Consider the following 54,582-nt stretch of genomic DNA (forward strand, 5'->3'; position numbering starts at 1 on the left):
GCCCGTTGGACGGCTCGTCCAGCATCACCACTTCGGGGTCGCCCAGCAGCGCGGCGGCGATGCCCAGCCGCTGGCGCATGCCCAGGGAGTAGGTCTTCACCCGGCGGCGGGCCACGGACGCGATGCCCGTCTCCTCCATCACCTCGTCGACCCGTCGCGCGGGGACGCGGTTGCTCGCCGCCAGGACGCGCAGGTGGTTCCGGGCGGTGCGGGAGCCGTGGGCGGCGTCCGCGTCGAGCAGGGCGCCGACGTGCCGCAGCGGTTCGCGCAGGGTGGCGTAGGCGCGTCCGCCGACGGTCGCGGTCCCGGAGGTGGGCCGGTCCAGACCCAGGACGAGCCGCATGGTGGTGGACTTGCCGGCGCCGTTGGGGCCGAGGAAGCCGGTGACGCGGCCGGGGCGCACGGTGAAGGTCAGGTCGTCGACGGCTCGTCGGGTGCCGTACTCCTTGGTGAGGTTCTGGACGTCGATGCTGGTCATGGCAGCAGCGTGCCGGTCGGCACGGGGGCGGCGCCTCCCCCGCCGGTGGAGACCGGCTCCCCCGTGCGGGGGAGGTCCGGTGTCGGTGGCGGCTGACACGATGGGCGGATGGTCCGCTTCCTGCGCCCGCTGTTCCGGGGGGCTACTTACACACGGCTCGTGTACCTGTGGGTGCCGATGCTGATCGTGAGCGTGTGGGTGCTCGTCGACGACACCACCATGTGGGTGCCGGCGGCCCTGTTGCTGCCGGTCGGTCTCCTTCCGGCGGTGCGGACCGGTGAAGGCGTGCAGGCCCGGTGGCTCCTCACGCCGGGTCAGGGGGACGGCGGCTTCTCGGTGGCCCCGTCGGCGACCTGGCGGGACCGGCTGCGCACGGTGGTGTGGTTGCAGGGCCGGCTGGTCCTGGGACTGCTGACCGCGGGTGCCTGCGTCTGGCTGCCGATCCTCACCGTCGAACTGGTCCGGCACGCCGCGGGACACCGCATCGAGGACATCCCGGTGCTGCGGGACACCGCACCGCACTGGGCGTACGCGCTCCTCGCGCCGCTCCCTCTCCTCGCCCTGTACGGCGCCGTGGTCGGCCTCGGCCTCCTGGCGACGGCGGGGGCCCGCGCGCTGCTCGGTCCGTCCGCCGCCGAGCGGCTCGCCGCCCTGGAGGAGCGCACCGAACAGCTCCTGGAACGCAACCGCATCGCCCGCGAGCTGCACGACTCCATCGGCCACGCGCTGACTGTCGCCGTCGTGCAGGCGGGGGCCGCCCGCGCGGCGAACAGCCCGGAGTTCACCGACCGCGCGCTGACCGCGATCGAGGAGACCGGCCGGGCCGCGCTGGAGGATCTGGAGCGGGTCCTCGGCGTCCTGCGGGAGGCGGAGCGGCCCGTGAGCGCCCGGCCGACGCTCGCGGACGCCGACCGCCTCCTGGAGTCCGCCCGGGCCTCCGGCGCCGAGGTGGACGCCGAGGTCACCGGCCCGCTGGAGACCCTGCCGGGTCCGGTCTCGCGCGAGGGCTACCGCATCCTCCAGGAGGCGCTGACCAATGTGCTGCGGCACGCGGGTGCCGTGCCGACCGGGGTGCGCGTCGAGGTCGCGGACGGCGCGCTCACCCTGGAGGTGCGCAACCCGTTGCCGGACGGGAGGGCCGCGCCGGGTCGCGGCAGCGGACTGCGCGGGATACGCGAGCGGGCCGCGCTGCTGGGCGGGCGGGCGCACACGGGCCCCGACGGCGCCGGTGACTGGAAGGTGCGCGTCGAGCTGCCGCCGGGCTGATCTACGCTGGGCGGATGCCTGTCACCGTGCTCCTCGTCGACGACGAACCGCTGGTGCGCGCCGGGCTGCGGGCGGTGCTGGAGGCACAGCCGGACATCGAGGTGGTCGGTGAGGCGGCCGACGGGGCGGCGGTCATCCCGCTGGTGCGGCAGACGCGGCCGGACGTGGTCGCCATGGACGTCCGGATGCCGTTGCTGGACGGCATCGAGGCGACGCGCGCGCTGCTGCGGACGGTGGCCGACCCGCCGAAGATCCTGGTGGTGACGACCTTCGAGAACGACGAGTACGTGTACGAGGCGCTGCGCGCGGGCGCGGACGGGTTCCTGCTCAAGCGCGCCCGCCCGGCCGAGATCGTGCACGCGGTACGGCTGATCGCCGAGGGCGAGTCCCTGCTGTTCCCCGCCTCGGTGCGGCAGCTGGCCGCCGAGTACGGCGACGGCGGCGGGAACCGCGCGGCCCGCGCCGAGTTGGAGCGCGCGCGGCTGACCGAGCGGGAGGGGGAGGTGCTGCGGCTGATGGCGCGGGGGTTGTCGAACGCGGAGATCGCCGCGCGGCTGGTGGTGGGCACGGAGACGGTGAAGTCGCACGTGAGCGCCGTACTGGCGAAGCTGGGGGCGCGGGACCGCACCCAGGCGGTGATCACGGCGTACGAGTCGGGGTTCGTGGCACCCGGGTGAGGACGCCCCGCGGGCCCGGGAGACGGAGACCGGCGCTCGCCGGGGTCCGGCGGGCCGAGTACCATCCGGCCCACACGCGCACGAGCTGGGAGGACGGACCTTGACAGGCCTGACCGGCGGGGACCCGTCGCTGTTGCGGAGGATCAATTCCGCCGTGGTGCTGCACGCGTTGCGTGCGACGGACTCCGCGACGCTGACCGAGATCACCCGGGTGACGGGGCTGTCCCGGCCGACCGTCGAGGGCGTCGTCGAGGGGCTGATCGAGGCCGGTCTGGTGGTCGAGGCGGCCGCCGACGAGGGCACGGCCCGGCGGCAGGGGCGGCCCGCGCGGCGGTTCCGGTTCCGGGCGGAGGCGGGACACCTGCTGGGCCTGGAGATCGGTCCGCATCGCGTCGCCGCGCTCCTGTCCGACCTGGACGGCCGGGTGATCGGTGCCCAGGCCAAGGACGTGGACGAGAACGCGCCGGCCGACGAGCGGCTGGAGCGGTTGCGCACCACCGTCGCCGAGCTGCTGCGCCGGGCCGGTGTGGCGCGCGGCTCGCTGCGGGCGGTCGGCGCGGCCACGCCCGGCATCGTCGAGGCGGACGGCACGGTCCGGCTGGGCACGGCGCTGCCCGGGTGGACGGGTCTCGGCCTCGGTGAGCGGCTGAGCCGGTCCTTCAAGTGCCCGGTGCTGGTGGAGAACGACGCGAACGCGGCGGCGGTGGCCGAGCACTGGAAGGGGACCGCCACCGAGTGCGACGACATCGTGTTCGTGCTGGCCGGGCTCAGTCCCGGGGCGGGGGCGCTGATCGGCGGCCGGCTGCACCGGGGGTACGGCGGGGCGGCCGGGGAGATCGGCGCGCTGCATCTGCTGGGCCGGGACGTGACGCCGGAGACGCTGCTGTCCACCACGGACCAGCCGTTGCACCCGTTGGACGAGCAGGCGGTCGCCAAGGTCTTCGCCGAGGCCCGGGACGGCGACGAGCGGGCCCGCGCGGCCGTGGAGCGCTTCATCCAGCGGCTGGTGCACGACGTGGCGGCCCTGGCGCTGGCGCTCGATCCCGAGATGGTCGTCATCGGCGGCTGGGCGGCCGGGCTCGATGGTGTGCTGGAGCCGTTGCGCCGGGAGCTGGCCCGCTACTGCCTGCGTCCGCCGCGGGTGGCCCTGTCGCTGCTCGGCGAGGCCGCCGTGGCGACGGGTGCGCTGCGGCTCGCCCTCGACCACGTGGAGGAGCAGCTGTTCGCGGTCGAGGGCGCGACGGCCCGCCGCTGACCGGGCCGGTCAGGCGGCCTGGGTCAGGATGCCTGGGTCTGCGGGCCGTGGTGGATCTCCACGTCGCCGAAGTCGCCGAAGGTCAGCCGGCAGGTGTCGGCGCGGTAGGTGGCGACGGAGAGGGCGGCGGTGCGGCCCTCGGCGAGGTAGCGGGTGGTGACCACGAGGACGGGGGCGCCCGGGAGGCGGTCCAGTTCCTTGGCGTCGTCCGCGCCGGCCGAGCCCAGCTCGACGGCGCTCTCCTGCCGCTCCAGGTTCCCGCGTTGCAGTTCGCGCAGCACGGCACGTGCGCGTGCGGGGCCGGAGGGCGCGTCGATGGCGGTGAGGTCGGGCACCGAGGACGGCGGGATGTACAGCAGTTCCGCGGCGACGGGCTGCCCGTGGCTCACGCGGGAGCGGCGGACGGTGTGGACGGGTTCGTCGCGGTCCGTCTCCAGCGCGTCGGCGACGGCGGCGGGAGGTGCCGCGAGGTGGCAGTCGGCCGGTTGCCAGGCGTCGTCGGCCGATCCGGGCCAGGTGTGCTCCCGGGTGCCGACGGCGACGCCGACGCGGGGCGGGGCCACGGTCGTACCGACGCCGCGGCGGCGCTGGAGCCTGCCCTCCAGTTCGAGCTGCTCCAGGGCCTGGCGGAGGGTCGCGCGGGCGACGCCGAAGCGGGCGGCGAGGTCCCGTTCGTTGGGCAGCACCTCGCCCACCTCGAACTCCGAGTCCAGGGCCTCGCTCAGCACGGTCCTGAGGTGCCAGTACTTCGGCTCCGGCACCGGTTCCAACTGCGTGGTCCCCACCCTGTCCTCCGCAATCGCCGTGGTCCGGCGGCGTTTTGACGCCCTTGTTTATTAAAGGTTGTTGCAGTTCTCTGCGACCATAAAACGCCCCACCTCCTTGGTCAAGACCAATCCCGCGGACAGAACGGCCCCGGTGCCCGTCGGGAGACGGGTGCCGGGGCCGTGAGCCGCCTCGCAGCCGGGCTAGGGGAGGTCGGCCAGGGAGACCAGTTTGTCCGGGTTGCGGATGACGTACACGGCCTGGATGCGGCCGTCCGCGACGTCCACTTGGACCACGGAGTCGGGCTTCCCGCCGGAGCGGACCAGCAGGGCGGGGCCGCCGTTGAGTTCCAGGAAGTGGAAGGTGGCGTCGGGGATGCCCTGCTGCGCGACGGCGAGCAGGAAGCGACCCACCTTGTCGGAGCTCTCCAGCACGCGCAGCGGCGCCTTGGACCGGCCGCCGCTGTCCCCCACCAGCCGGACGTCCGGCGCGAGCGTGGCCAGCAGGCCGGCCAGGTCGCCGTCGGCCGCGGCGGCGAGGAAGCGTTCGGTGAGGTCGCGGCGCTGCGCCGGATCGACGTCGTAGCGGGGCCGCCGCTCGTCGACGTGCTTGCGGGCGCGTCCCGCGAGCTGGCGCACCGCGGCCTCGCCGCGCTCCAGCATGGCGGCGATCTCCGCGTACGGGAAGCCGAACGCCTCCCTCAGGACGAAGACCGCCCGCTCCAGCGGCGACAGCGACTCCAGGACGACGAGGACCGCGAGGGACACGGAGTCGGCGAGGACGGCCCGCTCCGCGGTGTCCGGCACCGCGTCCCCGAAGTCGGTCGCGTAGGGCTCGGGCAGCCACGGGCCGACGTACGTCTCGCCGCGCGACCTGATCTGGCGCAGCCGGTCGATGGCGAGACGGGTGGTGACGCGCACCAGGTAGCCCCTCGGCTCGCGCACGGCGGAGCGGTCGGCGCCGGACCAGCGCAGCCACGCCTCCTGGACCACGTCCTCCGCGTCGGCCAGGCGGCCCAGCATGCGGTAGGCGACGCCCAGGAGGACGGGCCGGTGCTCTTCGAAGACGTCGGTCGCGGTGTCGGTGGTCACCCCTCCATCCCAGCGGACGCGTCCGGCGGTGTCCAGACGGAATCGGTCGGAGCGGGCACCGGGGCTACCCGTCGGTAGCCATTGCTGACAAGCTGTCTACCCGACGTCATCGTGCACCCGTTCCCGGAACACTTGTTCCCGACAAGGAGCCCCATGTCCGCGACGCTCTCCTTCACGGTCCCCACCGCGCACGGCCCGCGGGACCTCACCCTCGCCTACGCGCGCGTGGGCACCGGCGAGCCGCTGGTGCTGCTGCACGGCATCGGCCACCACCGGCAGGCCTGGGACCCGGTGGTCGACATCCTCGCCACCGAACGCGACGTGATAGCCGTGGACCTGCCGGGGTTCGGGGAGTCGCCCGCGCTGCCGTCCGGGCTGCCGCACGACCTGCCCACGACGAGCGCGGTGCTCGGCGCCTTCTGCGCGGCGCTGGGCCTCGACCGCCCCCACGTGGCGGGCAACTCGCTGGGCGGCCTGCTGGCCCTGCAGCTGGGCCGGGAGAACCTGGTGCGGTCGGTGACGGCCCTGTCCCCGGCCGGCTTCTGGTCGCGGGCCGAGCGGCACTACGCCTTCGGCGTCCTGACGGGCATGCGCCGCACCGCGCGGAGCCTGCCGCTCCCGCTGGTCGAGCGGCTGTCCCGCACGGCCGTCGGACGGACCGCGCTGACCAGCACGATCTACGCCCGTCCCGGCCGGCGCTCCCCCGATGCCGTGGTCGCCGAGACGCTGGCGCTCGCCCGCGCCGAGGGGTTCGCCGAGACCCTGCGGGCCGGCCGGAGCGTGCTGTTCACCGACGACGTGCCCGGCATCCCCGTCACCGTGGCGTGGGGCAGCCGGGACCGGCTGCTCGTGCCCCGGCAGGGCGTGCGCGCCAAGCGCACCATCCCGCGCGCCCGGCTGGTCCGGCTGCCCGGCTGCGGCCACGTCCCCATGAACGACGACCCGGCGCTGGTGGCCCGGGTCGTCCTGGACGGCAGCCGCGCTCAGGAGGCGAGTGCCGCGAGGACCTCCTTCAGCACGGTCGCGTTGTAGGGCATGCTCACGTGCGGGGTGTGGTCGTCCGGGTCGATGTCCTGGAGGACGATGTTGTTGACGTAGTGGCCCTCGGTCCTCGCGAGGGCGCACGACGTGTACGGAGTCACCACGTCGTCGTACTGGGTGGCGATGACGGTGTGGCGGACGCCCGCCGTCGTCTCGCCCAGATCGGCCAGCTCCCGCTGGAAGGGGTGGTCGTGCTGAAGCTGCGGCCAGGCCGGCACGACCTCCCCGACCGCGCCCTGTTCCAGCAGTTCCACCGCGCCGGGGATCTGCCGGGCGAGGTTCATCAGCCCCTGGGCGGTGACCCCGTGGTTGCTGGGCGAGATGCCGACGAAGTTGTGCACCTTGGGCCCGCCGCCCAGCGCGTTGAGGTAGTAGCGCGGCATCATCCCGCCCTGCGAGAAGCCGACCAGGTCGACCTGCTGGGCGCCGGTGCGGCGCAGCACCTCGTCGACGAAGTCGGCGAGCTGGCGGGCCGAGTGCTTGATGTCGCCGAGGCCGAAGATCACGGGGTTGCCGTGCTGGCCGTAGTCGAGCCGGAAGACCCGGTGGCCGTGCTGCCGCAGCAGGGGCGTCGCGGTGTTCCACGTGTAGCCGCGGTTGCCGAAGGTGCCGTGCACGAGCACCACCGGGCGCGGATGTTCCTCGCTCGGCGGCGTGTTCCAGTCGTCCTCTCCCGCCGGGACGTCGACGGTGGCGATGACCTGCGCCCCACCGGCCTGGACGACCGCGCCCACGCGGTGCGGCGACTCGGTGAGGTCGGTGACGACGTTGTCCGAGTTGGCACCGGGGATACGGGGGTTGAGGAAGCTCATGGTGTTCTCCCATTCGTTTGAGATCGCGCACGCCCGGCGAGATCCGTACCGGCCTCCGAGCCTTCTGCGAGCTGTCCCGATCGTCCCGGAGACGCTCACGCTGAAGGAGCGGCGGGCTCCCGGGCCGGTTCGGTGGGGCAGCTTCTGAAGGCGAGTACGGCGTTGTGGCCGCCGAAGCCGAAGGAATGGCTCAGGGCGAGGTCGACGGGCTGCGCCCGGCTGGTCCCGGTGACGGCGTTGATCTCGGCGTCTGCTTCCTGTTTTTCGAGGTTGGCCACGGGAGGCACCCGGCCGTGGGCCACGGACAGGGCGGTGATCGCCGCTTCGACCGCCCCGGCCGCGCCGAGCAGGTGGCCGAGGGTGCCCTTGACCGAGGTCACGGAGGGCTGGTGCGGGAAGAGGCGACGGATCAGCCGGGCCTCGGCGGCGTCGTTGAGCGGCGTGCCGGTGCCGTGCGCGTTGATGTGCTGCACGTCCGCGGGGCGGGCGCCGGCGTCGTCGAGGGCCCGCCGCACGGCGAGGGCGGCGCCCTTGCCCTCGGGGTCGGGCGCCACGGGGTGGTGGGCGTCGGACGAGGCTCCGTAGCCCGCCAGCAGGGCGTAGCCGGGGCGTCCGCGGGCCCTGGCCGCACTCGCCGGCTCCAGGACCAGGGCCGCACCGCCCTCCGCCATGACGAAGCCGTCCCGGTCGGTGTCGAAGGGCCGGGAGGCGGCCCGCGGGTCGTCGCCGCGCCGGGACAGCGCGCCCATCCGGTCGAAGCCGGTGACCCAGAAGGGCTGTACGACCGCGTCGGAGGCCCCCGCGACGGCGATGTCGCAGGCCCCGGAGCGCAGGAGTTGCAGGGCGGTGCCGATGGCGGTGGCGCCGGAGGCGCAGGCGGTGACCGTACACAGCGCCGGGCCCCGGGCCCGCAGGTGAATGGTGAGCTGTCCGGTGGCCATGTTGGGCAGGAACATCGGCAGCAGCAGCGGTGAGACGCGTGCCGTGCCCAGTTCGAGCAGTTTGCGGTGCTGTTCCAGCATGGTGCCGGTGCCGCCGGCCGAGCTGCCGAAGACCACCGCGACGCGGTCCGCGTCCCAGTCGGCCGGGTCCAGGCCGGCGTCGGAGACCGCCTCCAGGGCGGCGTAGAGGGCGAACTGGGTGAAGCGGTCGTACTGCCAGGGGCGTGAGCCGGGGACGTGAGCGCGCGGGGAGAAGTCCGGTACGAGGCAGGCGAAGTCGACCGGGAGATCCTTGAGTTCGGGGACGTGCCGGGCGGTGGGGCGGCCCGCGCACACGCCGTCCCAGGTGGCCTCGCGGCCGGTGCCGGCCGGAGTGACCAGGCCGATCCCGGTGACGGCGACGTCGGGGCGGGCGCCGGTCACGACTTGACGGCCTCGGCGATGAGGTCGGCCACGCCGGCCAGGGTGAGGTCCGGGTCGGCCTCGCCGTCCTGTACTTCGATGCCGAGTTCCTCGGTGAGTACGACGAAGAGCTCCACCACGGCCAGCGAGTCGAGGTCCAGCTGCTCGAAGGTCGCGGTGGGGACGATGACCTCGGGGGGCACTTCGAACTTGTCGCTGAGAACCGAGGCGAGCAGGTCGTAGGCGCGGCTGTGGGGGGTGGTGTCGGTGGTCATGTCAGGGGTGTCCTTTCCGGTCCGAGGGGCGGTACCCCGGGGGTGGTGGGGTTCCGGGTGGTGGGGTTCCGTGGGGGCGGGTCGGCGGTCAGCCGAGCGCGGCCGGTGCCTCCAGCTCCTCCTTGACGTCCTTGAGCAGGGCCATCGCGTCCCTGCCGTTGACCACCCGGTGGTCGTAGACCAGGCCGAGGTGGACGAACCGGTGGGTGCGAGCAGTGCCCTGCGCGTCCAGGAGCACCTGGTCGTCGACGGCGCCGATGGAGATCACGCAGGTCTGGCCGGGGAAGACGATGGGGGTGGCCAGGACCATGCCCTCGGTGGTGTGCGGGGCGACCATGATGTTGGCCCCGGCGAGTTCGGCGGCCTGGAACGTGCCCCGGAACGCCTTGCTCCTGAAGCCGGTCAGCAGGTCGGCGATCCGGTCGCAGCTCAGCTCGGCGGCGTCGTGCACCACCGGGGTGTACAGACCTCGGCCCGCGTCCATGGTGACGCCCACATGGGCCCGTTCGCTCTCGCGCACCGCGCCGTCGTCGGTGAGCGCGGCGAACATCAGGGGATGTGCCGCGTGCCGGCGCGCCACCGCCTTGATCAGCAGGACGGGCAGGGAGACGAAACTGCCGGTGCGCTCGGACAGTTGCCGGGCCAGTTCCTCCGCCTGTCCGACGTCGGCCTTGGCGTAGGCGGCCGCGGCCGGAACGGTCCGCATCGACTCGGTCACCACCGCCCCCACCGTCCGCTGCCGCTTGGACAGTGGGCGCTCCCGGGAGGCGGGCGCCGACACGGGCCGCCGCACCAGGGCCTCGACATCGGCCGTACGGATCACCGTGCGCCCGAGACCGCGCAGCTCGGCCTCGGACACGCCGTGGCGGTCGGCGAGCGCACGGGCCGCGTTGGTGATGCTCAGTTCCGCGCCGGGGGGCGCGGATGGCGCCGCCGGGGTGGCGGCCGACGCCCGGTAGGAGTCGCGCTCGTCGGCCGACTCGAAGAGGTAGGCGATGGTCTGCCCGGGCGTGCAGTCCTGGCCGCCGCCGACGAGGACGTGCAGGATTCCGGGGCCGGTGCTCTCGATCTCCTCACTGGCCTTGGAGGTCTCCACGACCGCCAGCGGTTCCTCGCCCTCGATGCTGCTGCCGTCGGGGACGAGCCACTCGACCAGGGTGTAGCTGGAGTCGTTCGTGTTGAGCGTGGGCAGCTCGATGCCGATCACTTCATCGCCTCCGTGATCGCGCGGTGGATGGTGGACGGCTGGAGCAGCACGTCGTGCTCCAGGTGCGCCGCGGTCGGTACGATGCTCGGCTCGGCGCTCAGCGGCAGTACGGGGCGGGCCAGCCGGCTCCACAGCTGCTCGTGGATCTGCTGGGCGAGCAGCTCGCCCCAGGTCCCGTCGGCCGTGGAGTCCTCCATGACACAGATGCGGTCGGCACGCGACAGCACCGGGAGCAGCGCCTTGGTGTCGAAGGGGTAGAGCTGGGAGGGCACCAGCAGTTCGCACGTGATCTCCTCTTCGAGGAGCAGGGTGCGCAGGGCGGTGACGGCCCGTTCGGTGAGCCCGCCCGGGGCCAGGACGATCCAGTCGGGGGGCCCGCAGTCCGGCGCGAAGACCCGGGCGGTCTCGCTGGGATCGGCCAGCACCTCGTAGCGGAAGAGGTCGTCCACCACCCCCGCCCGGTACATGGCGCGGGTGTAGAGCACCTTGTCCTCGAAGAGCACACCGGGCTCCTCGCGGTCGAGCATCGCGGTCAGTACGCGCTGGTTGTCGTGGAACGGGGAGACTTCCCGCAGGTGCAGCGAGGGAATGCCGAGGAAGTGCTTCTGCAGGCTCTGGCTGTGCGTCGGGCCGTATCCCCGGTTGCCGCCGGTGGGGCAGCGGACGACCATGCTCATCGGGACCCTGCGGCCGTACATCGACACGGACTTGGCGGCGAAGTTCAGCAGCGGGTCGAAGGCCAGCGCGGCGAAGTCCGAGAACATCATCTCGACCACGGACCGGTTGCCGGCCAGGGCCAGGCCCGCGCCCACGCCGGCGATGCCGCCTTCGCTCAGCGGCGAGGAGAGCACCTGGTCCGGGAAGCGGTCGGAGAGCCCCCGTGTCACCTTGAACGCCCCGCCGTAGGGGTCGGCGACGTCCTCGCCGATCAGATACGTGCCGGGGTGGGCGCCGAGCAGGTGGTGCAGTGCGCTGTTGAGGTTCTCGGCCACGCGCTGGCGCCTGGTCATCGGGCCTCCCATCGGGACGCCGCACGGGCGCCGACCTCTCGTACGACGGCGGCGACGGCCTGTGCCTGTGCCTGGTCGGCGGCGGCGAACTGTGCGGGATGGTCCTCTCGGTAGCGGCGATACCAGTCGTGCCGGGCCGCTCGCTCACGGACCTCGGCCGCGCGGGTGTCGTCCCCCTTGCTGTGCGGGCCCACGCGGTGGGTGACGCACTCGACCACGTACGGCCGGTGCCGGTCGCGGACCTGTTCGACCACGGGGGCGAGGGCGGCGCGTACGTCGGTCACGTCCACGGAGTCGATCCGCAGGTGGCCGACGCCGAAGGCCGCCGCCCGGGCCGCGACGGTGCCGGACATCTGCCGCTCGGTCGGTGTCGACTGGGCGATCCCGTTGTGCTCCACCACGACGAGCACCGGGACCTGCCACAGCTGCGCCATGTTGAGCGCCTCGTACACGGCGCCCTCGCCCCAGGTGCCGTCGCCGATGTGGACCACCGCGATCCGGCCCGGCTCGGCCCGCTTCAGATGCAGGCCGACTCCCACGGCGACGGGCAGGCTCTGGCCCTGTACGCCGGTCGACAGGTAGCGGTCGCGGTAGATGTGCTGGCTGCCGCCCACGCCGTGGCAGACGGCACCGGCCCGCCCCATGATCTCCGCGAGCAGACCGTGCGGGTCGTGGAAGCGGGCCAGGTAGTGGCCGTGCCCGCGGTGGTTGCTGAAGACGTAGTCGCCGTCGTCCAGCAGCGGGTAGAGCGCGACGGGGATGTACTCCTGGCCGAGGCAGGTGTGCGTGGTGCCGTGCAGCCGGCCCTGGGAGAACAGCTCCAGCACGGCCAGTTCGAAGTGGCGGATCATCAGCAGGGTGCCGAGATCGGCGTCGGACAGACGGGACAGGGGACGGGCCACGCCACCGGCTTCCGGTTCGCCGGCGGGCCCGAGGTCGACCGCGGGGGACGCGGACGTGACGTTCATGAGGTGCTCCTTACGGAAGTTCGACCACCTGGGCGCACCAGGTCAGCCCGGCGCCGAAGCCCAGCAGCAGCGCCTTGTCGCCGGGTCGTACGGTGGCCGAGGCGAGCAGCGACTCCAGAGCCAGCGGGATGGACGCCGAACTGGTGTTGCCGTCGGTGACGATGCTGCGGGCGATCGCCACGTGCGCGGGCGGGCGCAGCCGGCGCACCATCGCGTCGATCAGCCGCCCGTTGCACTGGTGCGGCACGAAGGCGGCGATGTCGTCCCAGGTGAGCCCGGCCGCGTCGAGTGCGTCCCGGGCCACTTGCGGCATGTGTGAACCGAACCAGCGGACGACTCGGGTGCCGTCCATGTGCATGTACGGGCGGGCGGCACCGGGTTTGGGCGGGGCGCTGGTCATCCAGGGCTCACCGGGGCCGTGGGTTCCCCACACCGCCGGTCCGATCCCGGCGTGCTCCGCGGCGCTGACCACCGCGGCCCCGGCGGCATCGCCGAAGACCATGACGGTCGCGCAGTCGTCGGGGTCGGTGATGTCGCTCAGCCGCTCGGCGGCGACGACCAGGATCTGACGCGCCTGCTGTGCGGCGATGAGTCCGGAGGCCAGGGTCAGCCCGTAACTGAACCCGGCGCACCCGCCGTTGACGTCGAACCCGCCGGCCCGGCCGGCTCCGATGCGGTGGGTGAGACTGGCCGCCCGGCACGATGCCTGGCCGACGCTGCTGGCGGAGGAGAACAGGACACAGTCCAGGTCCTCGGCGAGCACTCCCGCGTGCGCCAGGGCCTTGTCCGCCGCCTGCGCGGCCATCTCGACGAAGGTGTCGTCGGGGTCGGCCTTCAGCCTGGTCCGGATGCCGGTGATCTGCTCGATCCAGCCCTCCTCATGGCCGAACCTGGTGTCGAGTTCGGCGCTGGTGAGCAGGCCACCGGGGCGGTAGGTGCCGATGCCGGTCAGCCGTCCCGTGCCCCGGGCCATCAGCGGGCTCCGTCCGACGCGGCGACGGCTGCCCGGCCGTTCACGTAGTCGAGGGTCCGCCGGACGGTGCGCAGGTCGTGCACCGCCTCGTCCGGGATGGGAACGCCGTAGCGCTCCTGGATCCGCTCGGCCAGCTCGATGACGGCCATCGAGTCGAACCCCAACGATGTGAAGGGTGCGTCGGCCGACTGCTCCGAGATCGCCCGGGCCGCTTCGGCGCCGGCGATCTCGGCCACCATCGACGCCAGGTCTTCCAGGGTGAAAGGGGACATGCGCAAACTCCAGCTGATGAGATGCGGGGAGGGGTGACGGGAGGAAGGGGAGGAGAGGACCGCGCGTGGGTCACCGGGCGGGCAGCACGGCGTCGCGGCTCAGGAAGGCGAGCATCCTGCGGAAGTAGTCGGAGTCGAGCGCGGGCGGGGCGCGGTGCGCGGACGCCGCGGTGGGGCCGGCGGTGTCCTGCCCCGGGGCCGGGATCATCTGCCGGAGGGTCTCGCCGGCCAGCCGCAGGGTGCTGCGGGGGACCTCGTCTCCCAGGTCGCGAAGCCGCTCCAGCCAGGTGTCGAACGGAACGAGCGGAAGGTCGACACCCGCGTCCGCGAAGCCCTGGAAGTACGACCGGAAGGGCAGCGGTTCGGGATCGATCACGTGGAACACCTGTCCCCGGGCACGCCGGCTCAGGGACAGGTCGACGATGGCGCGGCTGGTGAAGTCGACCGTGCCCACCGGCAGGAGACCGGGGTGGTCGGGGGCGCAGCCGGCGCGGATGCTCGCCGTCGTCAGGTGGACGAACCAGTCCGACTTCCCCACCAGGCCGGTGCGCGAGTCCGCCAGGATCACACCGGGCCGGTGCACCATCGTGGGCGATCCGCGGTCCGCGGCCTGCGCGACCAACTGCTCGGCGACCCATTTGGTGGCGCAGTAACCGGAGACACCGGCCCCGGCCTCCCGGGCCGCCGGGATCACCCCCATCGTCGAGATGTAATGCACGGGAATGCGGCGGGTCCGGGTCGCCAGTCTCAGGATTTCCAGGGTCCCGGAAACATTGCAGCCGCGCAGGATCGGGTAACTCGCCAGAAGATTGACCCAGGCACCGCAGTGGTAAATGACGTCGATGGCGCGCGAGAGGCCCGTGAACTCCTCGTCGGTCAGGCCGAACCGCGGCTTCGCCAGACTGCCGGGCACGACGTCGATCCGGGACATGTGGTGCTCCGGCACATCCCGGGCGCGCAACTGACCGGCGATCCGTTCCCGGGCCTGAGCGGCCGACTCCGCTCTCACCAGGCAATGGATTCGAGCGTCGGTGGCATCGAGCAGGTCGGCGAGCAGGAAACCGCCGAGGAATCCCGTGGCTCCCGTCAGCAGAATCCCCTCGGGCGGTCCTTCGGGAACATCCGTCAGAGATGACGCATCGATTTCCGCCGGAAGTCGCACATCGTCGGTGATCGGGAAACTGGCCATACCAACACCGCATTTCAGCACAGGCGAGATTCGGTCCTGCCCTGAACACTCCCCGCACCTCACGAGATTTACTACAGAAATCTTGCACCAGTGGGAGCGCAGGGCGCATTCTCCTGGCCGTCACCCGCACCCGCACCATCACCACGGGTGAGTAGGGCTCATTCATTCGAACAGGACACGGCCCCGCACGCCAACGTGCTTACACGGACGAGGCGTTGTGAAACGCGGGGCGGGGGGCGGGGGCGGCCCGAGCGTAAAGACAGATGAGACGGACACAGTCAATGGGTCGCAAGACAAGGGGGATTGAGCCGTGGCCACAGGGCCTGAGGTGCCGGAGGTCCCCGATCCCGGTGGGGGCGGGGCGGATGCACACTCCGTTCCGCCGAAGGCGTTGCCCGAGGCATGGCAGCCTCTGCTCGGCCGCCCGGCCCTCGCGGAGCTGCTCGGGCACCCTCTCGTGGGCGCCGCGCTGACGGAGATGTGCCGGCTCCTGCCGCCCCACGTCGCCGTGCACTCCCTGCGGACGTTCCTGCTGGCCGACGCCTGTGCGCGGACCCACGGAACCGCCTACGACCGGGTCGGCCTGCTGGCCGCCGCGGCGTTCCACGACGCCGGGCTGGTAGGGCGCACTCCGCTCGGTCGCGGTGGATTCCCGGGCCGCTCCGCCCAGCTGCTCGACCACTTCCTGGTCCGGAACCAGGTGGGCACGGGGCGGCGCACGACCCTCACGCGTGCGGTGCGCGAGCACATGCGGCCGTTCCCCGCGCGCGACGCCGGGCCCGAGGCGCGACTGCTGCACTTCGGCGTGTGGCTGGACGTCACCGGGCGCGGCGAGCGGAAAGTGCCCGGTGAACGCCGCCTATTGGCAGGAGTGGCGCCCACCCCCTGGTTCGCCGTGTCCTTCTCCGCCCGGGTGGTGGCCTGCGGGCTGCGCCGGGTGCTGCCGGGCTCCCCGGTCACCCACCGGTGACCTGGGCCCGGCGACTCGCCCTTCCCGTCGCGAAAGGAACCGCAGACATGCAAGAAGACCAGCGTGTTTTCGATGTCGCCATCGTCGGAGGCGGCATCGGCGGGACGATGCTGGGGACCGTACTCGCACGTCACGGTGTGCGCGTGCTGCTGCTCGAAGGCAGCGGCCACCCCCGGTTCGCCATCGGAGAGTCCACCGTCCCCGAGACCACGTTCGGCCTCCGGGTCCTGGCCCGCCGCTACGACGTCCCCGAGCTCGAGCACCTGGCGACCAACGCGGCACTGCGCCGCCACGTGTCGTCGAACAGCGGGGTCAAGCGGAACTTCAGCTTCATCTACCACCGGGAGGGTGAGCCCACCCGGCCCGACGAGTGCACCCAGTACCCCACCTGGGGACCCCCGCTCGGTCCCGACTCGCACTACTTCCGGCAGGACGTGGACGCGTACATGTTCCACGTCGCCGTGTCCTACGGCGTGACCGCGTACACCCACACCATGGTCGACGACGTGAAGTTCGAGGAGGACGGCGCGACTCTCGTCACCCGGGACCGGGGCACCTTCCGGGCCTCGTACGTGGTCGACGCCGGCGGCATGCGGGCGGTTCTGCCCGAGCGCCTCGGGCTGCGGCAGGAACCGCCCTACCGCACACGGTCGCGCACGATCTTCACGCACATGGTGGACGTGCGCCCCTTCGACGCCGTGGCGCCTTCGCGCGAACAGCACGGCATGCCCAGCCCGTTCAGTCAGGGAACGCTCCACCACATGTTCCCGGGCGGCTGGTTCTGGGTCATCCCGTTCGACAACCAGTCGACCAGCACGAGCCAGTTGTGCAGCGTCGGCCTCAACCTCGATCTCGACCAGCACCCCCGGCCGGAGGACATCTCGGCGGAGGAGGAGTTCTGGCGGTATGTGCGCCGGTTCCCCAGTGTGGCCCGGCAGTTCGAGCGGGCGCGGGCGGTCCGGCCGTACGTGTCCACCGACCGCACCCAGTTCGCGTCGCAGAAGGTCGTCGGCGACCGGTGGTGCCTGCTGCCGCACGCCAGTGACTTCATCGACCCGCTCTTCTCCAGCGGCCTCGCCGTCACCGTGATGGCGCTGAACGCGCTCGGTCACCGGCTCATCGACGCGGTGCGCCAGGACGACTTCGACACCTCCCGGTTCGCGTACCTGGACCACTGGACCAAGCGCATGTTCCGGTTCTACGACGACCTGGTGTCGTGCAGCTACATCGCGTTCGACGACTTCGACCTGTGGAACGCCTGGAACCGGGTGTGGACCATCACCACGCTGTACGGCACGAACGCCCAGAACCAGGCCGCCGTGACGTTCGAGAAGACCCACGACCCGGCCTGTTTCGACACGCTGGAGCTGCCGCCGTACCGAGGTCTCCAGGGGATGGACAATCCCTGGGTGGAGCGGATGTTCGACCAGGCACGGGACGCCGTACTCGCCTATCGCGCGGGCGAGTTGACGAAGGAGCAGACGATCGCGCGCATCTACGAGGTGCTGGGCGAGAGCGGCCTCGTCCCGGCGGTGTGGGGGACTCTGGACCCCGACGACCGCTGCCCGGCCGGGGTGTTCACCCTCTGGCCGCTGATGAAGATCCTGCTGTGGGGCAAGTACCGCTCACCGCGGCACGTCCGGGGCTCCTACTTCACCGGCGGGGCGCGGCTGGTGGGCCGGGAAGCGGCCCAGGCGTTCACCACCGAGCTGCGCGCCGGCGGCTCCCAAGTCCACCAGACCGTACGGGACATGTGGCTCAACTGGAACCGCGACTGGACGCGGCGGCCCGCTTCTCGGAAATGAGCGCGAAAAAACATTCCTGCCGACTGACGGAGGAACATATTCCGGTTTGCCGCTCCAGGGCCTCGGGTAGGAAAACCACATGGCCGACAAATGGAAAGTCGGCCGCGGTTCTCCCTGCTCAATCCGAGAGACAACGGGCTGCAATCCACGATGGTGCGACATTCCACCTGCCAATCGCCCGCTGAATGCTCCTGGGAAGAAATCTTCCAGCATCAGGACCGCCTCATGCGGCTGGTTCGGCGAAGACTACCGAGTTTTCAGGACGCCGAGGACTGCGTTCAGGAAACCATGGCCCGCGCAGCCGCCCACGCCGCGTTGGACAGGAATCGACTCGGTGCCTTTCTGACGTCAGTGGCGCTTCGCCTCTGCATCGACTTCTACCGTGACCAGGAGCGTCGCAGCAGACTCCTCCAGCGTGCAGCGCTCACGGACACCCCCGGCACGACCGAGGAAGACGTCTGCGACGAGGACTTCGGCAGATGGCTGCTCGGCCAGGTACAACACCTGCGGGGGCGTGAGCAGGAGGTCATACTCGCCCGCGCCAAGGGTATTTCCACTGCGGAATTCGCCCGCCTGCACAACATTTCCGTGAAGGCGGCAGAAGCCGCCTTCACCAGGGGCCGCGCACGATTGAAGAACGTCTGCGCGAAAGCCTTGGAAGGCTGGCCCGACAACACCCGGAACCCATGCATCTCCCATCGCAGAGAAACGGAAAGGGACCACACTCATGGGCAAGAGCAAGAACATCCAAGACATCGTCAAGGATTTGGTCGGTGATATGACCGACAGCTGGAAGGAGGCCTTCGATGACCTCCTGAACCGAGACGACGACTCAGGTTCGTCGCGCAACTCCGGCAACGCCGTCAACACGCTGGCCGGGCTGCCCCCGAACGCCCTCGCCGCACTGGCCGGGGCCGTCAACCCGGCGACCGCGCTCGCCGGTGTCGCCAACCCGCTGGCAGCCCTCGGCGGGATCGGCGCGGCCGGCAACCCGCTCGCCGGCCTCGCCTCGGGGGCCGCGAACCCGCTGGGGAACATCGCGGGATCGGCGCAGAACCCCCTGGCCGCGCTCACCGGTGCCGCGGGCGGCGGCAGCCAGCTCGCGGCCGCGCTGGGCGGGGCCGGCAACCCCCTGGCCGCGCTCGGCGGGGCGGCCAATCCGCTCGCCGCGGTCGGCGGCGCGGCCGGTGCGCTCGGCGGCCTCGGTCAGCTGGCCGGCGGCCTCGGACACGCGGCGAGCGGGGCGGGCGACCTGATGGCCCTCCCGTCCCAGCTCGCCCAGCTCACCCAGGTGCTCCCCAAGCTCCTGGAGGCGGTCCAGGGCCTGCAGAACCTGACCAACCTGCCGGCCCAGGCGGGTCAGCAGGGGCTGGGGGCCCTGCAAGGCCTGACCGGTCAGCAGGGGCAGGGCGGAAAGCCGTCCCAGGGCGGACAGTCCTCGACCTCGGGCTGACCGGCCGTGCCACCGTCCCGTCCGGCCGTCTCCGTGACGCACGCCGACCGCCGTTCCGTACCCGGGTCCCGAGCTGAGGAGAATCACACACGATGACGTCTGTCGTCGGCGATCGGCTGCGTCTCGTGGTCAGGGTCCTGGGCAGCCTCGTGGCCGACGAGGTGGGACGGGCGACCCGGCTGCGGAGGCGGACGAAGCGGGACACGCGGTCCCCGGCGGAGGACACCGATGTCTCCGCCGGGTCCGCGGCGGAGGCCACCGCCGGGGCGGAGCAGCGCCGCGCCAAGGCGGTACGGCACGCCCTGGAGAGCCTCGGCCCCTTCTACGTGAAACTCGGCCAGGTCCTCTCCACCCGGCCCGACATGGTCCCCCAGTCCATCCGGGACGAACTGCAGAACCTGCACGACGAGGTCGACGTCCAGCCGTTCTCGGAGTTCGAGCCGGTACTGGCCCGGGACCTCGGGCCGAACTGGAAGCTGCGCTTCGACGACATCGAGACCGTCGCCCCGCTGGGGGCGGCGTCCCTTGCCCAGGTCTACCGCGTGACGCTGCCCGGCGGGCGCGCGGCCGTGGTGAAGATCCAGCGGCCCGGCATCCGCGAGGGCGTACTCGCGGACATGGCCCTGATGCGCCGGGCGTCGAAGATCGTGGCCCGCGTCGCTCCCCGGTTCAACGAGGTCATCGACGTCGAGGCGATGCTCGGCTCGGTCTTCGACGCCATGGAGCCGGAGCTGGACTTCACCGGCGAGGCCCGCAACATGGACGAGGCCCGCGAGCAGGTCCGGTCGTTCCGTTCGCTGGAGGTGCCCCGGGTGCTGCACGCCAGCCCTCGGGTCCTCGTCCAGTCGCTGGCCGAGGGGAAGTCGGTGCGGCACGTCGACCGCGCGCACTTCACGGACGACGAGCGCGTGGAGATCGGCAAGGACCTGCTGCGGTTCATGTACCACGGGTACTTCGTCCATCGCTTCTTCCACGCCGACCCGCACGCCGGCAACGTCTTCGCCGCTCCCGGCGGACCCGCGACGCTGATCGACTGGGGCATGGTCGGCCGCCTGGACCGCAGGACCAGTCTTCAGCTGCTGCCGCTGTTCATGACCCTGGCGCAGAACGATGGGGCCGGGACGGCGCAGCACTGGGCGGAGATGGGCCGGATCACGCCGTGGGCCAACATGCCCGCGTTCGCCGCCGACATGGCCGCGTTCGTGCCCAGGGTCTCCCATCTCTCACTGGAGGACATGAACTTCGGCGTCGCGCTCACCACCGTGCTGGCCAAGGCGACCAAGCGCGGGATCGGTTCGCCGCCGGCCGTCTCACTGCTGGGCAAGTCCTTCGCGAACCTCGACGGTTCGGTGCGGTGCCTGGCTCCCGAGATCACGCTGCCCGAGGTGTTCCAGGCGGAGGTGCCGAAAATCCTTTTCGCACTGGGCCGCGAGTTCCTCGGCCGCAACCAGTTCGCCCGGAACACCATGGAGCTGCTGCTGGCCGCCGTCACCAGTCCCGAACAGGTCCGGGGCGTCCTCTCCGACGTGGCCAACCGTCAGTTCGCACTGAACATCCACGAGCCGCGCACCCCCGCCGCGATGGGCGGCCAGCGGCCCACCCGCCCCTCCGGAAGCCTGCTCGCGCTGGGTGCCGCGGCCTTCCTGCTGGGCCGTCGCCGCTCCGGATGATCCGGACCCGCACCGCCACCCCGCCCCATCTCAAGGAGATCCCATGCCGGAATCCACCCGTCCGCAGTCACCGTTCGCGCCGGCCGCCGCAGCCCCGCACGGCATCTCCCGCGCGGCGCTCTGGACGGCCGCCGCCCACGCGGCGGAGAACCTCCGGCCCGCGCCGCTCGTCCGCGACCCGTGGGCCGCCGACTTCCTGCACGCGGCCGGGTTCGACGGGGGCCCGCCCGGTGACGGACCGATGCAGCGCCTGCTGCCCGACTATCAGGTGGTACGCACCCGCTTCTTCGACGACTACCTTCGCGCCGCGGCCCGTTCGGGCTGCCGCCAGGTGGTGCTGCTCGGCGCCGGCCTGGACACCCGTGCCTTCCGGCTCGACTGGCCGACCGGGGTGCACGTCTTCGAGGTGGAGGACGCGGCCGTACTGGCCGTCAAGGAACGGGTACTGGACTTGAGCCGGCTCTCCTGCGGACGCCGCACCGGCGTGGAAGCCGACGGCACGGCACCCTGGCGGGAGGAACTGAGCGCGGCGGGATTCGATCCCGGCAGGCCCACCGCATGGCTCTGCGAGGCACCCCTGTACTTCCTCCGGCCCCCGGAGGTCGAGGCCGTCGTCGCCGCGATGACCGAACTCTCCGCGCCCGGCAGCATGTTCGGCGCCGAGTGCGTGAACTCCGCGACCATGTCCTCCCCGCTCGTCGCGCCCTTCATGGAGGCCCTGTCGACGATCGGACTGGCCTGGAACTGGCAGCTCGCCGAGCCGGAGCGCTGGTGGGCGGAGCACGGCTGGGACGCGGGGGTCGCCGACCTGTTCACGCTGCCGTACGCGGTCGAGCGCCTCTCCCCGTATCTGCCCTTGATCGGCACGGCCGCCGCGGACAGCGTCTTCCTCATCACCGGAACGCTGCGCGGCACTCCCTGACACGGCACCACGCGCGGGGCCCCGGACGCACCGTCCGGGGCCCCGCGCGTGGTGCCGTGGCTACGGCCGCTCCAGCTCCAGCAGCGCCGCGAGCCACAGGTCGGGGAGTTCGTCCGCGGTCGCCAGGGCCTCGTCGTGCACGACGGTCAGGCACGCGGTGTCCTGGTGGCTCGTCAGCGTCGTCACACACCGGATGCCCGACGCGACGCCGGCGAAGACGGCCGCACGACGGGCCGCGACCCCCTGGTGGACCAGGGCCGTGCCGAAGTTCACGCTGCTCACCGGGCCGGCCACGAACGCCCCGCGCACCAGGCGGGTGCCGACGGTGGCGCCGAGCGTCCGCGGGGCGGCGGACAGCAGCAGGCGCATGGCGTCGCGCCGCCGGCTCTCCCGCAGCCGGCCCGTGCGGGCGACGACCCGGGCGAGGGCCCGCCGGGGTGACTCCTCGTCGCAGGGCAGCAGGAGCCGGGCGGTGACCATGCGGTTGCCCGGGGCGTACTCCTCCCCCGGGGCCCGGACCGACATCGGGATCGACACGGGCAGTGGCGGATGGGCCGAGCCGGTGTCCTTCAGGTACCAGGTGCGGACGGCGTGGGACAGGGCCGCGAGGTAGACGTCCGTGACCGTGCCGCCGTGGGCGCGGGCGACGGCGCGCAGCCGGGCCAGCGGGGTGTCGGCGTGGCAGACGTCGACGCGGCCCGTGGACTCTCCGTCGAACGCGGGTTTCGGGGTGGGCGCGCGGAAGGCGGCCACCACCTCGCCCAGGGCGTCCGCGAGGCCGTGTGCGGTGGGCCGGGCGGGATGCTGTGGGGCCGGTCCGCCCTCGGGGTGGTCTCCGAGGAGGGCGCGGGCGGTGTAGGCGGCGCCCATGCCGTCCTGGAAGGTGTGGTCGGTCCGGTAGACCAGGGTGTGGCGGTCCGCCGGGCCGTGGACCAGCCACACGTCCCAGGGCGGCAGGTCGTCCGTGCTCATCGGCCGGGACAGCATCAGGCGGCTGGTCGCCGACCCGTCGGTGTCCTCGGGCAGCCACGCCTCGTGCACGTGCCGGTCCACCGCGATCCGGTCCACCCGCCGGAACTTCCGGCGGTCCCGTGCGATGCGGTAGCGCAGCGTCGGGACGCGGTGGACGCGTTCGGCGACCCGAGCGCGCACGGAGTCCAGGGTGGGGGCACGGCCTTCGAACCCGAACGTGAACGCGAGGGGAACGGGACTGCCGCCCGTCGCCAGGTGGAAGGCGGCATCTACGGTTCCCATGGACAGGGCCGGCGGCAGGCGGCCGTCCGTACCGAAGTCGGGTCGCACGGTGGAACCTCCTGGTCGGGTTCTGCGGGTCTGCGGGGTTGCGAGGCTGGGGTCTGCGCAGCCGGAGTACGGGTGCCGGCAGCGTCCGCTGTCAGCATGTGTGCCGGGCGATTCGCCCCATGGCGTCCACGTACGCCCGCAGCAGGGGGCGCGCGGGTCCGCGTGCGGGCAGGCGCGGGGCCCGGGAGCGGTGCCACGGGAGCGGTTCGCCGGGTTCCGGCTCGCCCAGCAGGGCCGCGGCCACGTGCGCGCCGTGCGCCACGGACAGGGCGAGTCCGTGCCCGCAGCAGCCGCCGATGTACCAGACGTCGTCGAAGCCCGGCACCGGCCCCACCACCGGCAGGTCGTCGCCCGTCATGCCGATGCGGCCGGACCAGCGGTGGGTGACCCGTACCCGGGCGAGGTCCGGGTGCAGGGACCGCAGCCACCTCTCCAGCCGGGCCCAGGCACGCTCCCTGACGGCCTGGAGACGGGAGGCGCCGACCCCCGCCGGGACCGTGGCGGTACCGCCGCCCGCCACCAGGCCCTGGTCCGGGAGCAGCCGGAAGTACGGCGCCAACGGGACGGCGTCGACGACGGAGTGTCCGGCGCGCCCGCCCAGGGCCTCGTAGGCCGGGGCGCTCAGCGGTTCGGTGGCGACGGCGTACACCTCGAGCGGCAGGACCGTGCCGACCGGCAGGTCCAGTGCCTGCGCGGCCGAGTTGACGGCCAGCACCGCCTGACCGGCGTAGAGCCTGCCGTGCGGGAGGACCAGCTCGGGGCCGACCAGATCGCCGGGGCGGAGGGCCAGCAGCGGGCTGCGGCCGTAGAACCGCACGCCCTTGTCGGCGCAGGCACGGGCGAGGGCGCAGGTCAGGGCGGCCGGGTCGAGGGTGGCGGCGGGGCGGTGCAGGAGTGCCGCCCGGTAGGGCACGTCGACCCGGTCGCGGATGCCGGCCGGGGTGAGGACGGGGACGTCCAGGCCGAGTTCGCGGCAGGCGCGGGCCTGGCGGGCGAGTGCCACCAGGCCCGCGGACGACCGCGTGGCCACCAGTTGCTCGCCGGGCCGCAGCCCGCAGGGCACGTCGAGCCGGGCGCACAGGGCGAGGACGTCCCGCACCGCCCGCTCACTGGCCCGGTGCATCCTGCGCGCCGTCTGCGGGCCGAAGCGGCGCACCGCGCGGTCGATCGCGGGGCCGGCCCGGGGGCCCAGCAGACCGGTGCCCCGGCCGCTGGCGCCGGCGGCCGGGTGCTCGGCGTCCACCACCGCGATGTCGAGCCCGGGGGCGCGTTCCGCCAGGTGGTAGGCGCAGGACAGCCCGGCCAGGCCGGCCCCGACGACGGCCACGTCGGCGGTGACCACGCCGTGCAGCTGGGGCTGCGTCGGCAGTTCCGCGGGGTCCCAGTACGGCGTCCCGGCCGGTGGCCCGGTCATCCGGCGGTGTCCGGCACCGGCTCGGTCAGCGCACCGAACCGGCGGTCGTGCCACAGCAGCGGGCGTCCGCCGCCCACGTGCACGGCGGCGATCCGGCCGACGACGAGGTGGTGGTCGCCGTAGCGGCGTACGTCCTCGGTCAGGCACACCGACCAGGCGAGCGCGTCGGCCAGCACGGGGACGCCCAGCACCTGCCGGGTGTCCGTCCCGGCGAACCGCTCGGCCGCGGTCGTCGCCGGGGACGCGAACCGGCCCGCGAGCCCCCGCTGTTCCTCGCGCAGCAGGTGCACGGCGAAGGCCCGGCGGGCGCGGACGGCGGCGAGGGTGCGCGAGCCGTCGCGCAGACAGGCGAGGAGCAGCGGCGGGCGGGCGGAGAGCGAGGTGACGGCGGACACCGTCATGCCGAGCGGGCCGTCCGCGCCGCGGGCGGTCACGACGGTCACCCCGGCGGCCAGCTTGGCGTACAGGCCGAGGCAGCGGGCGGCGCCCGGCCCCGGTTCCTCGTGCAGCGGCTCCTCCTGCGGCGGCTCGGCGGCCGGGGGCGGGGCGCCCGCGACGGCCGCCCGGTCAGTCACCAGCCGCAGCCGCGCGCTCATCGATCACCTCCGCGCCCGCAAGGCCGCGCAGCACGCGGGCGATGTTGGTCCGCAGGGTCGACTCGGCCACCGGGTCGAGGATCTCGGCCATGGAAGGGATGCCGAGGTCGAAGGCCGCGGTGTAGACGACGAGCGTGCCGCCGTCCCTCGCTTCGCAGCGCCAGCTCCCCTCGAAGGCCTGGAAGTCGCCGCTGAGCTGTTCGAAGGCGATGGAGTACGTCTCGGGCGAGTGGGTGTCGCGTTCCCGCCACCGCATCAGACCGCCCCGGAACTCGACGGTCCAGTGCGAGACCGTGGAGCCGTCGGGCAGCGGAGGCTCGACGTGCACCTCGCGGAAGGTGTCGCTGTACTCGGGATAACGGCGGAAGTCGCTGATGCGGGCGAAGACGTCGGCGGGTGCCAGTCCGTCGGCGAGGGCGTGCAGGACCACGTGGCGCATGGGTCGTTCGGTTCCTTCCCGGAGGGTTTTCGGACGCTGGTGTCCAAAGCTGGTGGCTGGCGCCGGCGGCAGGGGCCGGTGTCAGCCGGTCATGCGGTCGGCCGTGCTGCGCAGGGCCGCGCCGAGGGTGGTGAGGAACAGGTCGAGCGCGGAGTCCTCGACCACGGCGGGCGGGGTCAGCCGCAGCACCCGGGTGGAGTTGAGGGAGTTGTTGACGAGCACACCGCGGGAGATCAGTTCCAGCAGGAGTTCGCCGACCGCCTGTTCTTCGGCGAACTCGATACCGATCAGCAGCCCCCTGCCGCGCACTTCGCGGACCAGTCCGCCCTCGTACGGCGCGCACACGGCCTGTACGGCGGTGAGGATGCGCGGGCCGAGCGCGGCGGCCCGGGCCACGGTGTCCTCCTCCTCCATCGCCCGTACGGTGGCGAGGGCGGCGGCGCAGGCGATCGGCGAGGCGCCGAAGGTGGAGGTGTGCAGGTAGGGGTCGCGGCTGAAGGGGGCGTAGGCCTGAGCGGTGGCGACCATCGCGGCGACCGGTACGACACCGCCGCTGAGTCCCTTGCCGACGAGCAGCACGTCCGGACGCACGTCCTCGGCGTCGACGCCCCACCAGGTGCCCAGCCGTCCCATGCCGGTCTGGATCTCGTCGACGACCAGCAGGGCGCCGTGCTCCTCGCACAGCGCCCGCACCTGGCTGAGGTAGCCGTGGCGGGGGATGCGTACGCCGCCCTCGCCCTGGACGGGTTCGACGATGACGCAGGCCCGGTCGCGGCGGGCGGCCAGCGCCTGTTCGAGGTCGGCCGGGTCGTCGTAGGCCACCTGGGTGACGTCCGGGAGCAGGGGCTGGAAGGGCGTCTGGTAGGTGGCGTTGGCGGTGACGCTCAGTGCGCCCAGGGTCTTGCCGTGGAAGCCGCTGCGGGTGGTGATCACCGAGGTGAGTCCGTGGGCGCGGGCCAGTTTCAGGGCCGCTTCGGTGGCCTCGGCGCCGGAGTTGACGAAGTGGACGTAGTCGAGGCCGGGCGGGGTGTGGGCGGCCAGGGCCTGGGCGGCCAGGGCGGCGACGGGTTCGAGGAAGACGCGGCTGGCCAGCGGGTGGGTGTCGATCTGCCGGTGCACCGCTTCGACGACGGCCGGGTGGCGGTGGCCCATGATGAAGACGCCGTAGCCGCCGAAGTCCAGGAAGCGGCGGCCGTCGTCGGCGTGGATCCAGGCCCCCTCGGAGCGGATCTCGGCCATGCCGCCCATGACGCGGCCCATCACGGCACGGCCGGAGCCGATGTGCTTCTGGTAGAGGTCCACGATGTCGGGCCGGTCGGTCGGCGCGGCGGCCCCGGCGCGCGGGGTGGAGGACTCGGAAGCCGGGGCAAAGGCCCCGGAGGACGGCGTGGGGGTCTCGGAGCGGGGTCCGGCAGCCCCGGAGGACGGCCCGGTGGTACCGGTGGACGGGGGCGACACGGTCATGACGCCACCTCCATCCAAGCGGCCGCGGCGGTCCGGTTCCGGGTGAGCGGGCCGGCCCTGTCCCCCGCCCAGCTCTCCGCGTTGCGTACCAGCGCGGCCCTGATGTCGGTCCGGGTCGGGCGGGTGCCGCAATCGGGTTCGCCGAGGGAGGTGTCGAACGGCAGCTCCCGCTGGAACACCAGCAGCAGTTCCGCGTAGTACTCCAGCCGCCGCCGCAGGGACGCGGGCAGCGAGGTGCCCTCCAGCATGGGCAGCAGCAGCCGGTGCACGGCCTCGACGGGGATGAGCCGGGGCCGCTGCGGCCGGGGGAGGCCGTGGCGTACGGCGACGTCCGCGCAGACGTCGGCGAACTCCCGCAGTTCGATGGCCTCCTTGCCGGCCGTCAGCCAGTACTCGCCGTCGGCCACACCGCCCCGGACCAGGTCGCCGATGGCCCGCGAGACATAGTCCTGGGGCACCATGTCGATCCGGGCCTCGGGGGCTCCGGGCAGCACCGGGGCCCGCCCCAGGAGCATCGAGCCGATCGCCCTGGTCAGCCCCTGCTGACCGCCGATCCGCCCGCTGACGGAGTCGCCCATGACGACCGAGGGCCGGACGATGGCGCCGGGCACGCCCGACTCGCGGGTCATCTGTTCGGCCCTGGCCTTGGAGTCGAGGTAGGCGGCGGCACCCGGGAAGCGCCGGCGGTCCTCCTCGGTGGGGGTGTTGGCCACGAACGCGGTACTCACCAGGTACAGCGGGGCGTCGGCCCGGGCCGCCAGGTCGAGCACGGTGTCCGTACCGCGCAGGTTGGTGCGTGTGATGTCCTGGGGCGGAGTACGCCAGTTGGTCTCGGCGGCGCAGTGCAGCACCACGTCCACCTCGAGGGCCAGTTCGTGCCAGGCCAGTGGGCTCAGGCCGAGCCGGGGAGCGACCAGGTCGCCCTGGAGCTCGCGCACCCGCGGATCGCGCAACGGTGTGTTGCGGCGCAGGCACAGCAGGTCGAAGTCGGGTGACAGCTCGTCGATCAGGGCACGTCCGAGCACTCCGGAACCGCCGGTGAGCAGCAGGGAGGGGCGGTCGCGCCGTCCCGTACGGCCGACGGGCAGGAGGGCGAGACGCTGGTTGTCTGACGGCATGGGGGGTGTGTTCTCCCAACGGGTCTCGGCCCACCGATGGACGGTGGGGGCGCGGTCAGGCGATGGCGAGTGGCCGGTCCGCCAGGTACGCGGACAACGGGGCGGTCATCCGGGAGCGCGACGGCGGGTGCAGGGAGAGACCGTTGGCGCAGGCGGCCAGGTGGCCCACCTCGTCGGACGTCATGAAGTTGAGGCCGCCGAGGAGTTCGACCGCGCGCGGGACGACCCGGGCGATGGCGTCCTGGACGCCGTAGCGCACGTACAACGCCTGGGCGAGCGCCGACTCGTCGAGGTCACCGGCGTCGATACGGCGGGCGACGCCCTCGGCGGTGGCCATGGCGGCCTCGGTCTCGACGAAGAGGCGTACCCGCTCGTGCTCGGGGATGCGGTCGTTCAGCAGGACCCGCTCCACCAGCGCGCTCGCGGCGCCGAGGTAGCTGCCCGTCATCAGCGTCTGGAACCAGATCAGGCCGGCCGTCTGGAGTTCGTCGAGCTGTTCGCCGGAGGTCGTCGCGGTGCGCAGCAGGAGTTCCGGCGGTACCAGGACGTCGGTGAGCGTGACCTGTTCGCTCTCGGCCCCGGCGAGGAAGGCGCTGGACCAGAAGCCGCTGACGCTCATCCCCTCGCTCTCCGCGGGGATGAGGGCCACGGCGAGTTCGTCGCCCTGCCCGTCCTCGCGCGGGATCAGCACGCTGGCGGTGAGTACGTCCATGGAGTGGGCCAGGCTGCACGGCCGTTTGACGCCGTTGATCCGGATGCCGTCCGCGGTCACCGTGGCGGTCATCGACGGGTCGAGGATGCCCGCGCCGCTGCGGCCCTCGGCGAAGCCGGAGGCGATCACGCGGTTGGACGAGGCCACGCCCTCGATCAGCATCCACTCCAGGCCGTCGCCGAGGCCGCCGATCCCGACCAGGGTGGCCATGGAGAAGTGGTGCATGGTGGTGGCCACGGCCAGGGACGGCGAGCGGCTGCCGATGGCCCGCTGCACGCGCAGGGCGTCGAGCGCGGTGGCGCCCCGGCCCTGGTGGGACTCGGGGACGAGCAGACCTGGACCGCCGCTGTCCCGGAAGTGCCGGATGCCCGGGCTGCCCGGCCGCTCCAGTTCCATCAGCGGGACCTCGCGCAGGGCGGGGTCCAGTTCGGGCAGCAGCTTCGCCAGGGTGGCGCGTTCACGCTCTAGGAATCTCATGGGCGTGCGGTCCTCCAGGGTGGGATGCGTACGGAATCGGCGCGGCACTCGCGCGGCCGTGGACGAGGTGGCTCAGAGGGCGTTGGTGGCGCGCAGCAACTGCCAGATGGCGCCGGGGCGGGGCCTGCCGCGGAAGGCGATGTACTCCGGCAGGACCACGTGCGGGGCCCACTTCTGCTTGTACTCGAGCTGGGAGGCCGCCGGGTAGATCACGTCGCCGCGCTCGGCCAGGAGACGGGCGAACCGGGCGAACATGCGGCTGGCACCGGGTAGTTCGTGCTCGGCGTCGAGCCCGGTGAACGGGGTGAAGCCGAAGTGCAACCAGCCGGCCCCGTCGGCGGTGAGCCGTTCCATGACGGTGGCGTTGAGCGCCTCCATCACGCCGGGCGGAGCGTCGGGGCGGCGCCGGCTGAGATCGTGCAGCCAGCCGGAGCGGCTGCCGTAGACCGGCGAGTAGTTGATGTAGCCGACCGTCTCGCCGTCGATCCGGCCGACGAACAGACGGCGGTGCCGCTGCAGGTGCCCGTTGCGCTGGCCGACGAGGAAGCGCAGCTCCTTGGCGTGCCGGCCCTTGTCCCGCAGCCAGCACTGGTCGATCCGGTCCAGTTCGGCGCAGTCGTCGCCGGCCGTGACCTCGGCGACCTCCAGGCCCGCCCGCCGGGCGCGCGAGATCTTGTTCCGCAGCCGCACGAACCGTGAGCCGCGCAGTGTGAAACGGCTCAGGTCGACCGCGTACGACGCCCCGAGCTGGTTGACCGTGAAGCCGTGCGCCGCGTACAGCTCGGCGTCCGCCCGCTGAAGTTGCACGGCGACCAGACGGCGGCCGGCGTGGGCGGCGAACGCGTCCAGCAGGCGCGCACGGTGTTCCGGCGCGGTGAACGGGCCGCCGAATTGCAGCACGTAGCGGCCCGAGGTGCGATAGGCACAGGTGCCGTCGAACCCGCCGTCGTGGAAGTACGCGTTCCCGCTGTTGAGGGCGAGAAAGGAACTGGGGTTGTCGCTGTGGGCGGCGAGTGTGTCAAGCACGGACGGCATCGGTGTCCTCCACGGAAGTCCGCGCGGCGGCGTTCGCGCCGGAATCCGCCGCCGAGTGGTACCGCTGCTCGAACCTCCGGAACTCCGGCGTGGTTTCCGGTTCGAAGGGGACACCGAAGGGCTTGAGGGAGTTCCCGAAGAGGGCCCGGTCGCCCATGAGGTGGATCGGGAGGGCCAGCAGGGCCCATTCCGGCCGGACGAACAGCGCCCACGCCCCGGCCAGGACACCGGCGGTGACCAGGCTGTGCATGGTGTTGTAGGCCACGTAGCAGCCGCGCGGAACGTGTCCGTGCGGGCTGCGCCGGAAGGCGATCGCGCCGGGCAGGTATCCGACGACGTCGATCACCGCGAACAGCAGCACGAAGACGGCCCAGCGGATTTCCGTGAGGTGCTGGAAGGCGAGCACGACGGAGACGGTGAGAAAGCCGAGCCATTCAAGTCGGGAGAGAGCGAAGGTGGTCTTCGTCTCGAAACGGTTCTTGGAGTCCACGGGCGCTCCTGGATTGCGCGTACGATTCCGGGGCGCGACCTCGCTCTGCCCCCTCGCTGTGGTCTGTCACTCTGGTTTACGCACCAGCGGGTCCAACCCCTCGTAAAGTGGAGCTGATTGAGAAGACGTGGTGCGGACGTGACGTTCGGGGGGACTTCTTTCATGACGCCGTCGACCGGTCCGGGCGGCCCTGCGGGCTCCGCCGCCGGCAGCGCGGCCTGGGAGGTGCTGCTGCCCGCCGCCTCGGCACCGGCACGCGCGCGTGGCCGCGCCCTGCAAGAGGCCCTGCGCGACGCGGTCCGTTCGGGCCGGCTCACGCCGGGCACCCGCCTCCCGTCCAGCCGGGACCTGGCGGCCGACCTCAAGGTGTCGCGGGGGCTGGTGACGGAGGCATACGGGCAGCTGACGGCCGAGGGCTATCTGCGCAGCGGGCAGGGCGCGGGGACGTGGGTGGGGGATGCCGTACGGGCCGCCCGGCCGCGCGCGCGTGATCTCGCCCCGCGCTCCCCCGCCGATCGCGTCGACTTCGTGCCGGGGACGCCCGACCTGTCGCTCTTCCCGCGTGCGGCGTGGGCCGCGGCGCAGCGGAGCGTGCTGGCGGACCTGCCGCACGAGGGCCTGGGTTATCCCGACCCGCGCGGGCTGCCGGGGCTGCGGACCGCCCTGGCCGAGCTGCTCGCCCGGCGCCGGGGTGTGGTCGCGGACCCCGAGCGGATCGTGGTGGTCTCCGGGGTGGCGCAGGCCACCGCGCTGCTGGCGAGCGTGCTGTACGCGCGCGGGATGCGCACCGCCGGGGTGGAGGACCCCGGCAGCCCTCAGCACCACGCCCTGTACGCCTCGGCGGGCCTGGGCACGGCGCCCCTCCCGCTGGACGAGGAGGGCCTCGCCCCGGGGCCGCTGCACGCGTCGGGCGTACGGGTCGTGGTGACGACACCGGCCCACCAGTTCCCCACCGGGATCGCCTACTCGGCGCGGCGGCGGGCCGAACTGCTCGGCTGGGCGCGGTCCGTGGACGGTCTCGTCCTGGAGGACGACTACGACGGGGACTTCCGCTACGACCGTGCCCCCGTGGGCGCGCTCCAGGGGCTCGATCCGGAGCGCGTCGCCTACACGGGCTCGGTCAGCAAGTCCCTCGCCCCGGGGCTGCGGCTGGGCTGGCTGCTGGTGCCGGACTGGCTCGCGGACGACGTCGTCGAACGCAAGCGCACCACCGACCTCGGCCACCCGACCCTCGACCAGGCGGTGTTCGCCCGTTTCGTCGAGCGCGGCGACTACGACCGGCGGCTCCGCGTGTGCCAGCGCGCCTACCGGGAGCGCCGCGACGCCCTGGTGGCCGCGCTGGCCGAGCACTTCCCCGGCTCACGGGTCACCGGCATCGCCGCCGGCCTGCACGCCATCGCCACGCTTCCCGAGCGGTACGGGCCCGAGGAGGGCTTCCTCGCGCGCGTGGCGGAGGCGGGCGTCGCGGTGCGCTCGCTGGCGGCGTACGCGCACGGCGGTGCGGCCGGCGGCCCGGTGGGCGAGGGACAGGTGGCCGAGGGCCCGGTGCGCGAGGGCCCGGAGGCCGGCAAGGAGGTGCGGCTGGTGCTGGGGTACGCGCACCTGACGCCGGGACGGATCCGGGCGGGGGTGGAGAGGATGGCCGCGGCCGTGTGACCCGGCGCCCGCGCGCGGGCGGCGGACCGCTCGGGTCGTCCGGGTTGTTCACCCGCAATTTCCGTGGGCGCCGCGCCGTGCCAGTAGGTCTGGCTCCGCACACTGTCCCGAAAACCCGGCCGCACACCGGCCGGACCCCGTCCTGGAGGCGCATCCATGTCACCTCGTCCGTTGCCCGGCCGCCGCAGCGTGCTGCGCGGTTCGCTCGCCGCGTCGGCTGCCCTGACCCTGCCCACCGCCCTGGGGGCGGCGCCGGCGTTCGCCCGTTCCGGGCGGCCGGGGGCGGGCTGGGGCGTGCAGACGGGAGACGTGACCTCCCACTCCGGTCTGGTGTGGGTGCGCTCCGACCGGCCGGCCCGGATGATCGTCGAGACGTCCGCGACCGAGTCGTTCCGCCACCCGCACCGGTGGCACGGTCCGCTGCTCGGACGCGACACCGACTTCACCGGCACCACCCGGCTGCGCGGCCTGCCGCCGGGCGAGCAGATCCACTACCGCGTGCTCCTCGCCGACCCGGACGACCCGCGCCGCACCGGCGAGCCGGTCACCGGGACCTTCCGCACCGTGCCGGTCCGCCGCCGCGAGGGTGTGCGTTTCGTGTGGTCCGGCGACCTCGCCGGGCAGGGCTGGGGCATCAACCCCGGCCTCGGCGGCTACCGCATCTTCGACGCCATGGGTGCCCTGGACCCGGACTTCTTCCTGTGCAGCGGCGACACCATCTACGCCGACGGCCCCATCGCCGAGACGGCGGCCCTGCCCGACGGCGGCACCTGGCGGAACATCACGACCGAGGAGAAGTCCAAGGTCGCCGAGACCCTCGCCGAGTTCCGCGGCAACTTCCGCTACAACCTGCTCGACGAGAACCTGCGGCGCTTCAACGCGCGGGTCCCGTCGGTCGTCCAGTGGGACGACCACGAGGTCCGCAACAACTGGTACCCGGGCCAGGTGATCGCGGACACGGACGACCGGTACACGGAGAAGCGCGTCGACGTACTGGCCGCCCGCGCCCGGCGCGCGTTCGCCGAGTACTTCCCGATCTCCACCCTGCGCCCCGGCGCGCGCGAGGGACGGGTGCACCGGGTGCTGCGCCAGGGCCCGTTGCTCGACGTGTTCGTGCTGGACATGCGGACGTACCGCGACGCCAACTCCCCCGGCAAGCAGACCGTGGACCCGCAGGGCATCCTGGGCCGCGAGCAGTTGGAGTGGCTGAAGCGGGAACTGGCGCGGTCGCGCGCGGTGTGGAAGGTCATCGCGGCGGACATGCCGATCGGTCTGGTCGTGCCGGACGCCACCGAGGGCGCGCCCAACATCGAGGCGATCGCCCAGGGCGACCCCGGCGCACCACTGGGGCGCGAGTTGCAGATCGCCGAGCTGCTGCGCTTCGTCAAGCACCGCAGGATCACCGGCACGGTGTGGCTGACGGCCGACGTGCACCACACCTCGGCCCAGCACTACCAGCCCTCCCGGGCCGCGTTCGGTGACTTCGAGCCGTTCTGGGAGTTCGTGTCCGGGCCGCTCAACGCGGGCGCGTTCCCGGCCAGCGCGCTGGACGGCACCTTCGGTCCCGAACGGGTCTTCGTGAAGGCGCCGACCGCCTCGAACGTCTCGCCCGCGGGCGGCTACCAGTTCTTCGGCGAGGTCGACATCGACGGCGACAGCGCCGACATGACGGTGCGGCTGCGCGAGCAGGACGGCACGGTGCTGTTCACGAAGGTGCTGCGGCCGGGCCGGGTGGGCCAGTAGCCCCCCGTGGCCGGTCCCGTAGCCTGTCGGGTGTGCCGCGCACCGGCGTCATCCCCCGGTGCGCGGCCCCTTACAACCGGCCCGAAAAGGCCAAAAGCATCCCAGAAGCCTTCTTTACCCATCGGTCACAGAGCGTTCGTGATCACGCAACACCGTTCCTTCACAGTGGGTGCATGAGTCGAGACATGTCTGATGTGACGGACGCCGTGACGCACCTCGTCGAGCACGGCACCGCGGTGCCCGCCCTGGTCCTGGCCTCGCTGGCGGCGCTGATCGCCACGGCGGGTTTCCACACCCGGTGGTCACGACGCCGCGGGCAGGCGCCGCCGGCGGACGATACCGGCACCCGGCCACCGACCACCGCGCGGCCGGCCGGGACCGCACCGCCCGGGACCGCACCGACCGGTACGGGACCGACCGGCACCGGGCCGACGGGGGCCGAGCCGGTCGACGAGAGCGCGCTGTGGCGGATGCGGACGACGGTACGGGACGCGCCGGGATCGCTGGCCGTGCTCTGCGGGGCCCTCGCCGAACGGCGGATCGACATCCTGAGCCTTCAGACACACCCGCTGACCGAGGGCACGGTGGACGAGTTCCTGCTCCGTGCCCCGGGTGAGCTGAGCGGGACGGAGCTGGCCGAGCTGGTGACGGCGGCGGGCGGGGCCCGGACCTGGACCGAGCGGGCGGACGCCCACGACCTGGTGGACGCGCCGACCCGGGTGCTGGGCCTGGCCGCCCGTACGGCCCTGGACGCGTCGGAACTGCCGCTGGCGCTGCGGCAGTTGCTGGGCCGGTGCACCATCAGGTCCCTGCCCGCGACCGCCGACGCCCGGACCGGGGCGCACCCGGGGCAGGCCGTGCCGCCGGAGGGCACGTTCGAGGACACGGTGCTGCGGCTGCGCGCCCCGGAGGGCGGCGTGATCAGTGTGGAGCGCCCCCATCTGCCGTTCACCCCGGCCGAGTTCGCCCGGGCGCGGGCGCTGGTCGAGCTGGACGCCCGGCTCGGTCCGCGGGTCCCGCGCGGCCGGGACGTGCTGACGCTGCCCGAGGGAAGCGACATCACGGTCCGCCGGGCGGACACGCGTGACGTTCCGGCCGCGAAGGCGATGCACGAACGCTGCTCGGCGCGGACGCTCGGCATGCGCTACCACGGTCCGGTCGGGGACGCCGACCGGTATCTCAACCATCTGCTCAGCCCGCGCTTCGGCCGCACCCTCGCCGTGCAGACCGCCTCGGGTCGGATCGTCGGGCTCGGTCATCTGCTGTGGGACGGGGACGAGACGGAGGTCGCGCTGCTCGTCGAGGACGAGTGGCAGCGCCGGGGCATCGGCGGCGAACTCCTCGCCCGCCTGGTGGCGATGGCGGCGGAGACGGGCTGCGAGAGCGTGTACGCGGTCACGCAGGCGTCCAACACCGGCATGGTCGCCGCGATGCGCGGCCTGGGCCTCCCCCTCGACTACCAGATCGAGGAGGGGACCCTGGTCGTCACGGCCCGCCTGGACCCGTCGGCCGGCACCGCGGCGCCACTGCCGCACGGGGAGCGGATCGGCCGGGAGTGAGGCGGCGGCAGGCGCGGTGGCGGGTCACTCGGCCCGCGACAGCGCCTCCCGCAGCGGGACGGCCTCGGCCGCCCGCTCCCCCAGGGCCCGGTCCAGGTCGGCCCACAGGTCGTCGACGTCCTCCAGACCGACCGACAGGCGCAGCAGCCGGTCGGACACCCCGGCGCTCCGCCGGTCGTCCGGGTCCACGATGCGGTGGCTGATGGACGCCGGGTGCTGGATGAGCGTGTCGACGCTGCCGAGACTCACGGCCGGAGTGATCAGCCGGACCCCGCCAATGACCGCGTGCGGGTCGCCGTGGACCTCGAAGGAGACCATCGCGCCGCCGATGCGCGGGTAGTGGACGCGGGCCACCCGCGGGTCGGCGGCCAGCCGCCCGGCCAGCTCGGCGGCGCCCGCGGAGGCGGCCCGGACCCGGACGGGCAGGGTGGACAGTCCTCGCAGCAGCAGGTAGCCGGCCAGCGGGTGCAGCACGCCGCCGGTGGCGAAGCGGACCTGCCGCAGCCGCCCGGCGAACTCCTCGTCGCAGGCGACCACGCCGGCCAGCACGTCGCCGTGCCCGCCGAGGTATTTGGTGGCGCTGTGCAGCACCAGCCGGGCCCCGTGTTCGGCGGGGCGCTGGAGCACGGGGGTGGCGAAGGTGTTGTCGACGAGCAGCGGCACCGACCCGCAGGCGTGCGCGACGGCCCGCAGGTCGACCTCGGCCAGCGTCGGGTTGGCCGGCGTCTCGACCAGCACCAGGCCGGTGTCCGGGCGCAGCGCGTCCGCGACGCCCGCCGGGTCGGTCCAGGTGACCTCGGACCCGAGCAGCCCGGCGGTCAGCAGGTGGTCGCTGCACCCGTACAGCGGCCGTACGGCGACCACGTGCCGCAGTCCCATCGAGCCGCGGACCAGTAGCACCGCGCTGAGCGCGGCCATGCCGCTGGCGAAGGCGACGGCGGCCTCGGTCCCCTCCAGCCGGGCCAGCGCCGTCTCGAAGCGGGCGACGGTCGGGTTGCCGAGGCGGCCGTAGACCGGCGGCCCGTCCGGTTCGGCGCCGGTGGCGGCGAACGCGTCGATGCGGGCGGCCTCGCCGCGGCTGTCGTACGACGGGTAGGTCGTGGACAGGTCGATGGGCGGGGCGTGCAGTCCCTGGGCGGCGAGGTCGTCGCGGCCGGCGTGCACGGCTTCGGTGGCCAGTGCCCTGCCCGTGGGTGCGGTGGTGCGTACGTCGTCGGGTGGTGACGTGTGCGTGCGCGCTGAGTCCATGCCCGAAGGGTGAACACCGACCGGGCCAACCGGGGCGTACTCCGTGTTACGTTCGGGCCATGGCCGATTCCGTCGTACTCGATCCGGTGGATCTCCAGCTGCTGCGGCTGTTGCAGAACGACGCCCGGACCACGTACCGCGATCTCGCCGCCCAGGTCGGCGTCGCCCCGTCGACCTGCCTGGACCGGGTGGCCCGGCTGCGGCGGGCCGGCGTGATCCTCGGCCACCGGCTGGAGCTGGACCCGGCCAAGCTGGGGCGTGGCCTCCAGGCACTGCTGTCGGTGCAGGTGCGCCCGCACCGGCGGGAGCTGGTCGGACCGTTCGTGGAGCGCATCCGGGCGCTGCCCGAGTCGCGCACCGTCTTCCACCTCACCGGCCCGGACGACTACCTCGTGCATGTCGCGGTCGCGGACATGACGGATCTGCAACGGCTGGTCCTGGACGAGTTCACCTCCCGGCGGGAGGTGGCCCGGGTCGAGACCCGGCTGATCTTCCAGCAGTGGGAGTGCGGCCCGCTGCTGCCCCCGGCCGCACCCGCGCCGCCGTCGGCGGCCGCCCCTCCCCCGGCCACGCCCTGAGCGAAATCCGGCCGCCCGCACGGTCGGGCCCGGTCCGCCGGGCTGACGCGGCACCGGTGTCCGTATGAGGATGTCCGCATGTCAGAGACCAAGAGCCCGCTGCCCCGCGAGGTCGCCGACGCCTACGTCGACGAGCTCATCGCCCTCGACCCGGTCACCGGTACCTACCTCGGTGTCGCGGAGAGTTCCAGCCGTCTGCCCGACCTCTCACCCGCCGGTCAGGAGGCCCTCGCCGAGCTGGCCCGCACCACCCTGGCCCGGCTGGACGAGGCGGAGCGCCGGCCGGGCGGGGACAGCGACGTGGAGCGGCGCTGCGCGCGGCTGCTGCGTGAGCGCCTCACCGCCGAACTCGCGGTGCACGAGGCCGACGAGGGGCTGCGTTCGGTCGGCAACATGGGCACCGCCGCCCACTCGGTGCGCGAGGTCTTCGCCCTCACCCCGACCGGGACCGACGAGGACTGGGCCCGGATCGCCGAGCGGCTGCGCGCGGTGCCCGCGGCGTTCGCGGGCTACCGCGCGTCCCTGTCCCTGGGCCTGGAGCGCGGGCTGTACGCGGCGCCGCGGCCGACCGCGACGTTCGTCGAGCAACTCGGCGAGTGGGCGGACACCGGCGAGGGGCGTGGCTGGTTCGAGGACTTCGCCGCCGACGGCCCCGAGGCGCTGCGCGCGGAGCTGGACGAGGCCGCCCGGGGCGCGACCGCCGCCGTGGCGGACCTGCGGGACTGGATGCGCGACGTGTACGCCCCGGCCATCGAGGGCGCCCCGGACACGGTGGGCCGGGAGCGCTACGCCCGCTGGTCGCGCTACTACAACGGCACCGACCTGGACCTGGACGAGGCGTACGCGTACGGCTGGTCCGAGTACCACCGCCTGCTGGCCGAGATGAAGGCGGAGGCGGAGAAGATCCTGCCGGGCGCGAAGACGCCGTGGGTGGCGCTGGCGCACCTGGACGAGCACGGCAAGCACATCGAGGGCGTCGACGAGGTCCGCGACTGGCTCCAGGGCCTGATGGACCAGGCGATCGATCAGTTGGACGGCACGCACTTCGAACTCGCCGAGCGGGTACGGAGGGTGGAGTCGCGCATCGCGCCGCCCGGCAGCGCGGCGGCGCCCTACTACACCTCGCCGTCGGAGGACTTCTCGCGCCCCGGCCGCACCTGGCTGCCGACGATGGGGCAGACCCGGTTCCCCGTGTACGACCTGGTCTCGACCTGGTACCACGAGGGCGTCCCGGGCCACCACCTCCAGCTCGCGCAGTGGACGCACGTGGCGGAGGACCTCTCCCGCTACCAGGCTTCGGTGGGCATGGTCAGCGCCAACGCCGAGGGCTGGGCGCTGTACGCGGAGCGGCTGATGGACGAGCTGGGCTACCTCACGGACGCGGAGCAGCGCCTGGGCTACCTGGACGCGCAGATGATGCGGGCCGCCCGGGTCATCGTGGACATCGGCATGCACCTGGAGCTGGAGATCCCGGCGGACTCGCCCTTCCACCCGGGTGAGCGCTGGACGCCGAAGCTGGCGCAGGAGTTCTTCGGCGCGCACAGCAGCCGCCCGGCGGACTTCGTGGAGAGCGAGCTGACCCGGTACCTGACGATCCCGGGCCAGGCGATCGGCTACAAGCTCGGCGAGCGGGCGTGGCTGCTGGGCCGGGAGAAGGCCCGCGAGCGGCACGGCGACTCCTTCGACCTCAAGGCGTGGCACATGGCGGCCCTCTCCCAGGGCTCGCTGGGCCTGGACGACCTGGTGGACGAGCTGGCGCGGCTGTGACGCCCGCACCGCCCCGCCCTCACCTCACCGTCTGAAGCCTCCCTCCGAGTCGATCACCTGACCGGTGATCCAGTCCGCCTCGTCCGTGGCGAGCCACGCGATGAGGCGGGCCGGGTCGTCGGGCACGCCCCACCGCCCGGCGGGGAAGAGCGCGGCGACGGCGTCGTAGTCCTCGCCGGTCAGGTAACCGGTGTCCACGGGGCCGGGGTTGACCGCGTTCACGGTGACGGCGTGCTCGGCGAGGGTCGTCGCCAGGGAGCGCGTGACGGAGGCGAGCGCGCCCTTCTGGAGCGCGTAGGCGATCTCGCCGGGCATGCCGCCCGCGATGTCCTGGCCGGACGTCATCAGCACGACGCGTCCGCCGGGTGTACGCGGCGGCAGGGCGGCGCGGTGGCGGGCGTGGGCCTGGATCAGCAGCAGTACCGAACGGGTGTCGACCTGCCAGTGGGCGTCGAGCATGGCGGCGTCGACGGTGTCGAGGGTGCCGTCTGACCCGCTGAGCGCGTGGTTGGCGACGAGGATGTCCAGCCGTCCGCCGAGCGCTTCGGCGGCGGTGGCGACGAGTTCGCCGGGCGCGTCGGGGCGGGTGAGGTCGCCGGGGCCCGCGTGCACGGCGGCGTCCGGGTCGCCGAGCGCCGCGCGTACGGAGTCGACCACGTCGGCCACGCGGTCGGCGCCCCAGGGCATGGCGGCGTCGTGCGGGACGTGGTGGTGCAGGTAGACGCTCGCTCCGTACGCGGCGAGCCGCCGGGCCACGGCGTGGCCGATGCCGCCGCGCCGGCTGGCTCCGGTGACGAGGGCGGTGCGGCCGCGCAGGGGCAGCGGGTCGCGGCGCAGGTCTTCGGGGGCGGGGTGCGGAAGTCGTGGCATGGGCACCCATGATGGGCGGCCCGCGACCGCCCCGCACGTCAATATCGCCGCGCCTACCGGTCGGTGAGCCGCCGCAGCTGTACGAGGCTCAGCCAGGTCTCCGGGCCGGGCCGCACCTCGGCCGCGCGCACCGCGTACCGGCCGGGGTCCAGCGCGACCCGCACCCGGTCGGCGCGGTCCGACGCGGCGCCGGGCCAGGCGGCGTCGAACAGGAACACGGGTCCCGGCACGTGCCAGGACACCTCGGGCTGCCACTCGGCGGTGTCGAGGGCGGCGGGCACCCCGGCCAGCACCTCGTCCTCGGAGTCCGCGGCGCACCAGCGGACGAAGGCGCCGTGGTCGGGGAGGTAGGCGGTGGAGGCGGGTTCGTCGCCGAGCACCAGGGCGGTGGAGTCGCCGACCGGGAGCAGCCCGACCTGGCCGTCGACCTCGCAGGCCCGGTCGTAGTCGGAGTCCGTCTCCTCGCCGTCGGCGCCGGTCCAGAACGGCAGCACCGTCTCCGGTACCGCGATCAGCGGCCCGCCGCCCGACTCGACCCACTCCACCGCGCCCGGCTCCGCGTATCGCACCATGCGGCAGAACCTACACGCCGCTCAGCAGCCGCAGTCGGCCGCGTCCACCGGTACGGTCAGGGGGTCGGCGGCGCGGCGCTCGGCGCCCTGCCGGGTCTCGAACTCGAAGCCCTCGCGCACCCAGTACTCGAAACCGCCGAGCATCTCCTTGACCCGGTAGCCGAGTTCGGCGAGGGCGAGGGCCGCGCGCGCCGCCCCGTTGCAGCCGGGGCCCCAGCAGTAGGTCACCACCGGCACGGCGGGGTCGAGGAGTTGCCCGGCCTGCTCCGGGACCTGCGCGGTGGGGAGGTGGACGGCGCCGGGGACGTGGCCCTGGTCCCAGGACTCGATGGAGCGGCAGTCGACGAGCACGAACCCCGGGTCGCCGCCGGCCGCGAGCGCGTCGGCGACGTCGGAGACGTCGGTGTGAAAGGCGAGGCTCGCCCGGAAGTACGCGGCGGCCTCGGCGGACGGTGCGGGGGCGGTTCGCAGGACGGCGTTGACGTGCCCGACGGCGGGGGTGGTGACGGTCATGGTCCGGCCTCTCCTCAGTGGATCTCCAGCCGAAAATCTATGGCCCGCACCGCCCCGCCTGAAGGGCGATTCACCGGCCGTCACCTTGTTCCGCCGGTGAATCCCTGCTATTCATCTCCGATGACCGAGTATTCCCCGGACGCCACGGACTGGCGCATTCTCGACGCCCTCCAGCGGGACGGGCGGGTCAGCTTCGCCGAACTGGCGCGTGCCGTCTCGATGTCCGCGAGCGCGGTGACGGAGCGGGTGCGGCGCCTGGAGGACGCCGGGATCATCCAGGGGTACGCGGCGGTGGTCGACCCCGAGCGGCTGGGTCTGCCGATCCTGGCGTTCGTGCGGCTGCGCTACCCGGTGGCCAACTACAAGCCGTTCCACGACCTGGTCGCGGTCACGCCGGAGATCCTGGAGGCGCACCACGTCACGGGCGACGACTGCTTCGTCATCAAGGTCGCGGCCCGTTCGATGCGGCACCTGGAGGAGGTGTCCGGCCGGATCAGCGCCTTGGGCTCGGTCACCACCAGCGTGGTCTACTCCTCACCGCTCCCCCGCCGCCCGCTGGGCCGCTGAGGTCGGCGCGGGAGGGCCGGAACGGCGCTCAGCCGGCGCCCCGCTGCCGCAGGACCGAACCCGACCGCCCCTTCACGACCTCCAGTTGGGCGTGGATGCGGCGGCGCAGGTCGGCGACGTGGCTGACGATGCCGACGCTGCGGTCCCGCTCGCGCAGTGCGTCCAGGACGTCGAGGACCTCGTCGAGGGTCTGGTCGTCGAGGCTGCCGAAGCCCTCGTCGATGAAGAGGGTGTCCAGGCGGACGCCGCCCGCCTCGTCGGTGACGACGTCGGCGAGGCCGAGCGCGAGGGCGAGGGACGCGAAGAACGTCTCGCCGCCGGACAGCGTGGCCGTGTCGCGCTCGCGGCCGGTCCAGGCGTCGACGACGTGCAGGCCCAGGCCGCTGCGGCCGCGGCCGGTGCGGTCGTCGGAGTGGACGAGGGTGTAGCGGCCGGAGGACATCCGCAGCAGGCGCGCGGTGGCCGCGGCGGCGACCTGTTCGAGACGGGCGGCCAGTACGTACGACTCCAGGCGCATCCGGCGTTCGTTGTCCGCCGAGGTGCCCGCGGCGAGGGAGGCGAGGCGGGCGACCCGGGTGTGCTCCTCACGCAGCGGGGCGAGCCGGCGCACGGACGCGGTGGCGTGCGCGGACAGCCGGTCCAGCTCGGCGCAGCACCGGGCGGCGGCGTCGCGGGCCGAGGACGCCTCGCGCAGGCGCCGGTCCGCGTCGGCCGCCGCCTGTTCCCGGGCGGCGAGGTCGGCGGGCGGTCGCCGGGCCGCGTCGGCGGTGTCGGCCTCGGCGAGGACCGCGCGGACGGCGGCGTCCTCCGACTGCCAGGCGTCGAGCTGTCGTTGCAGCTCGCGGTGGGCGGTGTCGTCGAGGAGGGCGGCGGCCGCGTCCGCCGGGGTGCCGAAACCGGCCCGGAAGGCGGCGTCGGCGAGCCGGGCGTCGGCGTCCTTGAGCCGCTGGGCGGTGTCCTCGGCGACGCGGGCGGTGTCGGCCGCCTCCGTGAGCAGCGCCGCCCGTCGTTCCAGCTGCGCGGCCCGCGCGCCCACGCTCTCGGCGCTGCCCCGGGCCCGCGTCAACTCCTCTTCCAGCGACGTCTGTTCGCGCTCCAGCCGCTCCCGGCCCGCGACCCGGGAGGCGGACCGGACGGCGGCCTGCTGCTGGGCGGCGACGCGCTGTTCGCGTTCGCCTTCGGCCCGCCGCAGCTCCTCCTGCGCGGCGTGCAGGCCGGAGGCGGTCGCCCGCGCCCGCGCGTACGCGGCCTCCAGTTCCTCGGCCTCCTCGGCCAGCCGGGCGGTGGGCGTCTCCCCGGCTTCCGCCGTGGCGGCGGCGAGCGCCTCCCGTACGGTGCCCAGGTGCCGCTCGGCCCGCGTGCGCCGCTCGTCGGCGGCCTGGTAGGCGGCGAGGGCGCGCTCCTCCGCGTCGCGGTCGACGTGCCCGGCGGTCTTGCGGGCGGGGGCGGGGTGTTCGGTGGCGCCGCACACCGCGCACGGTGTGCCGTCGGTGAGGTGCGCGGCGAGTTCGGCGGCGATGCCGTGCAGCCGCTGTTCCTTGAGGTCCAGCCAGTGGGCGCGGGCCTCGGCGGCGTCCTCCGCCGCGGCGAGCACCCGCCGCCGCGCCTCTTCGGTGTCGTCGGTGAGCCGGTCCCGCTGCCGGGCGGCCTCCAGTCTGCGCCGCGCCGGATCGCGCTGTACGGCGAGCTGTTCGGCGCGGGTGGCGGCCTCCTGCGCGGAGTCGACGCGGCCCTGGAGTCGGGTGCGGGTGGCGTCCCAGTCGGCGAGCCAGGTCTCCGCCTCCTGGCGGACCTCCTCGTCGGCGCGCTCCTGGCGGTCGAGGCCGTCCCGCTCCTCGGTCAGTTCGGCGAGGCGTCGTTCGGCGCGCCTGGCCGACTCGAGGCCGCCCAGTTCCTCGGCGGCCCGGCGGGCGGCGGCGGCGAGTCCGGTGGCGCCCGCGTCGGCGAGGGCCTGCGGCAGCCGGGCACGGGCGCGCGCCTCCGCGTCCGCCGCCCTCCGGTGCTCGCCGTCGGCGGCGTCCCGCAGCTCCAGGGCGGGGGCCACCGCCTCGGCCTTGCGGCCCCGTTCCATGCGCTCCTGCGCGGCACGGTGCGCGTCGGCCCGCTCCGCCAGCCGTGCGGCCCGCTCCCGTGCCTCGGCGAACCGGCTTTGCAGCCGGTGGAGTTCGCGGGCGTCGGTCAGGTCGCGTCCGGCCGCGGCCTGGGCGGACTCGGCGGCCGCGAGCCGGCCGTCGGCGATGGCGAGCCGCTCGCGGGCGGTGCCGCGGGCGACGGCGGCGGCGGCGAGGACCGCCTCGGCCAGTCCCGGTTCGCCCGGGGCCAGTTCCGGCAGCTCCATGGCGTCACCGGCGGCCTGCTGCATCCGGTGCGCGTCGGCCAGCAGGGTGGCGTCGCCCTCGCGGACCCGGGCCTCGGTGGTGCGGCGCCGTTCGGCGAGGCGCTTCTCCACCTCGGCGAACCGCCGAGTGTCGAAGAGCCGGCCGAGGAGCTTGCCGCGCGCTTCGGCGTCGGCGCGCAGGAAGCGGGCGAAGTCGCCCTGGGGCAGCAGCACGACCTGGCAGAACTGCTCGCGGCTCATGCCGAGCAGTTGGGTGATCTCCTCGCCGATCTCCTGGTGGGAGCGGCTGAGGTCCTTCCAGGCGCGGGTCGTCGCGTCGTACTCGCGCAGCCAGGTCTGCGCCTTGTCGACGGTGGTGCCCTTGCCGCGGAGCTTCGGCCGTTCCCAGGGCGGCTGCCGGGTGATCTCCAGCCGGCGCCCCGCGACGGTCAGTTCCAGGCGCACCTCGGTGCGGGTGCCGGCGGCCGCGTGGTCGCTGCGCAGCGTGATGCCCTGGCCGCTGCCCTGCCGGGCGCCCGGCACCGAGCCGTACAGGGCGTAGCAGACGGCGTCGAGGACGGAGGTCTTGCCGGCGCCGGTGGGGCCGTGCAGCAGGAACAGCCCGGCGGCCGACAGGTCGTCGAAGTCGACGCTCTGCGCGGCGCCGAAGGGCCCGAAGGCGGTGAGGTCCAGCCGGTGCAGTCTCACCGGGCCACCTCCCGCACGGTCTCGTCGGCGCGCACGGCGTCGAAGGCGTCCCGCAGCACGTCCTGCTCGTGGTCGTCGGGCCCGGCGCCGCGCACATGGGTCACGAAGTCCTCCGCGATCTGCTGGTCGCTGCGGTCGGCGAGGCGCCGGGCGTAGGACACGCCGGGCTCGTCGGGGGCGCGCTCGGGGTCGAAGACGAGGCTCAGCGTGTGCGGGAACCGCTCCGTGAGCCGGGCCATGGGCTCGTCCGGACGGACCGGGTCGGTGAGGGTCGCCTCCACCCACGCCTCTTCGTACGGGGTCAGCTCCGGGTCGGCGAGCAGGTCGGCCAGCCTGCCGCGCAGCCGGGCCAGCGCGCGCGGCACCGGGCAGTCGAGGCGCTCGGCGGTGACCGACCCGTCGGCGTCGAGATCGACGAGCCACATGCTCTTGCGGTGCCGGTACTCGGAGAAGGAGTACGGCAGCGGGGAGCCGGAGTAGCGGACGCGCTCGGTGAGCGTCTGGCAGCCGTGCAGGTGCCCCAGCGCCACGTAGTCCACGCCGTCGAAGACGCCGGAGGGCACGGCGGCGACCCCGCCGACGGTGATGTCCCGCTCGCTGTCGCTCTGCTCGCCGCCGGTGACGAAGGCGTGCGCGAGGACGACGGAACGGGTGCCCGGCGCGCGCGTGGCGAGGTCGGCGCGGACCCGGTCCATGGCGGCGGCGAGCACGGCCTCGTGCCCCGCCTTCGCCACGCCGAACTCGGTCTTCACCAGAGCCGGTTCGAGATACGGCAGCCCGTAGAAGGCCACGTCCCCGTGGGCGTCGCTCAGCACCACCGGGGTGCCGCAGCCCGCCGGGTCGGTGCGCAGGTGGATGCCGGCCCGGTCGATGAGCCCGGCGCCGACCCCGAGCCGGCGGGCCGAGTCGTGGTTGCCGGAGATCATCACCGTGGGCACGCCGAGGTCGGCGAGGCGGTGCAGTGCGTCGTCGAACAGCTCGACGGCGGCGAGCGGGGGCACCGCGCGGTCGTACACGTCTCCCGACACGACCACGGCGTCGACGGCGTGCTCGCGCACGGTCTCGACCAGGTGGCCGATGAACCCGGCCTGGGCGCCGAGCATGTTCACCCGGTGGAACGCCCGGCCGAGGTGCCAGTCGGAAGTGTGCAGCAGTCGCATGATCCCCGAGACTAACGGGAGGGTCCGACAGCCCGGGCGGTAACTCCCGTTTCGCCCCTCACCCGCGTTCCACTAACCCCTGTTGTGCCCTGGTTGTCCGTCTTGTCATGCGTCGCCGTAGGCCTCTCCGCCCAGTGCGAACCCGGCCGAGCCCGCGGTGGCGTCGGCGAGCCAGGAGCGGAAGGTGTCCACGTCGGCCTCCGGCAGACCGACCTCGATGGTGACGGCCTCGCCGTACCGCACCTCGCGCACCGCGCGGCCGGCGGTGCGCAGGTCGTTCTGGAGCTTCCCGGCCCGCTGGTGGTCGACGGTCACCGTGGCCAGGCGGAACCGCCGCCGGGTGAGGGTGCCCAGGTCGTCCAGGGCCTCGCCGACCGCGCCGCCGTAGGCGCGGATGAGGCCGCCCGCGCCGAGCTTGACGCCGCCGTAGTAACGGGTGACGACGGCGACGACGTACCGCATGTCGCGGCGCAGCAGCATCTGGAGCATCGGGACACCCGCGGTGCCGCCCGGCTCGCCGTCGTCGCTCGCCTTCTGGACGGCGGCGTCGGCACCGATGACGTACGCCCAGCAGTTGTGGCTGGCGTCCGCGTGCTCCTTGCGCACGCCCGCGATGAACGCCTGGGCGTCCTGCTCGGTGGCGGCCGGGGCGAGGGCGCACAGGAAGCGCGAACGGTTGATCTCGGTCTCGTGCACCCCCGCGCGGGCGACCGTGCGGTACTCGTCCTGCATCCGGCCAGCCTATGCGTTCGCCCGGCGGCGCCCCTCGGCGCCGTCGTCGCGGCCGGTGACGGTGTGCGCGGTCACTCGGTCACTGGGGAGAGCCGACGTCCCGGGTGAGCTGGAGGCCGAGGAACCGGTCGGCGTAGGCGCAGATCTCGAACCGGGCCCCGTCCGGAAGGTCCGGGTCGGTCTCCACCCGGCGCAGGACGCGCAGCACTCCCGGGGCGTCCAGGTCGTCCTCCCAGGCGGCCCGCAGCCGGTCGCGCACGTCGCCCGGTACGGGACGCGAGGGGTGCCGGGCCCAGTCGGCGACCGCGCGGCGCAGGCGGGCGAGGGTGTCCCGGGCCTCGTCCAGCGCGGCCGGGTCGAGCTCCACGCGCGCGTGGCGGGGCCGTGCCAGCAGGGCGAGGCGCACGGCGTCGGGGTCGGCCAGGTCGGGGTCGGCCGGGTGCACGGGGGCGACGGCGACCGTGGTCGCGTCGGGGACGTCACCGTCCCCGCCCTCGCCCTCGGCCGCCCCTTCAGCCACGACGCGGACGCCCTGCCCGTGTCCGGCGGCGGCGCCGTCCTCGAAGGGCCGGATGCCGAGGGCGGCGGCGTCCGCGCGCAGCCGGTCCCGCTGCGCGGCGCCGGTCAGCACCGTCCACACGGGCGCCCCGTCGAGTTCGAGGGCCCGCGCCAGGAGGTCCGCGACCAGCAGGACGCGCAGGGCGGTGGCGTCGCGCTCCGGCACGTGCGCCACGACCCGGGTCGGGGCCCGGCGGGCGGGGGCGGCGGGGACGGGTTCGCCGGTACGGGCGTCGATGATGCGCAGCACGAGGCGAGCGTAGGCGGGACGGCGCGGCGGCGCACCGGGGCGCGCTCGCCGCGTCCCGCCCGGCGCACGGGAATCCCGGCAGGCCGCCGTCCGTTGTCCGGACCGGTGGCCCGATCCGCGGGCCGCCGGGAAGCACGAGGAGGCCGCCGGTGTACGGCGACGAGGCAACCGTCCGCAAGATCCTCACCGAGCTGGGCGACACCTGGGCCGTGGTGGGCCTGTCGAACAACCGGCAGCGCGCGGCGTACGGCGTCGCCGAGGTGTTGCAGCGCTTCGGCAAGCGGGTCGTGCCGGTGCACCCCAAGGCGGAGACGGTGCACGGAGAGCGGGGGTACGCCTCGCTCGCGGACGTCCCGTTCGACGTGGACGTCGTCGATGTCTTCGTCAACAGCGACCTGGCCGGGCCGGTCGCCGACGAGGCGGTCGCCAAGGGCGCCCGGGCGGTCTGGTTCCAGCTCGGCGTGGTCGACGAGGCGGCGTACGAACGGACCCGGGCCGCGGGCCTGGAGATGGTGATGGACCGCTGCCCCGCGATCGAGATCCCGCGGCTGGGCTGACCGCACCGCCTCTTCGGCTCACCGGTCGCGGCGACCGAGTCCGCCGAGCGGTCCCTCGGCGTACGGACCACCGGCCGAGGGCCTGGCCGGCCGGGACGGCGGGTCGCTCAGTCGTGCAGCGGCCGGTCGCCGAGCCGGTGGTCGGCCACGTTCAGCGCCTCGTCGACCAGGCGGCGCAGATGCCCGTCGCGCAGTGCGTACACGACCCGGCGCCCCTCCTTGCGGGTGCCGACCAGCCCCGCCAGGCGCAGGCGGGCCAGATGCTGGCTGACCGCAGGACGGGCCGCCCCGCAGGACTCGGTGAGGGTGGTGACGTCGGCCTCGCCTTCGGTCAGGGCGTGCAGCAGGGTCAGGCGGGTGCGGTCGCCGAGCAGGGCGAGGATCTCGGCGGCGAGCGCGAACTGCTCCTCGCCCGGTGTGCGCGGGTGCGCATCGTCCGCAGATGACAGGTGCATGCGTGCGCTCATACGCACATAATGGCGTCGTGGGCGGCGAACGTCCACCCACCGCACCGGCGCCCACCGAACGCCGGGACACCGGAAGGGGCACCCATGAGCGACCCGCACCGGCACCACCGGGACGGGCATCACCACGCCCACCCCGGCCCCTCCCCCTCCGCCGCGCGGTGGCGCCGGTGCGCGCACCGCCTCGCACACCGCCTCACCCCCCACTCCCACGAGAGCGCCGACAAGCTCGACCCGGCCCTGGAGTCCTCGGCCCGCGGCCTGCGCGCCCTGTGGGTGTCGCTGGCGGTGCTGGGCGCGACGGCGCTGGCGCAGGCGGCCGTGGTGGCGGTCTCCGGATCGGTGGCGCTGCTCGGCGACACGGTGCACAACACCGCGGACGCGCTGACCGCCGTCCCCCTGGGCATCGCGTTCGTCCTGGGCCGGCGCGCGGCCACCCGGCGCTTCACGTACGGCTACGGGCGGGCGGAGGACCTGGCCGGTGTCGTGATCGTCCTGACGATCACCGCCTCCGCGGTGTTCGCGGCGTGGACGGCGGTGGACCGGCTGCTCGACCCGCGCCCGGTCACGCACGTGCCGGCGGTCGCCGTGGCCGCCCTGGTCGGCTTCGCGGGCAACGAGTGGGTGGCCCGCCACCGCATCCGCGTGGGCCGGGAGATCGGCTCCGCCGCGCTGGTCGCGGACGGCCTGCACGCCCGCACCGACGGCTACACCTCGCTGGCGGTGCTGCTGGGTGCGGGGGGCGCGGCGCTCGGCTGGCAACGCGCCGACCCGGTCGTGGGGTTGGCGATCACGGCCGCGATCGTCCTGGTCCTGCGGGACGCGGCGCGCGAGGTGTTCCGGCGGCTGATGGACGCGGTGGACCCGGCGCTGGTGGACCGGGCGGAGCGGGTGCTGGACGGGGTCCCCGGCGTGCGCGGGGTAGGCGAGCTGCGGCTGCGCTGGATCGGGCACCGGCTGCGCGCCGAGGTCGCCCTGGTGGTGGACGGCGAGGCGACGGTCCGCGAGGCCCACCGCATCGCCGTGGCGGCCGAGCACGCCCTGCTGCACGCGGTGCCGCGGCTCACCGCCGCCCTGGTCCACGCGGACCCGGCGCCGTCCCCCGGCGAGGCGGACCCGCATCTGGCGATCGCCCACCACGCCTGAGCCCGACGGGTCAGGCGACGCCGAGCCCGTCCAGGACCTCGGCGCCGGGCAGCTCCGCGAAGGCCTTGCCCGGTACGAGCAGTTTGCCGCGCCGGCGTCCGCTGCCGACCAGGACGTAGGGCAGGTCGACGACGGCCGAGTCCACCAGCACGGGCCAGTCGCCGGGCAGGCCGACCGGCGTGATGCCGCCGTACTCCATGCCGGTCTCCCCGGTGGCCGTGTCCATCGGCGCGAAGGACGCCTTGCGCGCTCCGAGGTGACGGCGTACGACGCCGTTGACGTCGACCCGGGTGGTGGAGAGCACCACGCAGGCGGCCAGGGTCGTGCCGCCGCCCCGCTTGCCGGTGACCACCACGCAGTTGGCGGACTGTTCGAGCAGCTCACGGCCGTAGTGCTCGACGAAGGTGGCGGTGTCGGCCCACTCCGGTTCGGTGTCGACGTAGAGGATCTGGTCGGCCGGCACGGTGCCGCTCCAGTGGCGTACGGCGTCGGCGACCGGGCGGGGCAGTGCGTCGAGGCGTTCCGGGGCGGGCGTGGCGCTGTCGAAGGTCCCGATGGGTGCGTGCATGGCGGCACGCTAACAACTGCCGGGAACAAGGAGAACGGCCGTCTCAGCGGACGGGCGGCACCGAGACCGCCATGATCATCTCCATCGGCGCGTCGCCGTCGTTGCCGTACGTGTGCGGGGTGTCGGACGCGAAGGAGGCGCTCGCGCCGGCCGGCACCCGGTGGGTCATCCCGTCGACGGTGAGGGCGAGTTCGCCCGACGTGACGTGCACCAGCTCGACCGTGCCGGTGGGGTGCGGATCGGAGAGGCTGTGCTCGCCCGGCATCAGCCGCCACTCCCACATCTCCAGCGGGCCGGGCGCCTCCATTCCGGCGAGGAGCCGGCTGAAGCTGCCCGCGTCGGTGTGCCAGAGGCGTACGGCCTGTTCGGCGGGGACGACGCGGACCGTGGGGCCCTGCTCCCGGTCGAGCAGGGTGGGGATGCTGACACCGAGGGCGTCGCCGATCTTCACGACGGTGCCGAGGCTGGGGTTGGTGCGCGCCTGCTCGATCTGGATGAGCATGCCGCGGCTGACCCCGGCGCGCGCCGCGAGCGCCTCCAGGGTGAAGCCGCGCTCGGTGCGCCAGCGCCTGACGTTGCGCGCCAGGGACTGGGTCAGCAGGTCGAGGTCCGCCACGTTCCGTTCCAGGGACTCGTACAGGTGCGTACTGGGATGTGCTTGACGTGGTGCGGCGGACTGCCCTGCGGTCTGCCGCACCCGGAGGTCCACCGCACTGTACTGCCCGGCGACCGGATCATAGCGCGCTCGGCCGTCGCCCCCGGGCCCTTGCGTCAGCCCTCCGCGGCCGGTTCGGCGAGCCTGCCCGGCGTCCGCTCCGGGTCCTCGTCCAGCGCTGCGAGACGGGCCACGGCCTCGTCGTCCAGCTTCGACAGCTCCCGCAGCTGCCCCGGCGTGACCCCGTCGGGAATCGGCACCGGGGCGGGGGTCCTGAGCGGCGGCTGCCAGCCCTCGGCGGGTGTCCAGCGCCGTACGACGCGGGCCGGGGCGCCCGCCACCACGGCGTGGTCGGGGACCGTGCCGCGGACCACGGCACCGGCGGCCACGACCGCGTTCCGCCCGATCCGCGCGCCGGGCAGGATCACCGCGCCGGTGCCGATCCAGCAGCCGGGGCCGATCTCCACCGGGTCCATCCGCGGCCACTGCTTGCCGATGGGCTGGTGCGGGTCGTCGTAGGAGTGGTTGGTGGAGGTGACGTAGACGTACGGGCCGAAGTAGCAGTCGCTGCCGATGGTGACGGTGGTGTCCGCGATGACGTGGCTGCCGCGGCCGAGGACGACCCCGTCGCCGATGCGCAGGATCGGCTCGGGGCCGAGGTCGAGGTCGGGCATGAGCCCGGCGGTCAGCGTGACCTGCTCGCCGATGACGCAGTGGGCGCCGACGTGGATCCAGGGCTCGCCGAAGACCGTGCCGAGCGGGAAGGCCAGCCGGGTGCCCGTGCCCAGCGCGCCGAAGCGGAACCGCCCGGGGTGTGCGGCGGTGACGGAACCGGTGCGCTGCACCCAGGCCCAGCCCGCGTGGACGGCCCGCTGCGCGAGGCGGCTCCGCCAGGACGAGAACGTGTTCTTGCGGTGGGGCACGCGCTCACGGTAGTCCGCGCGCGCCGGGCACGGGTCCGCACCGTGCTGTGATCTTCACCCCACCGGGTGGCGTACGGTGCCGTACAACACCCGAGCAGGAGGCGAAGATGACGCAGAAGGCGCTGATCACGGGCATCGGCGGCAAGGACCCGAAGGTGGACGCGGGGGCCTTCGTGGCGCCGACGGCCTCGGTCGTCGGGGACGTGACGCTGCACGCCGGGGCGAGCGTCTGGTACGGCGCGGTGCTGCGCGGCGACGTCGAGCGGATCTCCGTCGGCGCGAGCAGCAACGTCCAGGACAACTGCACGCTCCACGCCGACCCCGGCTTCCCCGTCACCGTCGGCGAGCGCGTCTCCATCGGGCACAACGCCGTGGTGCACGGCGCCACCGTCGAGGACGACTGCCTGATCGGCATGGGTGCCACGGTCCTCAACGGCGCGGTGATCGGCGCGGGTTCACTGGTCGCGGCCCAGGCGCTGGTCCCGCAGGGGATGCGGGTGCCGCCGGGGTCGCTGGTCGCGGGGGTGCCGGCGAAGGTGAAGCGGGAGCTGACGGAGGAGGAGCGTCAGGGGGTCACGCTGAACGGCACGATGTACGCGGCGCTGGCCGGGGAGCACGCTCAGCTCCCCGGGTGAGCAGGGGTACTGCGGACCGAAGGCCGGCCGCGGGCCCGGTGGTGGCCGCGGGGTGCCTCACTCCCCGGCGGTCGCAGGCTCGGGTTCCGGCTGGGTCCTGCTCGCCCGGCGCTTGACGATCAGCATCGAGGCGATGCCGATCAGGACCGCCACCACCAGGCCCAGCCAGGAGAAGCGCTTGAGCCAGTCCTCCGCGACGACGCCGACGTAGTAGATGACGGCGGTGGTGCCGCCCGCCCAGACGATGCCGCCGAGGACGTTGGCGATCAAAAACTTCCAGTACGGCATCCGCAGCACCCCGGCCAGCGGGCCCGCGAAGATCCGCAGCAGGGCGACGAAGCGGCCGAAGAACACGGCCCACATGCCCCACTTCTGGAAGGACCGCTCGGCGGTGGCGACGTGCCCCTCGCTGAAGTGCCTGGGGAACTTTCGGCCCAGCCAGGCCAGCAGGGGCCGGCCGCCCTTGCGGCCGATGGCGTAGCCGATGGAGTCGCCGATCACCGCGCCCGCGCTGGCGCAGGCGCCGAGGACCAGCGGATCGATCCCGCCGTGCTGCGACGACAGCAGGGCCGCCGACACCAGGATGATCTCGCCGGGCAACGGGATGCCCAGGCTCTCCAGACCGATGACCAGCGCGACGACGGCGTAGACGGCCGCCGCGGGCACCGTGTCGAGCCATTCCTGGACGTGCAACGCCCCATCCTCCGCTTCGCGTACCTGCTCCCGGTGCGCCTCCATCGAGGCGCACCGGGAAGCGTACCGGGTCGGCGGGGGTCAGCCGTTGGGGCGCAGGGTCCATATGACGGTCATCTCACCGGTGACGGCTCCGTCCTCGCGCTGGATGGCGACGCTCACCGGGAATTCGGGGCGGTTGCCGGCGTCGAGTTCGGCGACGACCTCGGCGGCGGGGCGGCCGAGTGTCGCGGTGGCGGTGACCGGGCCGAGGGCGATCTTCTTGAAGGCGATCTCCGCGGTGACCGGCAGCGGCACCGCCCGGGAGAGCTGGTCGCCGAAGGCGGCCAGCACGATCGCGCCGCTGGACGACTCGCCCAGCGTGAACATGGCTCCGGCGTGCGGTCCGCCGACGTGGTTGCGGTACTCGCTCTGGTCCGGGAGGGCCAGGACGGCCTTCTCCGGAGTGGTCTCCAGGTACTCGAGGTTCAGGGTCCGGACCATCGGCACCGTGGCGGCGAGCAACTCGCCGATCGACATCTGATCTGCGCTCATGACGGCAGGTTACCCGTGAGTAGCAACCAGGACCAGGCACCCGGGAAGATCGCCGTATGCTGGGCGCCCATGTGGCCAGGAGAGCAGTCGTCCGCCGGCGGGCCGGACCCGCGGCAGCCCAACCCGTACCGGCAGCCCGGCTACCAGCAGCAGCCGCCGTACGCGGGACAGCAGCAGCCCGCGCCCTGGAACGCGCCGACGGTCACCTCCGGCGGACCGGCGGGCCGGGGGCCCGGCAACGGCCGTACGAAGGTGGTCGCGATCGTCGCCGCCACGGCCGTGGTGGTCGCCGCCGCCGTGACCGGGGCCGTCCTCCTGGGCGGCGGCGCGGACGACGAGGCCCGGCCCGGCCCCGCCTCCTCCTCCGCGGCGGCCTCCTCCCCGGCCGCGTCCGCGGCCGACGACCCGCGCGGCGGTGACGACTCCCCGAAGCCCACCGTGGCGGGCTGGACCGTGGTGGCCAACCCCGACCACGGCATCGCCTTCGACGTACCGGCGTCCTGGGTACCGCAGTCGCGCGACTGGGTCACCTACGTCGCGGAGGACGACGACCCCGACGAGAAGCCGCTGGTCGCCATGAAGGCCCCCGCCGTGCTGAAGGAGAAGTGGTGCGGGTCGGACGGCGACCGGCACGGCTCGGTCGACCACACGCCCCTGGCCAGTGCGGGCACCCGCGGCAACAACGGCGCCCGGAGCACCGAGGAGATCGCCCGCACCGACTCCGCGGCCTGGGTCTACGGGGCCTTCACCCAGCCGGACCGGGACAAGGTCGCCACCGGACCGGTGACGTCGTTCACCACCGCCTCCGGCATCAAGGGCAGCGTGGCCACCTCCCGGTCGTCCGGGGTGGCGAAGAAGGACAAGTGCGACGTGAACGGCAAGGCGACCACCTTCGCCTTCGAGTCCGCCGACGGCGACTTCCTGTCGTGGTCGTTCTTCGGCGCGGCGGACGTGGCCGACGAGGTGCCCGACGCCACCGTCCGCGACATCCTCGCCACCGTCAGGGAGTACACCCCGTCGGAGTCCTGAGGTCCCCCGTTTCGGTACGTCCCTGACAAGGCCCGGTGACCGAATCGTGTCCTGGGCGGCATTAGGGTGACTGCTCATGTGGCCAGGACAG

The 54,582-nt window shown here is 73.6% G+C and carries 56 protein-coding genes (2 of these 56 cut by a window edge); 21 read left to right on the forward strand and 35 right to left on the reverse strand.

Going from position 1 to position 54,582, the window contains the following annotated elements; translation table 11 throughout:
• Positions 1–478 carry the 5' portion of an ABC transporter ATP-binding protein gene (locus ACIRGB_RS20670; protein ID WP_403866822.1) on the reverse strand. It extends 443 nt beyond the left edge of the window, so the window shows 478 of its 921 coding nt (coding positions 1–478); the start codon lies at positions 476–478; the stop codon falls past the left edge of the window.
• A gap of 108 nt (positions 479–586) precedes the next feature.
• Between ACIRGB_RS20670 and ACIRGB_RS20675 the strand changes: the two genes are divergently transcribed.
• The 3 genes from ACIRGB_RS20675 (at position 587) to ACIRGB_RS20685 (ending at position 3,676) form a co-directional block, all read left to right on the forward strand.
• Positions 587–1,744: a sensor histidine kinase gene (locus tag ACIRGB_RS20675; protein ID WP_403866825.1), complete on the forward strand. Its 1,158-nt coding sequence runs from the start codon at positions 587–589 to the stop codon at positions 1,742–1,744.
• Positions 1,745–1,758: 14 nt separating this feature from the next.
• On the forward strand, positions 1,759–2,421 hold the full coding sequence (locus ACIRGB_RS20680; RefSeq protein WP_403866829.1) for a response regulator: 663 nt from the start codon (positions 1,759–1,761) through the stop codon (positions 2,419–2,421).
• Between the two features lie 100 nt (positions 2,422–2,521).
• A complete protein-coding gene (locus tag ACIRGB_RS20685) occupies positions 2,522–3,676 on the forward strand; it encodes an ROK family transcriptional regulator (protein ID WP_403866832.1) in 1,155 nt (384 codons plus the stop codon).
• Between the two features lie 23 nt (positions 3,677–3,699).
• Here the strand turns inward: ACIRGB_RS20685 and ACIRGB_RS20690 are convergent, their stop codons facing one another.
• Together ACIRGB_RS20690 and ACIRGB_RS20695 are read right to left on the reverse strand one after the other, a co-directional pair.
• Entirely contained in the window at positions 3,700–4,461 is a 762-nt protein-coding gene (locus ACIRGB_RS20690) for a GntR family transcriptional regulator (protein ID WP_403866835.1), read from the reverse strand.
• A gap of 183 nt (positions 4,462–4,644) precedes the next feature.
• Complete coding sequence (locus tag ACIRGB_RS20695) at positions 4,645–5,532, reverse strand: RNA polymerase sigma-70 factor (RefSeq protein ID WP_403866838.1); 888 nt, start codon at positions 5,530–5,532, stop codon at positions 4,645–4,647.
• 153 nt (positions 5,533–5,685) lie between these two features.
• Between ACIRGB_RS20695 and ACIRGB_RS20700 the strand changes: the two genes are divergently transcribed.
• Positions 5,686–6,564, forward strand: a complete 879-nt coding sequence (locus tag ACIRGB_RS20700) for an alpha/beta fold hydrolase (RefSeq protein WP_403866841.1) — start codon at positions 5,686–5,688, stop codon at positions 6,562–6,564.
• Here ACIRGB_RS20700 and ACIRGB_RS20705 read toward each other — a convergent pair.
• The 9 genes from ACIRGB_RS20705 to ACIRGB_RS20745 form a co-directional block, all read right to left on the reverse strand.
• A complete protein-coding gene (locus tag ACIRGB_RS20705; protein ID WP_403866844.1) occupies positions 6,516–7,385 on the reverse strand; it encodes an esterase/lipase family protein in 870 nt (289 codons plus the stop codon). The two genes, ACIRGB_RS20700 and ACIRGB_RS20705, sit on opposite strands and share 49 nt — an antisense overlap.
• Positions 7,386–7,480: 95 nt before the next feature.
• Positions 7,481–8,749, reverse strand: coding sequence for a beta-ketoacyl-[acyl-carrier-protein] synthase family protein (locus ACIRGB_RS20710; protein ID WP_403866846.1), 1,269 nt, complete (start codon positions 8,747–8,749; stop codon positions 7,481–7,483).
• A complete protein-coding gene (locus ACIRGB_RS20715; protein WP_403866849.1) occupies positions 8,746–9,003 on the reverse strand; it encodes an acyl carrier protein in 258 nt (85 codons plus the stop codon). The genes ACIRGB_RS20710 and ACIRGB_RS20715 overlap by 4 nt, the downstream gene beginning before the upstream one ends.
• An 88-nt stretch (positions 9,004–9,091) precedes the next feature.
• Positions 9,092–10,210: a 2-oxo acid dehydrogenase subunit E2 gene (locus ACIRGB_RS20720; protein ID WP_403866852.1), complete on the reverse strand. Its 1,119-nt coding sequence runs from the start codon at positions 10,208–10,210 to the stop codon at positions 9,092–9,094.
• Entirely contained in the window at positions 10,207–11,220 is a 1,014-nt protein-coding gene (locus ACIRGB_RS20725) for an alpha-ketoacid dehydrogenase subunit beta (protein ID WP_403866855.1), read from the reverse strand. Before ACIRGB_RS20725 ends, ACIRGB_RS20720 begins: the two co-directional genes overlap by 4 nt.
• Complete coding sequence (locus ACIRGB_RS20730; RefSeq protein WP_403866858.1) at positions 11,217–12,188, reverse strand: thiamine pyrophosphate-dependent dehydrogenase E1 component subunit alpha; 972 nt, start codon at positions 12,186–12,188, stop codon at positions 11,217–11,219. Before ACIRGB_RS20730 ends, ACIRGB_RS20725 begins: the two co-directional genes overlap by 4 nt.
• Before the next feature lie 10 nt (positions 12,189–12,198).
• Complete coding sequence (locus ACIRGB_RS20735) at positions 12,199–13,161, reverse strand: ketoacyl-ACP synthase III (protein WP_403866861.1); 963 nt, start codon at positions 13,159–13,161, stop codon at positions 12,199–12,201.
• Positions 13,161–13,433: an acyl carrier protein gene (locus tag ACIRGB_RS20740; protein WP_403866864.1), complete on the reverse strand. Its 273-nt coding sequence runs from the start codon at positions 13,431–13,433 to the stop codon at positions 13,161–13,163. Before ACIRGB_RS20740 ends, ACIRGB_RS20735 begins: the two co-directional genes overlap by 1 nt.
• 70 nt (positions 13,434–13,503) lie before the next feature.
• Complete coding sequence (locus ACIRGB_RS20745) at positions 13,504–14,622, reverse strand: thioester reductase domain-containing protein (protein ID WP_403866867.1); 1,119 nt, start codon at positions 14,620–14,622, stop codon at positions 13,504–13,506.
• 310 nt (positions 14,623–14,932) lie between these two features.
• Here ACIRGB_RS20745 and ACIRGB_RS20750 point away from each other — a divergent pair, with 310 nt between their 5' ends.
• The 6 genes from ACIRGB_RS20750 (at position 14,933) to ACIRGB_RS20775 (ending at position 21,442) form a co-directional block, all read left to right on the forward strand.
• Positions 14,933–15,592 carry an HD domain-containing protein gene (locus ACIRGB_RS20750; RefSeq protein WP_403866870.1) on the forward strand — a complete coding sequence of 220 codons (660 nt, stop codon included), beginning with the start codon at positions 14,933–14,935 and terminating at the stop codon, positions 15,590–15,592.
• A gap of 47 nt (positions 15,593–15,639) precedes the next feature.
• Positions 15,640–17,397: an NAD(P)/FAD-dependent oxidoreductase gene (locus ACIRGB_RS20755; RefSeq protein WP_403866873.1), complete on the forward strand. Its 1,758-nt coding sequence runs from the start codon at positions 15,640–15,642 to the stop codon at positions 17,395–17,397.
• Between the two features lie 90 nt (positions 17,398–17,487).
• Positions 17,488–18,174, forward strand: a complete 687-nt coding sequence (locus ACIRGB_RS20760) for an RNA polymerase sigma factor (RefSeq protein WP_403866876.1) — start codon at positions 17,488–17,490, stop codon at positions 18,172–18,174.
• Between the two features lies 1 nt (position 18,175).
• Complete coding sequence (locus tag ACIRGB_RS20765; RefSeq protein ID WP_403866879.1) at positions 18,176–18,850, forward strand: hypothetical protein; 675 nt, start codon at positions 18,176–18,178, stop codon at positions 18,848–18,850.
• Positions 18,851–18,942: 92 nt separating this feature from the next.
• Complete coding sequence (locus tag ACIRGB_RS20770) at positions 18,943–20,520, forward strand: ABC1 kinase family protein (RefSeq protein ID WP_403866882.1); 1,578 nt, start codon at positions 18,943–18,945, stop codon at positions 20,518–20,520.
• Between the two features lie 43 nt (positions 20,521–20,563).
• Positions 20,564–21,442, forward strand: coding sequence for an SAM-dependent methyltransferase (locus ACIRGB_RS20775; RefSeq protein WP_403866885.1), 879 nt, complete (start codon positions 20,564–20,566; stop codon positions 21,440–21,442).
• 60 nt (positions 21,443–21,502) lie between these two features.
• On the opposite strand, the gene ACIRGB_RS20780 is transcribed toward ACIRGB_RS20775, so the two are convergent.
• From ACIRGB_RS20780 to ACIRGB_RS20820, 9 genes are all read right to left on the reverse strand, one after another.
• The gene (locus ACIRGB_RS20780) at positions 21,503–22,744 is read right to left on the reverse strand and encodes a wax ester/triacylglycerol synthase domain-containing protein (protein ID WP_403866888.1); all 1,242 of its coding nucleotides are present in this window, start codon (positions 22,742–22,744) and stop codon (positions 21,503–21,505) included.
• Between the two features lie 91 nt (positions 22,745–22,835).
• On the reverse strand, positions 22,836–24,158 hold the full coding sequence (locus ACIRGB_RS20785) for an NAD(P)/FAD-dependent oxidoreductase (protein WP_403866891.1): 1,323 nt from the start codon (positions 24,156–24,158) through the stop codon (positions 22,836–22,838).
• Complete coding sequence (locus ACIRGB_RS20790) at positions 24,155–24,754, reverse strand: flavin reductase family protein (protein ID WP_403866893.1); 600 nt, start codon at positions 24,752–24,754, stop codon at positions 24,155–24,157. The genes ACIRGB_RS20785 and ACIRGB_RS20790 overlap by 4 nt, the downstream gene beginning before the upstream one ends.
• A complete protein-coding gene (locus ACIRGB_RS20795; protein WP_403866896.1) occupies positions 24,726–25,193 on the reverse strand; it encodes an aromatase/cyclase in 468 nt (155 codons plus the stop codon). Before ACIRGB_RS20795 ends, ACIRGB_RS20790 begins: the two co-directional genes overlap by 29 nt.
• An 81-nt stretch (positions 25,194–25,274) precedes the next feature.
• Positions 25,275–26,657, reverse strand: coding sequence for an aspartate aminotransferase family protein (locus ACIRGB_RS20800; protein ID WP_403866899.1), 1,383 nt, complete (start codon positions 26,655–26,657; stop codon positions 25,275–25,277).
• Entirely contained in the window at positions 26,654–27,775 is a 1,122-nt protein-coding gene (locus tag ACIRGB_RS20805; RefSeq protein ID WP_403866901.1) for an SDR family oxidoreductase, read from the reverse strand. Before ACIRGB_RS20805 ends, ACIRGB_RS20800 begins: the two co-directional genes overlap by 4 nt.
• A 55-nt stretch (positions 27,776–27,830) precedes the next feature.
• A complete protein-coding gene (locus ACIRGB_RS20810) occupies positions 27,831–28,964 on the reverse strand; it encodes an acyl-CoA dehydrogenase (protein WP_403866904.1) in 1,134 nt (377 codons plus the stop codon).
• Between the two features lie 72 nt (positions 28,965–29,036).
• Positions 29,037–29,999, reverse strand: a complete 963-nt coding sequence (locus ACIRGB_RS20815) for a bifunctional lysylphosphatidylglycerol flippase/synthetase MprF (RefSeq protein WP_403866907.1) — start codon at positions 29,997–29,999, stop codon at positions 29,037–29,039.
• A complete protein-coding gene (locus ACIRGB_RS20820) occupies positions 29,983–30,489 on the reverse strand; it encodes a hypothetical protein (RefSeq protein WP_403866909.1) in 507 nt (168 codons plus the stop codon). The genes ACIRGB_RS20815 and ACIRGB_RS20820 overlap by 17 nt, the downstream gene beginning before the upstream one ends.
• 162 nt (positions 30,490–30,651) lie before the next feature.
• On the opposite strand from ACIRGB_RS20820, the gene ACIRGB_RS20825 reads away from it, so the two are divergent.
• The 3 genes from ACIRGB_RS20825 to ACIRGB_RS20835 all read left to right on the forward strand — a co-directional run bounded on the left by ACIRGB_RS20825 (position 30,652) and on the right by ACIRGB_RS20835 (position 35,447).
• Positions 30,652–32,145: a PLP-dependent aminotransferase family protein gene (locus ACIRGB_RS20825; RefSeq protein WP_403866912.1), complete on the forward strand. Its 1,494-nt coding sequence runs from the start codon at positions 30,652–30,654 to the stop codon at positions 32,143–32,145.
• Between the two features lie 156 nt (positions 32,146–32,301).
• Positions 32,302–33,888: an alkaline phosphatase D family protein gene (locus tag ACIRGB_RS20830; RefSeq protein WP_403866915.1), complete on the forward strand. Its 1,587-nt coding sequence runs from the start codon at positions 32,302–32,304 to the stop codon at positions 33,886–33,888.
• Between the two features lie 185 nt (positions 33,889–34,073).
• On the forward strand, positions 34,074–35,447 hold the full coding sequence (locus ACIRGB_RS20835) for a GNAT family N-acetyltransferase (protein ID WP_403866918.1): 1,374 nt from the start codon (positions 34,074–34,076) through the stop codon (positions 35,445–35,447).
• 24 nt (positions 35,448–35,471) lie between these two features.
• On the opposite strand, the gene ACIRGB_RS20840 is transcribed toward ACIRGB_RS20835, so the two are convergent.
• The gene (locus tag ACIRGB_RS20840) at positions 35,472–36,695 is read right to left on the reverse strand and encodes a trans-sulfuration enzyme family protein (RefSeq protein WP_403866921.1); all 1,224 of its coding nucleotides are present in this window, start codon (positions 36,693–36,695) and stop codon (positions 35,472–35,474) included.
• 59 nt (positions 36,696–36,754) lie between these two features.
• On the opposite strand from ACIRGB_RS20840, the gene ACIRGB_RS20845 reads away from it, so the two are divergent.
• Together ACIRGB_RS20845 and ACIRGB_RS20850 are read left to right on the forward strand one after the other, a co-directional pair.
• Positions 36,755–37,273 (forward strand): Lrp/AsnC family transcriptional regulator, encoded by a 519-nt coding sequence (locus ACIRGB_RS20845; RefSeq protein WP_403866924.1) that lies wholly within the window; start codon positions 36,755–36,757, stop codon positions 37,271–37,273.
• Positions 37,274–37,351: 78 nt separating this feature from the next.
• Positions 37,352–39,040, forward strand: a complete 1,689-nt coding sequence (locus ACIRGB_RS20850) for a DUF885 domain-containing protein (RefSeq protein WP_403866927.1) — start codon at positions 37,352–37,354, stop codon at positions 39,038–39,040.
• Between the two features lie 24 nt (positions 39,041–39,064).
• Here the strand turns inward: ACIRGB_RS20850 and ACIRGB_RS20855 are convergent, their stop codons facing one another.
• Genes ACIRGB_RS20855 through ACIRGB_RS20865 form a run of 3 tightly spaced genes read right to left on the reverse strand, consistent with a single transcriptional unit; the run spans position 39,065 to position 40,995 of the window.
• Positions 39,065–39,910, reverse strand: coding sequence for an SDR family oxidoreductase (locus tag ACIRGB_RS20855; RefSeq protein ID WP_403866930.1), 846 nt, complete (start codon positions 39,908–39,910; stop codon positions 39,065–39,067).
• Positions 39,911–39,963: 53 nt separating this feature from the next.
• Positions 39,964–40,482, reverse strand: coding sequence for an immunity 21 family protein (locus ACIRGB_RS20860; protein WP_403866933.1), 519 nt, complete (start codon positions 40,480–40,482; stop codon positions 39,964–39,966).
• Between the two features lie 21 nt (positions 40,483–40,503).
• Complete coding sequence (locus ACIRGB_RS20865; RefSeq protein WP_403866936.1) at positions 40,504–40,995, reverse strand: rhodanese-like domain-containing protein; 492 nt, start codon at positions 40,993–40,995, stop codon at positions 40,504–40,506.
• Between the two features lie 120 nt (positions 40,996–41,115).
• Here ACIRGB_RS20865 and ACIRGB_RS20870 point away from each other — a divergent pair, with 120 nt between their 5' ends.
• A complete protein-coding gene (locus ACIRGB_RS20870; protein ID WP_403866939.1) occupies positions 41,116–41,562 on the forward strand; it encodes an Lrp/AsnC family transcriptional regulator in 447 nt (148 codons plus the stop codon).
• Positions 41,563–41,590: 28 nt separating this feature from the next.
• Here ACIRGB_RS20870 and ACIRGB_RS20875 read toward each other — a convergent pair whose 3' ends face one another.
• The 4 genes from ACIRGB_RS20875 to ACIRGB_RS20890 all read right to left on the reverse strand — a co-directional run bounded on the left by ACIRGB_RS20875 (position 41,591) and on the right by ACIRGB_RS20890 (position 47,287).
• Positions 41,591–44,587: an AAA family ATPase gene (locus ACIRGB_RS20875; protein ID WP_403866942.1), complete on the reverse strand. Its 2,997-nt coding sequence runs from the start codon at positions 44,585–44,587 to the stop codon at positions 41,591–41,593.
• Positions 44,584–45,747, reverse strand: a complete 1,164-nt coding sequence (locus ACIRGB_RS20880; protein WP_403866944.1) for an exonuclease SbcCD subunit D — start codon at positions 45,745–45,747, stop codon at positions 44,584–44,586. Before ACIRGB_RS20880 ends, ACIRGB_RS20875 begins: the two co-directional genes overlap by 4 nt.
• A gap of 105 nt (positions 45,748–45,852) precedes the next feature.
• Positions 45,853–46,479 carry a YigZ family protein gene (locus tag ACIRGB_RS20885; protein WP_403866947.1) on the reverse strand — a complete coding sequence of 209 codons (627 nt, stop codon included), beginning with the start codon at positions 46,477–46,479 and terminating at the stop codon, positions 45,853–45,855.
• A 79-nt stretch (positions 46,480–46,558) separates the two neighbouring features.
• Positions 46,559–47,287, reverse strand: coding sequence for a hypothetical protein (locus ACIRGB_RS20890; protein ID WP_403866950.1), 729 nt, complete (start codon positions 47,285–47,287; stop codon positions 46,559–46,561).
• Positions 47,288–47,436: 149 nt separating this feature from the next.
• On the opposite strand from ACIRGB_RS20890, the gene ACIRGB_RS20895 reads away from it, so the two are divergent.
• Positions 47,437–47,844, forward strand: coding sequence for a CoA-binding protein (locus ACIRGB_RS20895; RefSeq protein WP_403866953.1), 408 nt, complete (start codon positions 47,437–47,439; stop codon positions 47,842–47,844).
• 107 nt (positions 47,845–47,951) lie between these two features.
• Here ACIRGB_RS20895 and ACIRGB_RS20900 read toward each other — a convergent pair whose 3' ends face one another.
• Positions 47,952–48,311, reverse strand: coding sequence for an ArsR/SmtB family transcription factor (locus tag ACIRGB_RS20900; RefSeq protein WP_403866956.1), 360 nt, complete (start codon positions 48,309–48,311; stop codon positions 47,952–47,954).
• Between the two features lie 84 nt (positions 48,312–48,395).
• On the opposite strand from ACIRGB_RS20900, the gene ACIRGB_RS20905 reads away from it, so the two are divergent.
• The gene (locus ACIRGB_RS20905) at positions 48,396–49,454 is read left to right on the forward strand and encodes a cation diffusion facilitator family transporter (protein ID WP_403866959.1); all 1,059 of its coding nucleotides are present in this window, start codon (positions 48,396–48,398) and stop codon (positions 49,452–49,454) included.
• A gap of 10 nt (positions 49,455–49,464) precedes the next feature.
• On the opposite strand, the gene ACIRGB_RS20910 is transcribed toward ACIRGB_RS20905, so the two are convergent.
• The 3 genes from ACIRGB_RS20910 to ACIRGB_RS20920 all read right to left on the reverse strand — a co-directional run bounded on the left by ACIRGB_RS20910 (position 49,465) and on the right by ACIRGB_RS20920 (position 51,600).
• Positions 49,465–50,022: a YbaK/EbsC family protein gene (locus ACIRGB_RS20910; RefSeq protein WP_403866962.1), complete on the reverse strand. Its 558-nt coding sequence runs from the start codon at positions 50,020–50,022 to the stop codon at positions 49,465–49,467.
• A 43-nt stretch (positions 50,023–50,065) separates the two neighbouring features.
• On the reverse strand, positions 50,066–50,638 hold the full coding sequence (locus tag ACIRGB_RS20915; protein WP_403866965.1) for a helix-turn-helix domain-containing protein: 573 nt from the start codon (positions 50,636–50,638) through the stop codon (positions 50,066–50,068).
• Between the two features lie 155 nt (positions 50,639–50,793).
• A complete protein-coding gene (locus tag ACIRGB_RS20920) occupies positions 50,794–51,600 on the reverse strand; it encodes an acyltransferase (protein WP_403866968.1) in 807 nt (268 codons plus the stop codon).
• A 107-nt stretch (positions 51,601–51,707) separates the two neighbouring features.
• Here ACIRGB_RS20920 and ACIRGB_RS20925 point away from each other — a divergent pair, with 107 nt between their 5' ends.
• Positions 51,708–52,235: a gamma carbonic anhydrase family protein gene (locus ACIRGB_RS20925; RefSeq protein ID WP_403866971.1), complete on the forward strand. Its 528-nt coding sequence runs from the start codon at positions 51,708–51,710 to the stop codon at positions 52,233–52,235.
• A 57-nt stretch (positions 52,236–52,292) separates the two neighbouring features.
• Here ACIRGB_RS20925 and ACIRGB_RS20930 read toward each other — a convergent pair whose 3' ends face one another.
• Together ACIRGB_RS20930 and ACIRGB_RS20935 are read right to left on the reverse strand one after the other, a co-directional pair.
• Entirely contained in the window at positions 52,293–52,928 is a 636-nt protein-coding gene (locus tag ACIRGB_RS20930) for a DedA family protein (protein WP_403866974.1), read from the reverse strand.
• An 81-nt stretch (positions 52,929–53,009) separates the two neighbouring features.
• Positions 53,010–53,447: a DUF4442 domain-containing protein gene (locus ACIRGB_RS20935; protein WP_403867187.1), complete on the reverse strand. Its 438-nt coding sequence runs from the start codon at positions 53,445–53,447 to the stop codon at positions 53,010–53,012.
• A gap of 84 nt (positions 53,448–53,531) precedes the next feature.
• On the opposite strand from ACIRGB_RS20935, the gene ACIRGB_RS20940 reads away from it, so the two are divergent.
• Both ACIRGB_RS20940 and ACIRGB_RS20945 read left to right on the forward strand, forming a co-directional pair.
• Entirely contained in the window at positions 53,532–54,491 is a 960-nt protein-coding gene (locus ACIRGB_RS20940) for a hypothetical protein (RefSeq protein ID WP_403867190.1), read from the forward strand.
• 76 nt (positions 54,492–54,567) lie between these two features.
• Positions 54,568–54,582 carry the beginning of a hypothetical protein gene (locus ACIRGB_RS20945; protein WP_403866977.1) on the forward strand. Its footprint extends 1,008 nt past the window's final position, so the window shows 15 of its 1,023 coding nt (coding positions 1–15); the start codon lies at positions 54,568–54,570; its stop codon lies beyond the right edge, outside the window.

Origin of the sequence: Streptomyces sp. NPDC102490, from assembly GCF_044765285.1 — a bacterium.
GTDB lineage: Bacteria > Actinomycetota > Actinomycetes > Streptomycetales > Streptomycetaceae > Streptomyces.

Coding starts and splice junctions, on each gene's coding strand:
- ACIRGB_RS20675 (WP_403866825.1), top strand. CDS start 587: ATGGTCCGCTTCCTGCGCCCGCTGTTCCGGGGGGCTACTTACACACGG.
- ACIRGB_RS20680 (WP_403866829.1), top strand. CDS start 1,759: ATGCCTGTCACCGTGCTCCTCGTCGACGACGAACCGCTGGTGCGCGCC.
- ACIRGB_RS20700 (WP_403866841.1), top strand. CDS start 5,686: ATGTCCGCGACGCTCTCCTTCACGGTCCCCACCGCGCACGGCCCGCGG.
- ACIRGB_RS20705 (WP_403866844.1), bottom strand. CDS start 7,385: ATGAGCTTCCTCAACCCCCGTATCCCCGGTGCCAACTCGGACAACGTC.
- ACIRGB_RS20715 (WP_403866849.1), bottom strand. CDS start 9,003: ATGACCACCGACACCACCCCCCACAGCCGCGCCTACGACCTGCTCGCC.
- ACIRGB_RS20725 (WP_403866855.1), bottom strand. CDS start 11,220: ATGACCAGGCGCCAGCGCGTGGCCGAGAACCTCAACAGCGCACTGCAC.
- ACIRGB_RS20730 (WP_403866858.1), bottom strand. CDS start 12,188: ATGAACGTCACGTCCGCGTCCCCCGCGGTCGACCTCGGGCCCGCCGGC.
- ACIRGB_RS20735 (WP_403866861.1), bottom strand. CDS start 13,161: ATGGCCCGGGGCACGGGACGGCTGACCGGCATCGGCACCTACCGCCCC.
- ACIRGB_RS20740 (WP_403866864.1), bottom strand. CDS start 13,433: ATGTCCCCTTTCACCCTGGAAGACCTGGCGTCGATGGTGGCCGAGATC.
- ACIRGB_RS20745 (WP_403866867.1), bottom strand. CDS start 14,622: ATGGCCAGTTTCCCGATCACCGACGATGTGCGACTTCCGGCGGAAATC.
- ACIRGB_RS20755 (WP_403866873.1), top strand. CDS start 15,640: ATGCAAGAAGACCAGCGTGTTTTCGATGTCGCCATCGTCGGAGGCGGC.
- ACIRGB_RS20760 (WP_403866876.1), top strand. CDS start 17,488: ATGGAAAGTCGGCCGCGGTTCTCCCTGCTCAATCCGAGAGACAACGGG.
- ACIRGB_RS20765 (WP_403866879.1), top strand. CDS start 18,176: ATGACCGACAGCTGGAAGGAGGCCTTCGATGACCTCCTGAACCGAGAC.
- ACIRGB_RS20770 (WP_403866882.1), top strand. CDS start 18,943: ATGACGTCTGTCGTCGGCGATCGGCTGCGTCTCGTGGTCAGGGTCCTG.
- ACIRGB_RS20775 (WP_403866885.1), top strand. CDS start 20,564: ATGCCGGAATCCACCCGTCCGCAGTCACCGTTCGCGCCGGCCGCCGCA.
- ACIRGB_RS20785 (WP_403866891.1), bottom strand. CDS start 24,158: ATGACCGGGCCACCGGCCGGGACGCCGTACTGGGACCCCGCGGAACTG.
- ACIRGB_RS20790 (WP_403866893.1), bottom strand. CDS start 24,754: ATGAGCGCGCGGCTGCGGCTGGTGACTGACCGGGCGGCCGTCGCGGGC.
- ACIRGB_RS20795 (WP_403866896.1), bottom strand. CDS start 25,193: ATGCGCCACGTGGTCCTGCACGCCCTCGCCGACGGACTGGCACCCGCC.
- ACIRGB_RS20800 (WP_403866899.1), bottom strand. CDS start 26,657: ATGACCGTGTCGCCCCCGTCCACCGGTACCACCGGGCCGTCCTCCGGG.
- ACIRGB_RS20805 (WP_403866901.1), bottom strand. CDS start 27,775: ATGCCGTCAGACAACCAGCGTCTCGCCCTCCTGCCCGTCGGCCGTACG.
- ACIRGB_RS20810 (WP_403866904.1), bottom strand. CDS start 28,964: ATGAGATTCCTAGAGCGTGAACGCGCCACCCTGGCGAAGCTGCTGCCC.
- ACIRGB_RS20815 (WP_403866907.1), bottom strand. CDS start 29,999: ATGCCGTCCGTGCTTGACACACTCGCCGCCCACAGCGACAACCCCAGT.
- ACIRGB_RS20825 (WP_403866912.1), top strand. CDS start 30,652: ATGACGCCGTCGACCGGTCCGGGCGGCCCTGCGGGCTCCGCCGCCGGC.
- ACIRGB_RS20830 (WP_403866915.1), top strand. CDS start 32,302: ATGTCACCTCGTCCGTTGCCCGGCCGCCGCAGCGTGCTGCGCGGTTCG.
- ACIRGB_RS20835 (WP_403866918.1), top strand. CDS start 34,074: ATGTCTGATGTGACGGACGCCGTGACGCACCTCGTCGAGCACGGCACC.
- ACIRGB_RS20840 (WP_403866921.1), bottom strand. CDS start 36,695: ATGGACTCAGCGCGCACGCACACGTCACCACCCGACGACGTACGCACC.
- ACIRGB_RS20845 (WP_403866924.1), top strand. CDS start 36,755: ATGGCCGATTCCGTCGTACTCGATCCGGTGGATCTCCAGCTGCTGCGG.
- ACIRGB_RS20850 (WP_403866927.1), top strand. CDS start 37,352: ATGTCAGAGACCAAGAGCCCGCTGCCCCGCGAGGTCGCCGACGCCTAC.
- ACIRGB_RS20855 (WP_403866930.1), bottom strand. CDS start 39,910: ATGCCACGACTTCCGCACCCCGCCCCCGAAGACCTGCGCCGCGACCCG.
- ACIRGB_RS20860 (WP_403866933.1), bottom strand. CDS start 40,482: ATGGTGCGATACGCGGAGCCGGGCGCGGTGGAGTGGGTCGAGTCGGGC.
- ACIRGB_RS20865 (WP_403866936.1), bottom strand. CDS start 40,995: ATGACCGTCACCACCCCCGCCGTCGGGCACGTCAACGCCGTCCTGCGA.
- ACIRGB_RS20870 (WP_403866939.1), top strand. CDS start 41,116: ATGACCGAGTATTCCCCGGACGCCACGGACTGGCGCATTCTCGACGCC.
- ACIRGB_RS20880 (WP_403866944.1), bottom strand. CDS start 45,747: ATGCGACTGCTGCACACTTCCGACTGGCACCTCGGCCGGGCGTTCCAC.
- ACIRGB_RS20885 (WP_403866947.1), bottom strand. CDS start 46,479: ATGCAGGACGAGTACCGCACGGTCGCCCGCGCGGGGGTGCACGAGACC.
- ACIRGB_RS20900 (WP_403866956.1), bottom strand. CDS start 48,311: ATGAGCGCACGCATGCACCTGTCATCTGCGGACGATGCGCACCCGCGC.
- ACIRGB_RS20905 (WP_403866959.1), top strand. CDS start 48,396: ATGAGCGACCCGCACCGGCACCACCGGGACGGGCATCACCACGCCCAC.
- ACIRGB_RS20910 (WP_403866962.1), bottom strand. CDS start 50,022: ATGCACGCACCCATCGGGACCTTCGACAGCGCCACGCCCGCCCCGGAA.
- ACIRGB_RS20925 (WP_403866971.1), top strand. CDS start 51,708: ATGACGCAGAAGGCGCTGATCACGGGCATCGGCGGCAAGGACCCGAAG.
- ACIRGB_RS20935 (WP_403867187.1), bottom strand. CDS start 53,447: ATGTCGATCGGCGAGTTGCTCGCCGCCACGGTGCCGATGGTCCGGACC.
- ACIRGB_RS20940 (WP_403867190.1), top strand. CDS start 53,532: ATGTGGCCAGGAGAGCAGTCGTCCGCCGGCGGGCCGGACCCGCGGCAG.